Source organism: Kitasatospora sp. NPDC048540 (assembly GCF_040651175.1).
Taxonomy (GTDB): Bacteria; Actinomycetota; Actinomycetes; order Streptomycetales; family Streptomycetaceae; genus Kitasatospora.
Map to the genome: position 1 here is coordinate 1 of NZ_JBEZIR010000073.1, position 42,973 is coordinate 42,973.

Below are 42,973 nucleotides of genomic sequence, written 5' to 3' on the forward strand. Positions count from 1 at the left end.
ACAACCACCCTGGGGGGGGGGGAACTGCGCGCTGCGGGAGGGCACATGTTGGACTCTTCCGCCCTCGCGCAGTTCCCCGCGCCCCTGTCTTTTGGCCGGCCCAGCGTGCAAGGGGCGCGCCTGATCTACGCCTCGGCGGGCGGCAGGGCCAGTGCGGCGAGCACGCGTTCCAGCGAACTCCCCAGGTTCCAGCGGGTGGAGAGGTCCTCGAGGGTCATCGGGTCGAGCGGTTCGGCCGGCAGGGCCGGGTCGTAGGCGGGGAGCGGGCAGTCGGTGGCGACCCGGACCACGGTGGGGGCGACGTCGAGGTAGCCCGATCCGTCCAGGAGGTTCTTGCGCCGGGCCGGGGTCAGCTTGGAGTCGGGGTCGAGTGCGGCTGCCCGGATCCCGCCCAGATCGCCGTACATGTGCAGCAGTTGGGCGGCGGTCTTCTCGCCGATGCCCTTGGCCCCCGGCAGCCCGTCGCTGGCGTCCCCGCGCAGGGCCGCCAGGTCGGCGTAGGAGGCGCCGTCGACGCCGTACTTCTCCCGCAGCAGCCGGTCGTCGGTGACCTGCAGCTGCCCGACCCCCTTCACGGGGTAGAGCACGGTGACCCGCCGCGCGTCGTCGACCAGCTGGAACAGGTCCCGGTCGCCGGTGACGATCTGGACCGGCCCGGCGGCCCGCGCGGTGAGCGTGCCGATCACGTCGTCCGCCTCGTAGCCGGGCGAGCCGACCCGGGCGATGCCGAGCGCGTCCAGGACCTGTTCGATGACCGGGACCTGGGGGGAGAGGGTGTCCGGGATCTCCTCCTCGCCGTCCTCGGCGGGCTCGGCGGCGAGCCGGTGGGTCTTGTACGAGGGGATCAGGTCGACCCGCCACTGCGGGCGCCAGTCGGCGTCCATGCAGGCGACCAGCTGGTCGGGCCGGTGGTCCTGGACCAGGCGGGCGATGAAGTCGAGCAGGCCGCGGACGGCGTTCACCGGCTGCCCGTCGGGTGACTTCATGGACTCCGGCACGCCGAAGTAGGCGCGGAAGTAGAGGCTGGCGGTGTCGAGCAGCATCAGGCGGGGTGCGGTCACCCTCAGATCATGCCGCACCACGCTGACGTTCCGTCGGTCCGGCGGACCACGCGTCGGTCAGTGCTCGTGCGGTCCGGCGCGGTGGACGGGGCCGTGGGCGTCGGCGCAGTGTTCCCACGGTTCGGTGCCCGGGCCGGTGATCTGCAGCAGCCCCTGGGCGTCGTCCTCGCCGACGTGGTCGACCTGGAGGGTGCTGTGGCTGATCCGGTACTCCTCGCGCAGCCGCCGCTGCAGCGTGCGGCGGACGGCGTGGCAGTCGCCGCCGGGGGTGACCAGGATGTGTGCGGACAGGGCGGGCTGCCCGGAGGTGATCTCCCAGATGTGCAGGTCGTGGATCTCCTCGACCATGGGGGAGGCGACCATCCGGTCGGCGACCACGTCGGGGTCGATGCCGGCGGGGGCGGCCTCCAGGAAGATCCGTCCGGAGTCCCGGACCAGGCCGACGCCGGCCCTGAGCATCAGTGCCACCACGATCAGCGAGGCGATGGCGTCGGCCTGCTCGAATCCGGTGGTGAGCACGATGGCGCCGGCCACCGCGGTGGCGATGAAGGCGTACAGGTCGGTCAGTACGTGCTGGAAGGCGCCCTCGACGTTGAGCGAGCTGCGGTTGGCCTTGGACATGCACCAGGTCGCGGCGATGTTGACGACGATCCCGACCAGCGCGGTGACCAGCACCAGCGCGCCCTCCACCGCGGGCGGGTGGATCAGGCGCTGGACGGCCTCGTAGCCGAGCCAGGCGGACAGCACCAGCAGCGTGACGCCGTTGGCCTGGGCGGAGAGGATCTCGGCCCGCTTGAGCCCGTAGGTGTAGCCGCCGCGGGCGGGCCGGGCGGCGAGCCGCATGGCGACCAGGGCCAGCACAATGGAGGCCGCGTCGGTGAGCATGTGGGCGGCGTCGGAGATCAGGGCCAGCGACTGGGCGGCGAAGCCGACCACCACCTCGCCGGCCATGAAGACCACGATCAGCGCGAGTGCGCTGAGCAGCCAGCGGCGGTCGGCGTCGGCGGCCACCGCGTGCGAGTGCCCGCCGTGCCCGCCGTGGTCGTGCGCGCTGTGGCCGTGCCCGCTGTGGTCCGAACCGCCCGGGTCGTGCGTCTGGTGGTCGTGTCCCTGGTGGTCGTGGCCGCCCATCGAGATCCTCTCCCGCACGCTCCGGTCGCCGGGCGCAACTGCCCGTCCACGAAGTGAACCCCAGATCGGAGGAAGATCCAAAGCCTGCACTGGTGACCGTTGTCGTTCCCGCCGGACGGGCTACCGCGGGGCCGCCGAGCGGCCGAGTGGCGGCCCGTCCGCGCGGCGGGCGGGGCGGTCCCGGCGGTCAGCCGACCGGCTGCAGTTCGGGGGTACGGGCGGCCGCGGCGGCACCCACCAGCGCCTGCATCACCCGCAGGTCCTCGCCCTGCTCGGGGTGCCACTGCACGCCGAGCACGAAGGCGCCGCCGGCGGTGTCCTCCACCGCCTCGACGGTGCCGTCCTCGGCCCGGGCGCAGACCGTCAGCCCTTCGCCGAGCCGGTCCACCGCCTGGTGGTGCGAGGTCGGCACCACCACGCTCTCCGTCCCGAGCACCCCGCCCAGCCCGGTGCCCGCGAGCGCGCGGACGGCGTGCCGCCCGTAGCTGCCCTCGCCGCCCGCGTGGCCCTCGTGGTGGACCACATCGGGCAGGTGCTGGATCAGCGAGCCGCCCCGGACCACGTTCAGCAGCTGCATCCCCCGGCAGATCCCCAGCACCGGGACGCCGCCGGCCAGCGCGGCGCGCAGCAGCGCTGCCTCCCAGGCGTCCCGCTCGGGTGCGTCGGCCTCGGTCCGGGGGTGGGCGGGCTCGTCGTAGAGGAGCGGGTCGACGTCCTCGCCGCCGGCGATCACCAGGCCGTCCAGCCGGGCCAGCGCGGCGGGCGCGTGTTCGGGGGCGTCCGGCGGGAGCAGGACGGCGACGCCGCCGGAGTCCCGGACCAGGGCCGGGTAGCGCTCGGGCAGCATGACCGCGAGCCGGCGGTCGAAGCGGCCCCAGGCGGCCGTGGTGCGGTAGGTGCTGATGCCGATGACGGGCCGTTGGGCGATGCCGTGGGTCATGCCGGGAATTCTGCCGTCTCGTGGGGCGCGATGCGGCCGCTGGGGCGATCCGGGTGAGCGGTGTGTCTTTCTCATCCGAATCTCATCGGGGGAGCGCCAATCTCAGCTCCCGCTGATTCCGTGCTTATCCGCGGGCCCTTAGATTCTCTGGGGTGAGCGAGCAGATTCCCGCCGGGTGGTACCCGGACCCGAAGGACCCGACCGGCGACCCGCGGCCCGAGCGCTGGTGGGACGGCCATGGATGGACCGCCGAGACCCGGCCCGGCACGGTCGCCGACGCAACCGGGAGTGACGACGGGCGGGTGCTCGAAGGCCAGGTGCTGGGTGCCGACCCGACGGTCCGCTTCCCCGAGCTGCCGCCGGCCGACGCGGCCCCGCGCAAGCCCAGGACCGGCCCCGGCAAGGCGGTCCTGCTGGCCACCTCGGTGGCCGCGCTGATCGGCCTGGCGGTGGGTTCCGGGGTGACCTACCTGGTGATGGACGGCCGCTCCGGCCACAGCAGCGCCGTGGACCGGCCGGGCCAGCGCCCGGGTTCGGACAGCATGCGCGGCCCGGGCGGCGGCGGCCCCGGCGGTAAGGGCGGCAACGGCCCGGGCGGCCAGAACGGCCAGGGCAAGGGCGGCCAGGGCAACGGCCAGGGCGGCCGCGGCGGCAACGGTGGCCCGGGCGGCGGCGGACCGGCCGTCGACGCGGTCAACCGGATCAGCCTGCCGGTACCCGACGGCTGGGACGGCGGCACCACCGACAAGGGCTACGCCGCGCTCACCATCGGCTCGTACACCTGCGCCGACGGCAAGAGCGACTGCTCCCTCGGCGGGGCGGTCACCGGCAAGGTCGACGGCACCGACGCCAAGCAGGCGGCGCTCGCGGACATCGCGGCGGCGGCCAAGGAGTCCTACAACGACGTCAAGTCGCACGAGGAGCTGAAGTCGGAGCCGGTCACGGTGGCCGGGCACAGCGGCTACCTGGTCCGCTGGAAGGTCGACGCGGCGCAGGGCAACGACGGCTACGTCGAGACCGTGGTCTTCCCGACCGCGGACGGCAAGCAGCTGGCCACCGTCCACCTGGGCTTCGACATCGACCCCAAGGCGCCCGACGTGAAGGTGATGGACAACATCGTCGCCGGGATCACCACGTACGACGGCCCCGCCCTCGGCGGCGCCCCGGGCGGCACCCGCACCTGAGCGGGCCCACCCTGCCGACGGTCCCCGGTGCCCGGCGCCGGGGACCGTCGCGCGTGGGGTCAGCGGCCGGTGACGCGGCCGTTGACGTCGCCCTGGACGTAGCCGGCCTGGATCACCGGCTCGTTGTACACCCCACGGCCGGTGATGCTGTTGTGCACCGAGCCGGGCGCCGGCGCCGGCTCCTGGTGCGGCGCGAGCTCGTCGAGCAGTGCCCGCAGCTGGGCGGCGGCCTCCGGGTCGGCCGCGAGGGCGCGGCGCAGCCGGGCCTCCCACTCCGCCTCGGCGCCGACGGCCGCGGCCGCCTGGTCATCGGCGCACAGCAGCTCGCGGCGGACCTCCTCCAGCTCCTCGCCGACCGCCTCGCTGCGCCGCCCGAACAGCGACGCGAACCGCCCGCGCGCCTCCGTCCACAGCTCGGTCACCATCAACCCGACCAGCGTGCTCGCCCCTGACGTGGCCAGTGCGACGATCTCCGCCTCCATGGCGGCCCCCTCTCGGTGTCACCGTCCGACTGACCGTCAGCCTAGACCGGACCGGTGACGGTCAGAGGTACGTTTTCCCCTCGCCCCGGTAGGTGGGCACGGTGTCGACCACCCGGTCGCCCTCGATCAGGTGCAACTCGGCGAAGCGCTCGCACAGTTCGCCGGCCTTGGCGTGCCGGAACCAGACCCGGTCGCCGATCAGCAGGTCGTCGGCGGCCGGGCCGAGCAGCGGGGTCTGCACCTCGCCCGCGCCCTCCTGCGGGTCGTAGCGCAGCCCGGCGGGCAGGTACGGCTCCGGCGAGCGGTCCGGCCCGGCCGCGCCGGACGCGGGGTACCCGCCGCCGAGCACGGTGACCACCCCGACCCCCGGCCGCCGGACCACCGGCTGGGCGAACAGGGCGGCCGGACGGCCGTGGAACGAGCGGTAGTTGTCGAACAGCCGGGGCACGTACAGGCCGGACCCGGCGGCGACCTCGGTCACCGCGCGCTCGGCCACCGTGCTCTCCACGCTGCCGGTGCCGCCGCCGTTCACGAACTCCAGGTCCGCGACCTCGCGCAGCCGCCGCACCACCGCGGCCCGCCGGACGGCCAGTTCGGTACGGGCCTTCGCCTGCATCAGCTGTACGGCCCGCGAGCGCAGCGGCCGGCCGGCCACCCGGTCGCCGACGCCGGCGATGTGGCCCTCGTACGCCATCAGGCCGACCACCCTGAACCCCGGTCGGTTGTGCACCAGTTCGGCGAACGCGCCGAGCTCCTCGGGGGTCCGCAGCGGTGCCCGCCGGGCGCCGACCCGGACCCGGCCGCCGAGCAGGTGGAGCGAGGTGTCCAGCTCCAGGCAGACCCGGACGGTCTCGGTGCCCTCGCGGGCCCGGTCCACCAGGTCCAGCTGGGCCGGGTCGTCGATCAGGACGGTGACGGCGGCGGCCAGTTTGGGGTCGGCGGTCAGCTCGGCGTAGCCGGAGCGGTCGGCGGACGGGTAGGCCAGCAGGACGTCGTCGAAGCCGGAGCGGGCCAGCCAGAGCGACTCGGCCAGGGTGAAGCTCATGATCCCGGCGAACCCGTCCATCCCCAGCACCCGTTCCAGCAGTGCCCGGCAGCGCACCGACTTGCTGGCCACCCGGACCGGCTTGCCGGCGGCCCGCCGGACCAGGTCGGCGGCGTTGGCGTCGAACGCGTCCAGGTCGACCACGGCCAGTGGCGCGTCGAGGTGCGCGGTGGCCCGGTCGTAGCGGGCCCGGTCGGCGGCGGTACCCGGGGAGGGGCGGAGGTTGGCCATGGCCGCAGACTGCCACACGGCGCTACCGCTGGGTAGGGTCCCGTCCCGGATATCGCGGCCGGGTGGCATACCCTCACGGGGTGGAGCGCAAGAACATTCCGAACCCCGGGTTCGCGGACGACGACGGCACCGCCGACCCCCGCCTCGCCGCGGCCCTGGCGGCCTGGGCCGAGGATCGCGCGGCGGAGGGCGAGCTGCTGGACGCCCTGACCGCGAGCCGGCTGATGGTGCCGATCGTGGCGCTGCTCGGTGAGGTGGAGACCGGCCCCGACGGCCTGCGGCACGAGAAGACCAGCGACATGGCCGTCCCGGTGGTCGAGGCGGCGGACGGCCGCCGGGCGCTGCCGGCCTTCACCTCGCTGGCGAGCATGGCCCGCTGGCGCGCCGACGCCCGGCCGGCGCCGGTGGCCGCCCCGCAGGCCGCCATGGTGGCGTACTCCGAGCGGGCCGACACCCTGCTGCTCGACCCGGCCGGGCCGGTCCCGTTCCAGCTGACCGGCGCCCGGCTGCGCGCGGTGGCGGAGAACCGGCACTACCTGCCGCCGGTCGCCGATCCGCAGGTGCGCGAGGCGGTGCGCGGGGTGCTCGCGGCCGAACCGGCCGTCGTGGCCGGCCATCTGCTGCCCGGCGAGGGAGTGGACGGCACGGTGGCGGTGACCCTGGCGGAGGGGACTGCCGAGGCGGAGGTCCGGGAGACGGTCGAGCGGCTGGCCCGGGCGCTGACCGGGGACCCGGTGCTCCGGGTCAGGCTGGACCGCGGTCTGCAGCTGGCACTGGTGCCGGCCACCACCGCGCTGCCCGCCGACGCCCTCCACCGCCGCTGACCCGGCGCCCGCGGGCGCGGTCCGGTGTCCACCGGCGCCTGACACGCCGATGCCCCCGGAGCGGACTCCGGGGGCATCGGCGTACGGGAGCGGCGGCGCTCAGGAGTAGACGGGCCCGGTGAACTTCTCGCCGGGGCCGGCGCCGGGGGCGTCCGGGACCAGCGAGGCCTCGCGGAAGGCCAGCTGGAGCGAGCGCAGGCCGTCCCGCAGCGGGGCGGCGTGGAAGTTGCTGATCTCCGGCGCACCGGCGGTGACCAGGCCGGCCAGTGCGGTGATCAGCTTGCGGGCCTCGTCCAGGTCCTTGTCCTTCTCGCCGCCCTCGGCGAGTCCGCACTTCACGGCGGCGGCGCTCATCAGGTGGACCGCCACGGTGGTGATCACCTCGACGGCCGGCACCTCCGCGATGTCGCGGGTCAGGTCGTCGAAGCCGATCGCCTGGTCGTCGTCGTGCTCGTGCGGCTGGCTGGTCAAGGTGGGCTCACTCCGTCGTGCCGGGTTGGGTACACAGCGAGCGTACCCAGCCGGTGCGCCGCCGCAGGTGGGCGGTGGGGCCCGGCGGGGCCGGAATACCGGTGGCCGGGGAAAGGCTGTATGCTTCGAGACTGACCGGCCAGGTTCCCGCATGGGTTCGTGGCCAGCAAGTGGAGGCTCCACCCCGGAGGTCCGTCAGGGCCGCCGAGCCAGTCTCCCACCCGCTTCGTCCTCACGGTCGACGGGTACGGTCCGCGACAGGCGCCCGTCAGGGCCGCAGGTCGCCAGCGGCGCCCTCATCCGGCGCCCAGGATTGTGTGGAGCCCCGCGTGCAACCGTGCGGGGCTTTTTTCGTGCTTGCGGTGCTGTTCGCAGCGCAGCATGAATGAAGCCCCGCCCAGTGGTCGAAGCCACTACGTGCGACCGCCGTCCGACGGCCGCATCGAAAAAAGGTGCAACCGAGGAGGCCCCATCAGCACCGAGCCCCGCATCAACGACCGGATCCGCGTCCCCGAGGTGCGACTCGTCGGTCCCAGCGGCGAGCAGGTCGGCATCGTCCCGCTCGCGAAGGCGCTGGAGCTTGCCCAGGAGTACGACCTCGACCTGGTCGAGGTTGCCGCCACCGCGCGGCCGCCGGTCTGCAAGCTCATGGACTACGGCAAGTTCAAGTACGAGTCGGCCATGAAGGCCCGTGAGGCGCGCAAGAACCAGGCGCACACGGTCATCAAGGAGATGAAGCTCCGGCCGAAGATCGACCCGCACGACTACGACACCAAGAAGGGTCACGTCGTCCGGTTCCTCAAGCAGGGCGACAAGGTCAAGATCACGATCATGTTCCGCGGTCGTGAGCAGTCCCGCCCCGAGCTGGGCTTCCGACTGCTGCAGCGGCTCGCGGACGACGTCCAGGACCTGGGCTTCGTCGAGTCCTCGGCGAAGCAGGACGGCCGAAACATGATCATGGTTCTCGGCCCGCACAAGAAGAAGACCGAGGCCATGGCCGAGGCCCGTGCGATCGCGGACGCCCGCAAGGCCGAGCGCCAGGGCCGGACCCCCGGTTCGGCCGCCGACGACACCGAGGACATCGAGGCCGACGAGGCCCTCGACCAGGCCGAGGACGTCGAGGGCGACGAGACCGCGGAGGCCCCGGCCGCCGAGGTCGAGCAGCCGGCCGAGACCGCGCAGGACGCCTGAGCCCCAGGGCTCACGGCTCGTCCGAGCGACCGGCCACCAGGCACCGGGGCATCCGCCCCGGTGACCGACGAACCGCCCTCCTGACCCGACACCTGGGTGGGGAGGGGCCTGTGCCCGGGGCCCGCACAGCAGTGTGCGGGCCGAGGGCGGACGATGAGGAGAGACGGCGACATGCCGAAGCAAAAGACGCACAGCGGCGCCAGCAAGCGCTTCAAGATCAGCGGCTCCGGGAAGGTGCTGCGCGAGCGTGCCGGCCGTCGCCACCTGCTGGAGCACAAGCCCTCGACGCTGACCCGCAAGCTGGCCGGCACCGTCGAGCTGGCCCCGGCCGACGCCAAGAAGATCAAGAAGCTTCTGGGCAAGTGATCGCTCGCCCGCGGCACCGCCGCGGGACCGGCTGATCCTTCCCGACCCAATCGAATGACGGACCGCGTGAAGCAGTCCGCGGTCCAAACCTAGGAGTAATCAAGTGGCACGCGTCAAGCGGGCAGTGAACGCCCACAAGAAGCGCCGGGTCATCCTCGAGCGGGCCAGCGGTTACCGCGGCCAGCGGTCGCGCCTGTACCGCAAGGCCAAGGAGCAGGTCACCCACTCGCTCGTCTACAACTTCAACGACCGCAAGAAGCGCAAGGGCGACTTCCGCCAGCTCTGGATCCAGCGCATCAACGCTGCGGCCCGTGCCAACGGCATCACCTACAACCGCTTCGTGCAGGGCCTGAAGGCCGCCGGCGTCGAGATCGACCGCAAGATGCTGGCCGAGCTGGCCGTGCACGACGCCGGTGCGTTCGCCGTGCTCGTCGAGGTCGCCCAGAAGGCGCTGCCGGCCGACGTGAACGCGCCGAAGGTCGCCGCTGCCTGATCCCGAGCGGATCACAGCTGAGCTGTCCGGACCCGCAGGCCCCAGGGCCTGCGGGTCCGATTCGTTGGCGCGGCCCCCCGGCCTCCCGGAGCCACCGGCCCTACCCAGAGAACGAGAGCATGCAGAGCACCGACACCCCCCTGCTCACCTCCCTGCGCTCCCCGCGGGTGGCCGCCGCCCGCCGGCTCGCCAAGCGCAACCAGCGCAGCAAGGAGCGCCGTTTCCTGGCCGAGGGCCCGCAGGCCGTCCGGGAGGCGGTGGCGTTCGGGCGGCTGCCGGGCTCGGCCGAGCACGCCGTGGTGGAGATCTACCTCACCGTGGACGCCGCCGAGCGCCACGCGGAGATCGTCGAGGCGGCGCTGGCCGCCGGACTGCCGGTGCTCACCGCGACCGACGAGGTGATCGCCGAGATCTGCGACACCGTGACCCCGCAGGGCATCGTCGCGCTCTGCCGCTTCATCGACACGCCCTTCGAGCAGGTGCTGGCCGCCCGCCCGCAGCTGGTCGCCGTGCTCGCGCACGTCCGTGACCCCGGCAACGCCGGCACCGTGCTGCGCACCGCCGACGCGGCCGGCGCGGACGCCGTGATCCTCACCGACGCCTCGGTCGACCTGTACAACCCGAAGGCCGTCCGGGCCTCCGTCGGCAGCCTGTTCCACCTGCCGTTCGCCACCGGTGTGCCGATCGAGGAGGCCGTCGCCCGGCTGCGCGAGGCCGGCGTGCGGGTGCTGGCCGCGGACGGCGCGGGGGAGCGGGACCTGGACCAGGAGCTCGACGAGGGCACCCTGGGCGCGCCCGGCGCCTGGGTCTTCGGCAACGAGGCCTGGGGCCTGCCGGAGGAGACCCGCGCACTGGCCGACGAGGTGGTGCGCGTACCCATCCACGGACACGCCGAGAGCCTCAACCTCGCCACGGCCGCCGCCGTCTGCCTCTACGCCTCGGCCCGGGCGCAGCGCTCGCCCGGAGGCTGTCGCGTACGGGGGTAGGGGCGCTAGGGTCTGCTCGGGGCGGCAACACGCTGGGTAAGCGGGAGGGACACCCATGGTGGGCAGCGGTGCACGGCTCGACCCGGACGATCTGCCGGACGGGCTGGTGGTCGCCGACGCCCGCGGCCTGGTGACCGTCTTCAACGCCGCCGCCGCCCGGATCACCGGCCGCTCGCAGGCCGCGGCGCTCGGCGCCCCGCTGGAGCAGGCCCTGCCGCTGGAGGACCTCGACGGCCGGCGCTGGTGGCAGCTGACCGACCCGTACGGCGGTCTCGCGGTCCGCACCGGCCAGCCGGAGCGCAACCTGCTGCTGCCCGGCGGCCGCGAGGTGCTGGCCTGCGCCCGGTACGTCCGGGACCGCCCCTGCGGGCCGGTGCGGCAGGTGGTGGTGTCGCTGCGCGGCACCGAGGCGCGCCGGCGGACCGAGCGCAGCCACGCCGAACTGATCGCCACCGTCGCGCACGAGCTGCGCTCCCCGCTGACCAGCGTCAAGGGCTTCACCGCGACGCTGCTGGCCAAGTGGGAGCGGTTCAACGACGGGCAGAAGCGGGTGATGCTGGAGACCGTCGACGCCGACGCCGACCGGGTCACCCGGCTGATCGCCGAGCTGCTGGACATCTCCCGGATCGACGCCGGGCGCCTGGAGGTCCGCAAGCAGGTGGTCGACCTGCCGGCCGCGGTCCGCCGGCACGTGGCCGGCAAGATCGCCGCCGGGATCCCGGCGGAGCGCTTCGACATCCGGGTCGGCGAACCGGCCGGGCCGCTGTGGGCCGACCCGGACAAGGTCGACCAGGTGCTGGCCAACCTGCTGGAAAATGCGGTGCGGCACGGCGAGGGCACTGTCACCATCGAGGTGGCGCCCGCCAAGGAAGTGGTCGAGGCGGCCGGCTGGGAGCCCCCGGGCACCCCGCCCCGGGTCCTGGAAGGAACAGCGGTCACCGTGAGCGACGAAGGCAGCGGCATCCCCGAGGAGTCGATGCCGCGCGTCTTCACCCGCTTCTGGCGCGGCTCCAAGCGCGGCGGCACCGGACTCGGCCTCTACATCGTCAAGGGCATCGTCGAGGCCCACGGCGGCACCATCCGGATCAGCCGCGCCCCCGGCGGCGGCGCCCAGTTCCGATTTATCCTGCCCGCCGGAGTGCCGGACTTCATGCTCTGAGAGCCCCTGGAGCGACCGGCCCGGCGGGCTCCGCCGTGCGGGGGCCCCGCGGACCTGCGGCCGGCCCTGCGCGCGCTACGACTACACTCGACCTTTGGCGTTGTGGTACGCCCTGCGCGGCCGAGCCGCGGACACCCCTCCTCCCGTCACCGGGACCGGCTGCCCGCGACCAGGCCACGCCGGGCGTGACGCAGGGGCGAGCTGTTCCACCAGAACCCTTCACCAGCAGGAGCACGGGAAAGATAGAGATGTCGGCACCCAATAAGTCGTACGACCCGGTAGAGGTCGAGGCACTCAAGCCCGAGGTGGTGGAGCAGGCCCGGGACGAGGCCGTCGCGGCGTTCGCCGCGGCCGGCAGCCTCGACGAGCTGAAGGCCGCCAAGGTCGCCCACACCGGCGACCGCTCCCCGCTGTCGCTGGCCAACCGCGAGATCGGCGCGCTGCCGCCGCACGCGAAGGCCGCGGCGGGCAAGCTGATCGGCCAGGCCCGCGGCGCCGTCAACCAGGCGCTGGCGAAGCGTCAGGCCGAGCTGGAGGCGGAGCGGGACGCCCGCGTGCTGGTCGAGGAGGCGGTCGACGTCACGCTGCCGTACGACCGCGCCCCGCGCGGCGCCCGGCACCCGCTGACCACCCTGGCCGAGCGGATCGAGGACACCTTCGTGGCCATGGGCTACGAGGTCGCCGAGGGCCCCGAGGTCGAGGCGGAGTGGCTCAACTTCGACGCCCTCAACCTGGACCAGGACCACCCGGCCCGCTCGATGCAGGACACCTTCTTCGTCCAGGCCCCGGACGGCACCCCGGACTCCGGCGTCGTGCTGCGCACCCAGACCTCCCCGGTCCAGGCCCGCACCATGCTCGACCGCGAGCCCCCCATCTACGTGGTCTGCCCCGGCCGGGTCTACCGGACCGACGAGCTGGACGCCACCCACACCCCGGTCTTCCGTCAGGTCGAGGGCCTCGCGGTGGACGAGGGCATCACCTTCGCCGACCTCAAGGGCACCATCGAGCTGCTGGTGTCCAAGCTGATCGGCGACGGCCTGCAGCTGCGCTGGCGGCCCTCGTACTTCCCGTTCACCGAGCCGAGCGCCGAGATCGACCTGCAGTGCTTCGTCTGCCGGGGCGAGAGCGTCGGCAACCCGGACCGCCCCTGCCGCACCTGCTCCTCCGAGGGCTGGATCGAGCTCGGCGGCTGCGGCGTGGTCAACCCGCGGGTGCTGGTCGCCTGCGGCGTCGACCCGAGCCGCTACAGCGGGTTCGCCTTCGGCCTCGGCCTGGAGCGAATCCTGATGAACCGCCACAACGTCGCCGACATGCGCGACATGGTCGAGGGTGACGTCCGCTTCACCCTCCCGTTCGGGATGGAGATCTGATGCGCGTCCCGCTTTCCTGGCTGCGCGAGTACGTCGACCTTCCGGCGGGTGAGACCGGCCGTGACGTCGCGGCCCGCCTGGTCCGGGCCGGTCTGGAGGTCGAGACCGTCGAGCAGCTCGGCGCCGATCTCAAGGGCCCGCTGGTGGTCGGCGAGGTGCTCTCCATCGAGGAGCTGTCCGGCTTCAAGAAGCCGATCCGGCACTGCTTCGTCAACGTGGGTGCCGCCAACGGCACCGGCGAGCCGCAGGAGATCGTCTGCGGTGCGACCAACTTCGCCGTCGGCGACAAGGTGGTCGTGGTGCTGCCGGGCGCGGTGCTGCCCGGTCCGTTCCCGATCGCCGCGCGGCAGACCTACGGCCACACCTCGGCCGGCATGATCTGCTCCGCCCGCGAGCTCGGGATGGGCGACGACCACAACGGCATCATCGTGCTGGAGCCGCACCACGAGCCCGGCACCGACGCGATCGAGCTGCTGCAGCTGGTCGACGAGGTGCTGGACATCGCGGTCACCCCGGACCGCGGCTACTGCCTCTCCATGCGCGGGGTGGCCCGCGAGGCCGCCGCCGCGTACGGGCTGCCGCTGGCCGACCCGGCGCTGCTGGACGTGCCCCCGGCCAACTCGTACGGCTACCTGGTGAAGGTCGCCGACCCGGCCGGCTGCGACCGTTTCGTGGCCCGCACCGTGACCGGCGTCGACCCCTCGGCGCAGTCGCCGATCTGGCTGCAGCGCCGGCTGCAGAAGTCGGGCATCCGCCCGATCTCGCTGACCGTCGACATCACCAACTACGTGATGCTGGAGGTCGGCCAGCCGCTGCACGCCTACGACCGCAACCGGGTCGACGGCCCGATCCAGGTCCGCCGGGCGGCCGCGGGGGAGACCCTCATCACCCTGGACGGCGTGAAGCGCAAGCTGTCCACCGAGGACCTGCTGATCTGCGACAACTCCGGGCCGATCGGCCTGGCCGGGGTCATGGGCGGCGCCACCACCGAGATCCTCGAGCCGGTGGTCGACCCGGAGACCGGCCAGGTCACCGGCTCCACCGACGTGATCATCGAGGCCGCGCACTTCGAGCCGGTCGCGATCGCCCGCTCCGCCAAGCGCCACAAGCTGCCCTCCGAGGCGTCCAAGCGCTTCGAGCGCGGTGTCGACCCGGAGGCCGCCCGCGCCGCTGCCCAGCGCGCGGTGGACCTGCTGGTGCTGATCGCCGGCGGTACCGCGGAGGCCGGGGTCACCGACATCGCCGCCCCGCACCCGCTGCGCACCATCGCCATCGACGCGGACCTGCCGGACCGGGTCGCGGGCACCGGGTACGGCCGCGAGACCGTCACCCGGCGGCTGCAGGAGATCGGCTGCACCGTGGTGGGCACCGACATCCTGGAGGTCACCCCGCCGACCTGGCGGCCCGACCTGACCGACCCGTACGACCTCGCCGAGGAGGTCATCCGGCTGGAGGGGTACGACAACGTCCCCGCCCGGATGCCCACCGTCCCGCCGGGCCGCGGCCTGACCGAGGCGCAGCGGTTCCACCGCCGGGCCGGGGTGGCGCTGGCCGGGGCCGGGTTCGTCGAGGTGAACAACTACCCGTTCGTCGGCGAGGCCGCGCTGGACGCCCTCGGCCTGGAGCCGGACGACGACCGCCGCCGCACGGTCAAGCTGGTCAACCCGCTCAACGACGAGGAGCCGGGCCTGCGCACCACGCTGCTGCCGGGGCTGCTCGGCGCGGTGCGGCGCAACCTGGGGCGCGGCAACACCGACCTGGCGGTCTTCGAGACCGGCACGGTGTTCCTGCCCAAGGCGGAGCTCAAGGTGGCCCCGCGGCTGCCCGTCGACCGCCGTCCGAGCGACGCCGAGCTGGCCGAGCTGGACGCGGCCCTGCCCGACCAGCCGCGGCGGATCGCCGTCGCGCTGGCCGGTGAGCGGCTGCCGTCCGGCTGGTGGGGCAAGGGCGCGCAGGCGGGCTGGGCGGACGCGGTCGAGGCGGCCCGTACGGTGGCCCGCGCGGCCAACGTCGAGCTGACCGTCCGCCAGGCCCAGCGGGCCCCGTGGCACCCGGGCCGGTGCGCCGAACTGCTGGTCGGCGACCGGGTGGTGGGCCACGCCGGTGAGCTGCACCCGCGGGTGACCAAGGCGCTGCACCTGCCGGAGCGCACCGCGGCGATGGAGATCGACGTGGACCTGCTGTTCGCCGGGGGCGGGCAGCGGGTCAGCGGTCCGGCGGTGTCCTCGTACCCGGTGGCCACCCAGGACGTCGCGCTGATCGTCGACGCGGCCGTCCCGGCGGCCGAGGTCGAGGCGGCGCTGCGGGACGGCGCCGGTGCCCTGCTGGAGGCGATCCGGCTGTTCGACGTGTTCACCGGCGAGCAGGCGGGCGAGGGCAAGAAGTCGCTGGCGTACTCGCTGCGCTTCCGGGCCGGCGACCGCACGCTGACCGCGGACGAGGCCTCGGCCGCGCGCGCGAACGCGGTGGCGGTGGCCGGCGAGCGGACCGGCGCGGTGCTGCGCGGGGTCTGAGCGCGGCGGTAGGCAGACGCGAACGGCCCCGGCCCCGGAGTCCACACTCCGGGGCCGGGGCCGTTCCGCGTCCTCTCCGGGTCCGCGTCTTTTTCGGTGCGTCCCGGCGTCGCGCCGGTCTTGACGCGGACATTGTCGGCGCAGGTGGGAGGGGGTGCGGGCGTCGCGGGCCGCGGTGGGGCCGGGATTCGGGTCAACTGGTCGGTGGTGCGCGGGGGTTGCGGCCCGGGGAGCGGAGGCGCTTCAATCAGTTAGGAAAGTTTCCTAACGTGAACTGCGGGTACCCCCATGCCCGCAGTCGGCAGACGGAGCGTCACATGGCACTGCAGCACCGCACCGCCCGTACCGCCCTGGCGATCGTCCTCGCCGCCGTCCCCCTGACCGTCGCCACCGCCGGCGTCGGACACGCCGAGACCTCGGTGGTCTCGGTGGCGGCCGTGGGCCTGGACGACGCGCACAAGAAGGACATCGCCATGCAACTGGTGTCCAGCGCGGAGAACTCCTCGCTCGACTGGAAGGCCCAGTACAAGTACATCGAGGACATCGGCGACGGCCGCGGCTACACGGCCGGCATCATCGGCTTCTGCTCCGGCACCGGCGACATGCTCGACCTGGTCGAGCACTACACCGACCTCAAGCCGGGCAACGTCCTCGCCAAGTACCTGCCGGCCCTGCGGAAGGTCAACGGCAGCGAGTCGCACTCCGGCCTCGGCTCCGCGTTCGAGAAGGACTGGGCGAACGCCGCCAAGGACACCGTGTTCCAGAAGGCGCAGAACGACGAGCGCGACCGGGTCTACTTCAACCCGGCCGTCAGCCAGGCCAAGTCCGACGGGCTGCGCGCGCTCGGCCAGTTCATCTACTACGACGCCATCGTCATGCACGGGCCCGGCACCGACTCCGACAGCTTCGGCGGCATCCGCAAGGCCGCGATGAAGAAGGCCAAGACCCCCGCCCAGGGCGGCGACGAGACCGCCTACCTCAAGGCGTTCCTCGACGCCCGCAAGGTGGTCATGAAGAAGGAGGAGGCGCACGCGGACACCAGCCGGGTCGACACCGAGCAGCTGGTCTTCCTCAACGCCAAGAACTTCGACCTCAACCCGCCGCTGAAGTGGAAGGTCTACGGCGACCCGTACAGCATCAACAGCTGACCCCGGACCGGCCGGTCCGGCCGGCGCGGGGAACCACCGCGCCGGCCGGGCCGGTTCCGCCGGTTCCACTTATTCGCACGACAGTACGTCAGGGTGCTGGTAGCTTCTGCGACGTGGCGAAACTCAACCAGATCATCGCGGTCGAAAAGGGCGTCAAGTCCAAGTCCTTCCAGGAGCTCACCCAGGCCCATCACGGCCTGCAGAAGCCGGCCCTGCTGGCCGGCATCTCCCGCACCTACCAGCCCAAGGACGAGGAGGGCGAGCAGCTGCCGCCCGAGTCGACCCGGGTCCAGGTGAAGGCCGAGGACATCCTGCGCGCCACCGCCACCTCGCTCACCCGGCTGTTCGACGTGACCGCCACCAAGGACTGGGCCAACCAGGAGGCCCGCGCCGACGTGGTGGTGGACGGCCGGCCGCTGCTCAAGGACGTGCCGGTGACCTACCTGCTCTTCCTGGAGAAGCAGCTCACCGACCTCTACACCTTCGTCCGCAAGCTGCCGGTGCTGGACGCCTCGGAGGCCTGGAGCCCCGACCCGTCCACCGACGCCTGGAAGACCGACGCGGTCCGCACCATCCGCACCAAGAAGGTGCCGCGCAACCACGTCAAGGCCGAGGCGACCGAGAAGCACCCCGCCCAGGTCGAGGTGTACTACGAGGACATCCCGGTCGGGTACTGGACCACCGTCAAGTTCTCCGGCGCGCTCCCGGCCCGGCGGGTCAACGAGCTGGTCGAGCGGGTCGAGAAGCTGCAGCAGGCCGTGCAGTTCGCCCGCGAGGAGGCCAACGGCGCCGAGATCACCGACCGGCGGACCGGCGACGCCGTCTTCGGCTACCTGTTCGGGTAGCCTTCTGATCGCCCCTCGTGCGAGCGAAGGGGTGCGCTGGCAACAGCGCAAGCTGACACTGATGTTGAAGCTGACGACGGGGTAACGGTGGAGGTTCGAGTCCTCCCCCCGGCACCACGTGCCGGGGTGGCCCAAAGGGTAGAGGCAGCCCCCTGAAATTCAGACTCTCGCTCCAGTCTCAGTATTCGCCGCCGCGCGCCGGATCGACCGAGTGCGGACCAAAGGGTCGGATGCGGGTTCAAGTCCCGCCTGTGCCTCTCGTGGCACGGTAGTTCAAAGGCAGAACACGACACTGTCAAAATGATCCGCAGCTCTTAAACGTGCCGGCGCGAGCAAGTGGGTGGCACCTCAGGGGCCCGGGAGCCGGATACCGCTCCCGGGTCCCGTCACCGTGTCCGGCCCCTCGGGCGTCACCGGCCGCCGCGCCTGCCCAGCCAGTCGGCCCAGGTGGTCGTCCCGCGCCGCCCGTACGGCGCGGTCATCGTGTACGCCGCCCGCATCAGCGGTGCCGGCGCGTACAGGCCGATCACCTTCCGGGGCCGCCCGCGCGCCCACTGCCACTGGTCCACCAGGGTCCCCAGGGTCAGCACCTCGGGCCCGGCGAAGTCCTCGCGCCGCCCGCCCGGCCCGTCGGCCAGGCACTCGGCCACGTACCCGGCGAAGTCCGCCGGGTCCACCGGCTGCACCGGCACCCGGGTCGGCAGCGGCAGCACCGGCAGCCGGGCCGCCTTCCCGAGCATCCGGTCCAGCAGCCAGTGGAACTGCGTCGCCCGCAGGATCGAGAACGGCACCCCCGACTCCCGGACCAGTTCCTCGGCGGTGAGCTTCAACCGCAGGTACGGCCCGCGCGGCCGGTCCACCCCCACGATCGAGATGTACGCGAAGTGGTCCACCCCCGAGCGGGCCGCCGCCTCCAGCAGCAGCCGGGTGCCGTCCACGTCCACCTCGAGCGGACTGCGCCACAGGTCCGCCGGGCGCAGGTAGCCGCGCCGCGCGGCCGGCGAGCAGGTCGCCGCGTGCACCACGGCGGACACCCCGGCGACCGCCTGGGCCACCCCCGCGCCGGTGGCCAGGTCCCCGCGCACCCAGTCGACCTCGCCCCCGCTCCCCGGCGACCTCGCGAGCACCCGCACCCGGTACGCCGGGCGCAGCCGCTCCACCAGCTCCCGCCCCAGATGCCCCGTCCCGCCCGTGACCAGCACGATCGCCATCGCCGCCACCTCCAGCCGGTGATCCAGGCCCACCTACGAGCCTCCCACCGCCCACCGGCCGGGTCGACCCGGGGACACGCCGCCGCCCCCGGCCTCCGTGGGGAGGACGGGGGCGGCGGCGGGGCGGATCAGGCGGAGGCGGTGTAGTCGTAGAAGCCGCGGCCGGACTTGCGGCCCAGCAGACCGGCGTCGACCATCCGGGAGAGCAGCGGGGGAGCGGCGTACAGCGGCTCCTTGTACTCCTCGTACATCGACTCGGCGATCGAGACGATGGTGTCCAGGCCGATCAGGTCGCACAGCCGCAGCGGGCCCATCGGGTGGGCGCAGCCGGCCTCCATGCCCTTGTCGATGTCGGCCGCGGTGGCCACCCCGGTCTCGAACATCCGGACCGCCGACAGCAGGTACGGCACCAGCAGGGCGTTGACCACGAAACCGGCCCGGTCGCGGGCGCGGATCGGCTCCTTGCCGAGCACGTCGACCGCGAAGGCCTCGATCCGGGCGGTGGTCTCGGCGGAGGTGGTCAGCGTCGGGATGACCTCGACCAGCTTCTGCACCGGCGCCGGGTTGAAGAAGTGCAGGCCGATGACCTGTTCCGGGCGGGAGGTGGCGGCGGCCAGCTTCACGATCGGGATGGAGGAGGTGTTGGAGGCCAGGATCGCGTCACGGCGCTCCACCACGTGGTCCAGCGTCTGGAAGATCTGGACCTTGATGTCCTCACGCTCCGCGACCGCCTCGACCACCAGGTCGCGGTCGGCGAAGTCCGCCAGGTCGGTGGTGAAGGAGAGCCGGGCGAGCGCCTCGTCCCGCTGCTCCTCCGTCAGCTTGCCGCGCTTGACCGCGGTCTGCAGCGAGTTGGTCAGCCGGGTGCGGCCGAACTCCAGGGCCTCGCCGCTGGCCTCGGAGACCAGGACGTCGAGGCCGGAGCGGGCGAAGACCTCCGCGATTCCCGACCCCATCAGGCCGCAGCCGATCACTCCGACGCGCGCGATGTCACTCACTCAGTTGCCCTTCACGTGGTGCCGGGGGTGCCCGGCCGGGTGCTCTGCGGACGGTGCACCGGACGTCGTGGCCCGGAACCCCGCCCGGACGACGGTACTACCCCGCTTAACGCCGGTTCACCTCCGGGCGCTCCCGTCCGGCGCCGGCGGCCTCACCGGGCCGTGCCGCGCGGGCTGCGCCGATCGGCTGACGTGCTCCGGGTCACCCGTGTGCTCCGGCGGCGGGCGGGCGCGCGGGGTGACAATGCGGACGACCGAGGAGGCAGAGGATGGCGACGGGATCACTGACGGGCCAGGTCGCACTGGTCACCGGGGCGGGCCGGGGCATCGGGCGGGAGATCGCGGTCGGCCTGGCTGCCGAGGGGATGTCCGTCGGGCTGGTCGGCCGGACCCACGAATCACTGATCGACACCCTCAAGGTGTGCGCCCGGCACGGTGCCCGCGGGGTCGCCGTCACCGCCGACGTGACCCGGCCCGGGGCCGTCCGGGAGGCGGTCCGGGCGGTGGAGCGCGACCTCGGCCCGCTGGACCTGCTGGTCAACAACGCCGGGACGGTGGACCGCCAGGAGGTGCCGCTCTGGGAGACCGACCCCGCCGAGTGGTGGCAGGTGGTGGAGACCAACCTGCGCGGCCCGTACAACCTGCTGCGCAGCGTGCTGCCCGGGATGGTGGGCCGCGGCCGCGGCCGGGTGGTCAACCTCAACTCGGGCTTCGCCCTGCGCCCGGACGGCCGCTACACGGCGTACGCCACCTCGAAGGGCGCCCTGCTGCAGCTGTCCGACAACATCGCCGACTCGCTGGCCGCACACGGGGTGGTGGTGCTGGACATCAGCCCGGGGGCGGTGGCCACCGACATGACGGCCGGGATGCCGATGTTCGCGGGCATGAAGGAGTGGGGCTCGATCCCGTACATGGTCGCCGTCACGGTGGACGCCGCACGGGGCCGCTTCGACGCGCTGCACGGCCGGTTCATCCACGCGGGCCGGGACAACCTCGAGCAGCTGGTCTCCCGGGCCGAGGAGATCAGGGCGGCCGACGCCAGGACGCTGCGGCTGCGCCCGTACGGCGAGGGGGACCCGCTCGGCTGAGCGGTCCCGGGCCGCCCGCCGGGGTTCACCGGTCAGGCGCACAGCTCGCTGGCGGTCACCGCGGTCAGGCCCCGCCCGGCCAGCCCCGCCAGGATCCCGGGCATCGCGTCGGCGGTACCCCGGTGGCCCAGGTGCAGGGCGACCACCGAGCCGTTGCCGACGGCGTTCACCACCCGCTTCTGCACCGTGTCGCTGCCCGGGTCGGTGTAGTCGCGGGGGTCGATGTCGAAGGACAGGCAGTGCTCGTAGCCGACCAGCCGGGCCTGGTCGCGGACCGTCCGGCTGGCGTACTGCGCGGCCGACGGCCGGAACCAGCGGCCGATCGAGCCGGTCAGCCGCTGCAGCCGGTCGGCGCACTCGGCTATCTCCTGGCGCACCTGGTCCGGCGTCAGGGCGGCGATGTTGCGGTGGTTCTGGGTGTGGTTGCCCAGTTCGTGGCCGCCGTCCAGGATCCGCCGGGCGATCTGCGGCTGCTCGTCCAGCCAGCTGCCGACGACCAGCACGGTGACCCGGGCGCCGTGCTGTTCGGCCGTCCGCAGGACGCTCTCGGCGATGGCCGGGTCGCCCTGCCCGTGGAAGGTGAGCGCGATCTGCGGACGGTCACGCGGCCCGTTGACCACCTCCTCCGGGGTGCCGGCCGCCAGCGGCGGCAGGGCGGGCACGGGCGGCACGGCCGCACCGGGCTGCGCGGTGCCGGAGGCCGCCGGGGACCCGGCCGCGGGGGTGCCGGCGGGATCCGCGCCCGGAGTGGCCCGGTCGGACGGCTGGGGGCGGGCGGCGAGCGAGAGCGGCGCGGCGCCCGGCCGGGTGCCCGGACCGGAGGAGCAGGCGGAGAGTGCGCCGGACCCGGCCGTCAGGCCGGCGAGGGCGGCGGCGCGCAGCAGGAGGCGTCGGTCGACAGTCATCGGCCGACAGCCTAGACACTGGCGCACGACTGTGCGATTCGGCCCGGCCGGGTCGCGGGCACCGCCTGGCTGTGGCCGAGTGGAGACAGCCGGAGCCGATCCGGCCGGGCCGCGGGCGCCGCGGTCCCGCGCACGTCCAGGAGGAGACCGCCATGGACCTTCAGCTCTCCGGGAAGACCGCCGTCGTGACCGGCGCCAGCAAGGGCATCGGCCTCGCGGTGACCAGGGCGCTGGCGGCCGAGGGCGTCCGGGTGGCGGCCGCCGCCAGGACTGTCACCGACGCGATGACCGGCCACCCGCACGGAGACCTGGTCCACCCGGTCGCCGTCGACCTCACCACCGCCGACGGCCCCGCCTCGCTGGTCCGGGAGGCGGTCGAACGCCTCGGCGGCCTGGACATCCTGGTCAACAACGTCGGCGCGGTGCGCCCGCGCCTGGGCGGCTTCCGGTCCGTCACCGACGAGGACTGGACCTGGGGGCTGACGGTCAACTTCCTCTCCGCCGTCCGCACCACCCGGGCCGCGCTGCCGCACCTGATCGAGCGCGGAGCGGCCTCGGTCGTCACGGTCAGCTCGGTCAACGCCTTCCTGCCCGATCCGTCGATCATCGACTACTGCGCGGCGAAGGCGGCACTGACCAATTTCTGCAAGGCACTGTCCAAGGAGGTCGGCCCGCTCGGGGTGCGGGTCAACACCGTCAGCCCCGGGCCGGTCTCCACCGCGCTGTGGCTCGGCGACGACGGGGTGGCGGCGACCGTCGCCGGGGCCGCCGGCACCCGGCCCAAGGACGTCGCCGACCAGGTCGCCGGCCAGAGCGCGACCGGACGCTTCAGCCGCCCCGAGGAGGTCGCCGACCTGGTCCTGCTGCTGGCCGGCGACCGCGCCGGCAACGTCACCGGCAGCGACTTCGTCATCGACGGCGGACTCGTCACCACGCTGTGACGGCGGCCTACGCCTCGGAGTGCTCCGGCTCCCGGGCGGCGGGAGCGGGCGCCCCGGCGAGCTGCCAGGCCCGGTGGGTGGCCAGCACCTTCGACCACAGGGCCGCCCGCCGGGCGGGGGTCAGCCCGGCCGCCGACAGGCCGAAGACCTCCTCCAGGGTGGCGAACCACTCGTCGGCCGAGGTGAGTTCACGCACCTTGCGGCCCTCGGCGCCGAGCCGGACCAGTACCAGCCCGCGCAGCAGGCGGTAGCCGTCGGCGTCGCGCAGCTGCGCGCACAGCGCCCGGACGAACGGGGAGTCCGGCGAGGTGGACAGCCACCGGTGCTGCTCCACGAAGTCGGCCGGCCCGGCCGGGTCGGGGGAGAAGTCCATCCCGAGGAAGGAACCGCCCGGGTCGTTGTGCAGCCGCCAGCCGCCCGGAACCACCGCGGACGGCTCCAGCCGGTACTCCAGCGGCCCCTGCCGGTAGGTCCCCGCGCGCAGCGGCAGCGGCTCGTGCAGGCCGTCGCCGAGCCCGACGTCCACCAGCAGCTCCTCGCCCTCGCAACGCACCGTCAGCGCCAGGTGGTTGCCGGTGGCACCGGGCGGCTGCTCGTCGGTCCGGGACTGCACCCCGCCCAGGTGCCACCGGACCTGGTACCCGAGGGCCGCCAGCAGCGTCGCGAAGGCGCCGTTCAGATGGAAGCAGTACCCGCCGCCACCGGCCAGGATCCGCGCTATGGACGCCTCGGGGTCGACCGTCGTGGGACGGCCGAGCTGGATCTCCAGGTTCTCGTACGGCACCCGCTCCACGTGCGCCCGGTGCAGTCGGCGCAGGGCGTCGACGGTCGGGCGGGGCGGGCGGGGGACGCCGAGCCGGTGCAGATAGGCGTCCACGGTGTCATCGGTGATCATGCCGTGGCACCCTAGCCGGTATGACCGACATCCTGCTGACGCTCCGTCCGATACCCGACCGGGTGGACGGGTTGCTGCGCCGGGCCGGTGCGCAGCCCCGGCTGCGCGCCCACCTGGAACTGGTCCACGACGTGGCCGCCCGGCTGCTCGACGGCATCGCCGCCCGCTGGCCCGGCGCCGCCGTCGACGGTCCGGCCGTGCTGTTCGGCGCCGCCACCCACGACCTCGGCAAGGTGCGTCATCCCGAGGAGCTCACCGGTCCCGGCCACCGGCACGAGGAGGCCGGACACCTGCTGTTGCTCGAACTCGGCGTCGACCCGCGGGACGCGCGCTTCGCCCGGACCCACGCGTCCTGGACCCTGCCGGGGATCAGCCTGGAGGAACTGCTGGTCAGCCTGGCCGACCAGGTCTGGCGGGGCAGCCGCCGGGCCGACCTGGAGGATCTGGTGACCGCCCGGCTGGCCGAGGCCGGCGGGCTGGCGCGCTGGGAGGTCTTCCTGGCCCTGGACGACCTGCTCACCGACCTCGGCGCGGACGCCGACCGGCGCCTCGCCCACCAGAACGCCTTCGCGACCGTCGGCTGAGCCCCGTCCCGTTCCCCGCCGCCGCGCCGGCCCGGCGCGCGGGCTACCGCTCGGCCGGGCAGAACGCGTCCGCGGCCGGCCGCCCACCGGTGACCAGGAACCGGGTCACCAGCGCGTCGCCGCAGGCGTTGCCGTTGGCCAGGTAGGCGTCGTGCCCACCGGAGTCGACGGCCACCATCCGGGCCCGATCACCCAGGGCCTGCCGCAGCTTCAGCGCGCCCCGGTACGGGGTGGCGGGGTCGCGCAGGTTCTGCACCAGCAGGACGTTCGACGGCCCCCGCGGTGTCACCCGGACCGGCGGCTCCGCCGGGGCCGGCCAGAACGCGCACGGCATCACGTTGACCGGCATCCCGGCCGTCAGCGGACGGGCCGCCCGCTCCCGCGCCACCGCCTGCGGGTAGCCGGCGGCCGCCGGGGGCCAGGCCACGTCGTTGCACAGGGTGCCGACCGAGACGGCGACGGTGTTCTGCAGCGCGGCGTCCGGCGGCGCCTGCACGGCCGGCAGCGGACGCGAGCCCTGCGCGGCCAGCACCAGCCGGGCCAGCACGGGGAACTTCTCGTCGTCGTACAGGCTCTCCACCATCGTCTCGCGCAGCGCGTTGCCGTTCAGCACCGGGGGGTTGGCGCCCGGCCAGGGCAGCGGTGCGCGGTCCAGCCGGGCGGCCAGGTCCAGGAACAGCGGCCGGACCTGCTCGGGGGTGTCGGCGAGCCGGTCCGGGTTGCCGGGCGCGGCCGCCCAGGCCGCGAAGTCGGGGAAGCGGTCCTCCGCGCCCGGCCCGAACGCGGCCAGCCAGCCCCGGCCGACCTTCGCCGGGTCCGGGTCGTCGTTGCTGTCCAGCACGATCCGGTCGGTGTGCGCGGGGAACATCGTGGCGTACACCGCCCCCACGTAGGTGCCGTACGAGGTGCCCCAGGCGGAGATCCGCCGCTCGCCGAGCGCCTGGCGGAGCAGGTCGAGGTCGCGGGCCTCGTTGGCGGTGGACAGCGAGCGCAGGACCGGGCCGCCGTGCGCCAGGCAGGTCTCGGCGACCCGGCGGGCGGTCGCCGTGTTGGCGGCGGTCGAACCGTCGGCGGCGGGCCACGGGCGCAGCCGGACCATCGACAGGTCCTCGTGCGCCAGACCGCAGTCGACGGGGGTGCTGTGCCCGACCCCGCGCGGGTCGAAGCCGATCAGGTCGTAGCGGTCGCGGACCTCCTGCGGCAGCCTGCCGAGCACGGCGGACGGTGTGTTCAGGCCCGTTCCGCCGGGGCCGCCCGGGATCAACAGCAGGCTGCCGCGCCGCAGTTCGGGCCGGGCGGCGGCGATCCGGGACACCGCGAGGGTGATCCGAGGGCCGTCGGGGCGGCTGTGGTCGAGCGGTACGGCGAGCGTGGCGCAGCGCTGTTCGGGGGCGGTCGCACCGTCGCAGGCACCCCAGGTCAGCGGCGCGGGACCGGCGGGTGCGGCGGCGGCGACCGGGACGGTGGTGGCGAGGACGGCGATGGCGGCGGCGGCAACGGCCGCGGTGCGGTGGATGATTCCCATGCGGAGCAGTCTTGCCGGGAGCCGGGCGCGATCCCATCGGGCCAACGGGCCTGTCCGGGGTGGGGAGTTCCCCACCCCGGACCTCGGGTCAGCCGCCGACGGCGGCCGCCCACCGGGGCCGGCCGGCCGTGATGCCCGCGCCGACGCCGACGCCGACCAGCACGGTCCCGGCCAGCTCGCCCGGGTGCAGGCCGCCGGTGCCCAGCGCGGCGCCGGAGAGGGCCGCCGTCACCGGGATCAGCCCGGCGAACAGCCCGGCCCGCTCCGGTCCCAGCCGGCCGAGCGCGGTGTACCAGAGCAGGAAGGCGACCACGGTCAGCATGACCGCGAGGTACAGCAGCGCCGCCGCCTCGCCGGCGGTCGGCACCCGCAGCAGCCGCCCGCCGTCCAGCACCAGCCCGGCCAGCGCGAACATCGGCACCGCGAGCGCCGTGGTGTACGCGGAGACCCGGACCGGGCCCAGCCGGGGGAGCAGGTCGACGGCGAGCAGCGAGAACGCCGCCTCGCAGGCCAGCGTGCCCAGCGCGCACCCGAAGCCCAGCAGGTCCCCGGGCCCGAAGCCCTGGGTGACCGCGGCCCCGGCCACCACCACCCCAGCGGCCGCCAGCAGCCGGAGCTGCGGCCGGCGGCGGGCCAGGACCGGTGCCAGCACCGCGAGCAGCAGCGGGGTGCAGCCCACCACCGAGCCGACCGCCGCCGGGTCGGTCCGGCGCAGCGCCTGGATCAGCAGCACGTTGAACGCGAACAGGCCGGTGGCGGCGAGCAGGACCAGCCGCAGCAGTTCGCTGCGGCTCGGGCGCGGCCGCAGCGGGCCGCCGCGCCGGACCAGCGGCAGCAGCAGGGCGGCGGCCAGCAGGTAGCGGGCGGCCTGCCCGCCGTACAGGGGGTAGTCGGTCAGGGCGGCGGTGGCGCCGGTGGAGCAGCCCAGGACGGTCATCGCGGCGGCCGCGTGCAGCCCGCCGGAGGCGGCCCGGGAGAGCGTCCGCCGCCGGGCGGGGACCGGGACGGCGGCGGGCGTCGGGACGGCGGAGGGTACGGGGGCGCCGGCGGGCGCGGTGGCGGGAACGGACGCGGTGGCGGGCTCGGTGGGCGGCATGTCTGTCACGCTAGGAGCGGAAGTGGTCCGCCGGACAGGTCCACTCGACGCGTCCTAGGGAGGACCACTGTGACGGAGCTGTTCGTCCCGGTCGACCATGCGCTCGGCGACCTGACCGGCCAGCTGACCCGGGCGCTGCGCGGCGCCGTCCAGGGCGGACGGCTGGCGGCCGGTGCCCGGCTGCCGTCCACCCGCGCCCTGGCCGCCCAGCTGGGACTGTCCCGCGGGGTGGTGGTCGAGTGCTACGCCCAACTGGTCGCCGAGGGCTACCTGGTGGGCGTGCGCGGCTCGGGTACCCGGGTCGCGGCCGGGGTCGCCCGGCCGCCCGCCCAAGAGCCGCCGGCGGACCCCGACCGGCCGCCCGGCCACGACCTAAAGCCGGGCACGCCCGACCTGGCGGCCTTCCCGCGGGCCGCCTGGCTGGCCGCCACCCGCCGGGCGCTCACGGCCGCCCAGCACGGCCGGCTCGGCTACGGCGACCCGGCCGGGCTGCCCGAGCTGCGGGCCGAGCTCGCCGGCCACCTGGGCCGGGTACGGGCGGCGGCGGCCGGGCCCGGCGAGGTGACGGTGATCGCCGGAGTGGCCCAGGGACTGTCCCTGCTGGTGCGGGTGCTGGCCGCCCGGGGGCCGCAGCGGTACGCGGTCGAGGACCCGTGCTCGCCCGGCACCCTGGCGCTGCTGCGGGCCCACGGGGTGGAGCCGGTCGGCGTCCCGGTCGACCGGGACGGCCTGGACGTCGCGGCGCTCGCCGCCACCGGCGCCACGGTGGTGCTGGTCACGCCCGCGCACCAGTACCCCACCGGGGTGGTGCTGGCGCCCGCGCGCCGGGCCGAACTCATCGCCTGGGCACGGGAGTCCGGCGCGCTGGTGGTGGAGGACGACTACGACGCCGAGTTCCGCTACGACCGCGAACCGGTCGGCTGCCTCCAGGGGCTGGCGCCGGACTCGGTGGTGCACCTCGGATCGCTCAGCAAGTCGCTCGCCCCCGCCCTGCGGCTCGGCTGGGCCGTGCTGCCCGGACCGCTGGCCGCCGACTTCCACCACGCCAAGCGCTACGCCGACCTGGGCACCGGCGTGATCGAGCAACTCACCTTCGCCGAGCTGCTGTCCGGCGGCGGCTACGACCGGCACCTGCGCACCGTCCGCGCGGTCTACCGGCGGCGCCGGGACGCCCTGGCGGACGCGCTGCGGTCCGCACTGCCCGCGACCGAGGTGCGCGGCGTCGCGGCCGGGCTCCACCTGTACCTCGAACTGCCGCCCGGCACCGCGGAGGAGGCCGTGGTGGCCGCCGCGCTCGAACGCGACCTGCGGGTCGAGCCGGTCGGTCCGATGCGGCTGAGCCCGGGCCCGCCGGCCCTCGCCCTCGGCTTCGGGGTGCTGCCCGAGCGCCGGCTGGCCAGGGCGGTCGAGCTGCTGGCCGAGGCGGTCGACAGCGCCGGAGGTACCGGCCGCACCGGGCGGGTCTGAGGGGGCGCGTGGGCGGTGCCGTCCCGGGTCCTCCGGCCGTGCCGGGCATGCGGCCTGACGGCACGTCGGAGACCGTGGAGCCGCGGCGGGCCTCTGGCACATGGGGGGCATTACGCGCTGACCGGGCGGACCGGCGGCGGGGGCATGGGCGCCGTCAAGATCCTGCACCCGGCGCTGCCGGAGGACGGCACCTTCGCCACCCGGTTCCGTGAGCCGCGCCCGGGGCGGGTAGGTCCTGGCCCCGTCACCAGTCCGGAGTGGCCCGCCGGGGTGTGCGCCTGGCCGAGGTGAGCAGGTTGTTCGAGCGTTCGTGCAGGTCGCCGACGCGGTCGACCACCTGGACGCGGACGCAGAGCGCGTCGATCACGCTCATCGCGTGCGGGCCGAACCAGCCGATCATGGCCCGTTCCTGCCCGGCCAGCGGTGCCCCGCGCGTCCACAGCTTGATCATGTAGTCGACGTCCGGGCGCAGCCCGGCGCGCTTCAACTCCTCCGTCAGCGCGGCGAATTCGAGCCAGGACTCGACAGCGGGCGGATCCTGCCCGAGGAACCGTACGGAGTACTTCATGTCCCAGACGGTCGCCGCGTCCTGCGCGCCGTTGCGGATCTGGCAGCCCCAGACCAACTCGGCCGCGTCCGGTGCCACCTGGACCACCCGTCCGTCGAACCCGATCATCGGACGGATCGCGGTGGCGTACTGCGCCCGGGCGATCAGCCCGCCACCGGTCGCCAGCACCGCCGCGGTCGCGCTCTGGATGTCGAGAATCTGGACCGGCGCAGCACCGGGGTCCGACGCCGCGAGGTTCTGCTGGACGATCGTGTAGACGAGGAGCAGACCGCTCACGCCGACCAGGCCGATCAGCAGCTGCCAGAAGATCCACTTACGCCGAATGATCCGTTGCGGTGTCTCCACCTTCGCCCCCTCGCTCCGGCAATCACCGTACGGCGTGCCCCGGCGACGCAACAGACACCCGCTCGGCCCGGTCCCGGCCTAGTACGCCACCGAGACGGTCCGTCCGACCGTGGCGGGCCGGGTGAGGACGGCGAGCATGCAGTGGGCGACGTCGGCCCGGGAGATGCTGGTGCCGTGGCGAAGGTTCTGGTCGTGCGCCGTCCGGTAGGTGCCGGTCACCGGCTTGTCGCTGAGGTAGACCGGGCGGACCGCGGTCCAGTCCAGGCCGCTGTCGCGCAGCACGTCCTCCATCCGCGCCAGGTCCGCGTAGTGCGCCCGCAGGACCGCCTTGAGCAGCGGGTAGGCCAGGGTGCGCAGGACGAGGCCGTCGCCGGGGTCGTGCCGCGGCGGGTGGGGGCGCCCGGGCGAGGGCACGGTGCCGACCGGGGCCGCGCTCACCGCGACCAGTCGGCGGGCGCCGGTCTCGCGCATCGCGGTGACGATCGCGTCGGTGCCCCGCCAGGCGACCCCGGCCTCGGCCTTCGACACCGGGCCGAGTGCGGAGAGCACCGCGTCGGCGCCCTCGACGGCGGCCCGCAGCGTCGCGGGGTCCGGGTCGGCGAGGTCGGCGGTCAGCACCCGGGCCGGGGTCGCGGGCAGCCGACCGGGGTCGCGGACGACGGCGGTGACGTCGTGGCCGGCGTCGGTGGCCTGGTGGAGCAGCAGCCGGCCGATACCGCCGGAAGCCGCGAAGATCGTGAGTCTCATCGGAGGTGCCTTCCCGTGGGAACGTGGATGGACGGCCCGGACCGGCCGGTCCACCGGCCGGAGCCAGCCACCTGGCGGGTGGTCGCGTCGGGGCGGTCGAACGGATCGGTCACGCCGGTACCGGCCCGGTACGGCCGGCGAGCCGGGTGGCGGCCTCGGTCTTCAGGACGGCCAGGACGGCCAGGACGGCCAGGACGGCCCATCGCCTCCGGGATGACCGGGGCGGGGTACCGGATGCGTGCCTGCACGGCTGCTGCTCTCCTCGTCACGTCGCGCTCGGACCGGCCGCGGTGGCCGTTCACCTTCATGACGGAGCGGGAGCAGGGAGTGTGACGGCCGCGGGGAACCCGTCCGCGCGCAGCCGCGCCGGGTCAACCCAGTTCGTCGGCGAGCAGGTCCATCAGCAGGCCGTCGTGCCAGCTGCCGTCCGCGCCGCGCTCGTAGCGGCGCATCACGCCGACCGGCCGGAAGCCCGCCTTGCGGTAGCAGGCGATGGCGGCGGCGTTGTCGGCGGCCGGGTCGATCACCAGCCGGTGGTGGCCCAGCTCGCGGGTCAGGTAGCGGGCGAGGGTGCGGACGGCGTCCGTGCCGAGGCCGCGGCCGTGCACCGCGGGGTCGAGGTAGATGTCGATGCCCGCGTGCCGGTAGTCGGGCTCCTCCTCGGCGTGCCACTGGACGGCGCCGACCACCCGCCCGCGGTACTCGACGGCCAGGGTGGGGGTGGAGTCGTCGGCCAGGTCCTCGGCGACCTCGGCGGCCAGGTCCTCCCGGCCGCGCCAGCGGGCGTACACCTCGGGCGTGGCCCGGATGGCGGCGAGCGCCGGGACGTCGTCGGCGGTGGCGGGCCGCAGCGTGACGGCGGCGCCGGTCAGGGTTGGCCGGGTGTCCAGGTCCATGGCCCGACGCTACCCGACCGGCCGGCTGCCGCCGGCTGCGCCGGTCAGCGCTCCGGCGGGCCGTCCGGCGGGTGGCAGGCGGGCCGGGCGGGCATCGGCCCGTACGGGCTGTTGACCACCGCGGGCAGCGAACCGGCCCGCAGGTACGCGTGCCCCTCGTACGGATCGAGGTGCCAGTGGCCGCCGTCCGTCATGTCCGCGATGTCCGCGAGGTTCTCGGCGAGCCAGGCCAGACCGGCCCGGTCGCCGGTGATCACCAGGATCCGGTGCAGCCCGTCCAGGGCCAGTGAGACCCCGGGCCGTGACGAGCTCCGGACCTCGACGGCGTCCAGCCCCGCACAGGGCAGCCGCCCGCCCCCGGCTGCCACCAGGCCGGCGAGCGCCGCCAGCCCGTCGGCGCTGCCGGCGAGGTCCAGCTCGTAGGGGTACGCGGTGACCGTCAGAGCCGGGGCGGCGCCCGGCCGGCCGGGGTCCCGCCCGGCGGAGGTCATCCCGCGAGCCAGGGGTTGGCGTCGGTGAGGTCGACGGTCTTCAGCACCACCAGCATCACCAGCACCATCAGCACCGCCGCCAGACCGGCGGCCTGCACCGCGCCGCGCTGCTTCGCGGGCGCGAAGGCGATCACCGCGCCGGTCGCCAGGCCGGTCAGCAGCCCGCCCAGGTGGCCCTGCCAGGAGGTGATGCCGGCCGAGACGACCAGCCAGATCACCATGCTGACCAGCTGCCGGTTCCCGCCCAGCGGGTCGTGGTGCAGGCGCCGGCTGAGCACGAAGTACGCGGCGGTCAGGCCGAAGATCGCCCCGGAGGCGCCGATGGCCGCGCCGGTCGGCTCGAGCAGGTAGACCAGGGCCGAGCCGCCGAGCGCGGAGAGCAGGTACACCGCGAGGTAGCGCAGCGCGCCGAGCCGCTCCTCGACCACCCGGCCCACCACCCACAGCGAGAACATGTTCATCAGGATGTGCGCGATCCCGAACCGGCCCTCGGTGGGCTGCTGGTGCAGGAACGCCGAGCTGATCAGCCGGTACCACTCGCCGTGCGCCACCCCGACCGGGTGGAAGTCCGGCGGCAGGACGTACCCGCTGAACCGGTAGTACCCGCCGTCCGGCCCGACCACCGCCAGCCCGCGCATGCAGAAGTCGTCGATCACCGTTTTCCTGGCCAGCTCGGCCAGGTACGCCAGCACGTTCAGCGCGATCAGCGCGTACGTGACGAAGGGGACGCTGCTGACCCGCCCGCCGAACTGGGTCCGCACCGGCCGCATGTCCTGGTTCCCGGCCTTCACGCACTCCGGGCACTGGTAGCCGACCGCGGCGTCGCGCATGCAGTCCGGGCAGATGTAGCGCTCGCAGCGGGTGCAGCGGATGTGCGACTCCCGCTGCGGGTGCCGGAAGCAGACCGGGTCGGGCCGTACCTCGGGGCTCTGCGGATCGTCGGCGGCGTGCGTGGCGTTCATGCGGGCGGGGGTCTCCGTCGGTCTGCGTCGAGCCTCGGGCACCGGGGTGGGCCGGGCGCCGGGGCGGCGGGGTGTCGGCGAACAAACTAGCGAACGCACTCCCCGGCCGGGAGGCCCAGCCCCGGCCCGGGGCTGACGCCCCGTCCGGGCCCGCCGCGGTGGGGACCACCGGCGTCCCGCCGGGCGGACCGGGCCGCTCCACCGCCCGGGGGCCCGCCCCGAGGCGACCGGGGGTGCCAGCGGGCTCGGCTAGCCTGGAGGCACGATGAACCGTTTCACGACGCCCTGGGGCGAGCTCGACCTGACCCGCTTCCCCGAGGACCCCCGCGACCCGCTCCGCGCCTGGGACGCCGCCGACGAGTACCTGCTGCGGCACCTCGACGGCATCGACGACGCCCCCGCCACCGACCTGTCGGGAACCGTGGCCGTGCTGGGCGACCGCTGGGGCGCGCTGGCCACCGCGCTGGCAGCGCACCGGCCGGTGCAGATCGGCGACTCCTACCTCGGCCGCCGGGCCACCCAGGCCAACCTGCGGCGGGCCGGGGCCGCGCCGGACGCCGTACGGCTGCTCACCACCCGCGACCCGGTGCCGGAGCGGATCGACGTGCTGCTGGTGCGGGTCCCCAAGAGCCTCGCCCTGCTGGAGGACCAGCTGCACCGGCTGGCGCCCGCCGTCCACCCGGGCACGGTGGTGGTCGGCACCGGCATGGTCACCGAGATCCACACCTCGACGCTCACCCTCTTCGAGCGCATCCTCGGCCCCACCCGCACCTCGCTGGCGGCCCGCAAGGCCCGGCTGATCTTCTGCACCCCCGACCCGGCCGTCGCCCCGGCCGCCAACCCGTGGCCGCACAGCTACCCGCTGCCCGACGGGATCGGCCCGCTGTCCGGACGGACGGTCACCAACCACGCCGGCACCTTCTGCGCCGAGCGCCTCGACATCGGCACCCGCTTCTTCCTCCAGCACCTGCCGCGGCACACCGGGCCCGAGCGGGTGGTGGACCTCGGCTGCGGCAACGGCGTGGTGGGGACGGCGGTCGCGCTGGCCAACCCGGCGGCCGAACTGCTCTTCACCGACGAGTCGTACCAGGCGGTGGCCTCCGCCGAGGCCACCTTCCGGGCCAACACCCCGGCGGGCACGCAGGCTGACTTCCAGGTCGGTGACGGCCTGTCGGGCGTCCCCGCCGGATCGGTCGACCTGGTGCTCAACAACCCGCCGTTCCACAGCCACCAGGCCACCACCGACGCCACCGCCCGCCGGATGTTCACCGGCGCCCGCGACGCACTGCGCCCCGGCGGCGAACTGCTGGTGGTCGGCAACCGCCACCTCGGCTACCACGTCAAGCTGCGCCGGCTCTTCGGCAACTGCGAACTGGTCGCCAGCAACCCGAAGTTCGTCGTCCTGCGAGCGGTCAGGAGCTGACCCGGTGCCACAGCGGAGGGCCGGCCGGGCGGCCGGCGCGGTGATCGGCTCGGCGGTAGGTGATGCGCTCGGCGCGCCCTTCGAGTTCGGCCCGCCCGGCATGTTCTCGGCCCGCTTCCCGGACCCGGCCCGCTTCCCGGACTCCGGCGGCCGGGCGCCGGGCGGTGGCGAGATGTGCGGCGGCGGTGGCTGGGACCCGGGCGAGGCCACCGACGACACCCAGCAGGCCGTGCACCTGGCCGAGTCGCTGCTGGAAAACGGCGGGCTCGACCTCCCGGACGTCTTCGCCCGGCTGCGGCGGTGGGCCGCCGCCGACCCCAAGGACATCGGCATCCAGACCGAGCAGGTGCTCACCGGCGACCTGCCCTGGGACCTCGCCGCCGCCGTGCACTTCCGGAGCACCGCGCGGGCGGCCGGCAACGGTTCGCTGATGCGCGCCACCACCTCCGCCGTGTACTTCGCCCCGGCCGGCCGGGCGGCGACCATGGACGCCGCCCGTAGGATCGCCGCCCTCACCCACGGCGACCGGGCCGCCTGGGAGGGCACCGCCGTCTTCCACGAGCTGGTCCGCACCGCGCTGACCGGCGACGACCCGCTCGCCGCGCTGCCGTCCGTGCTGGCCGACGTCCACCCCGACCACCGGGAGCGGTACGCCGCCGTGCTCGCCCCCGACTGGCACCCCGACCGGGCGACCGAGTTCAACGGCGCGGTCTGGCCCTGCCTGGGCTCCGCGGTGTGGGCGCTGCGCACCACCGCCTCCTTCGAGGACGCGCTGCGCGCGGCGGTCGACCTCGGCGGGGACACCGACACCGTCGCCGCCGTCACCGGTGGCCTGGCCGGGGCGGTGTACGGCCTGGCGGCCGTGCCCGCCCGCTGGACCGGGACGCTCCACGTGCCGTTGCCGGGCGGCGGCGGGCGGGTGCTGCGGCTGCCCGAGCTGCTCGGCCTGGCGGAGCGGCTGGCGGCGCGGTAGCCCGACGGCGCCAGACGGCGCCCGGTGGCCGGGCCGCGTTCACCGTGCGGACGCGGCCGCGCAGCAGCCGGGCCACCTGCGCACCCGAGGCTGAGCCGCACCGGACCCGCCGGTCACCGGGCACCCCACTCTCAAGTTAGGGTACCCTTACAAGGGGCTTCTTGCATGAATGTTCCGAGCTGCGTATATTCATGCCAAGTTCGAGAGAGGAACGCCATGGCTTTGCGAGTCGCCGTCGCCGGCGCCAGCGGGTACGCGGGGGGCGAGGTACTGCGCCTGCTGCTCGGCCACCCCGAGATCGAGATCGGCGCGCTGACCGGGGGCTCCAATGCGGGGGCGCGCTTCGGCACGCTCCAGCCGCACCTGCTCCCGCTGGCCGACCGCGTCCTGGAGCCCACCACCACCGAGGTGCTGGCCGGCCACGACATCGTCTTCCTCGGGCTGCCGCACGGCCAGTCCGCCGCCGTCGCCGAGGCGCTCGGCGAGGACGTCCTGGTGGTCGACTGCGGCGCCGACTTCCGGCTGAAGTCCGCCGCCACCTGGGAGAAGTTCTACGGCTCGCCGCACGCCGGCACCTGGCCGTACGGCCTGCCGGAGCTGCCCGGCCACCGCGCCGCGCTCAAGGGCACCAGGCGGATCGCCGTCCCCGGCTGCTACCCGACGGCCGTCTCCCTCGCCCTGTTCCCCGCCTACGCGGCCCGGCTGGTCGAGCCCGAGGCCGTGGTGGTGGCCGCCTCCGGCACCTCCGGCGCCGGCAAGGCGGTCAAGGCGCACCTGCTCGGCAGCGAGGTGATGGGCTCGATGAGCCCGTACGGCGTCGGCGGCGGCCACCGGCACACCCCCGAGATGGCGCAGAACCTCGGCCCGGTGGCGGGCGAGGAGATCACCATCTCCTTCACCCCCACCCTCGCCCCGATGCCGCGCGGCATCCTGGCCACCTGCAGCGCCAAGGCGAAGCCCGGCACCACCGCCGCCTCGCTGCGCGCCGCCTACACCGAGGCCTTCGCCGGTGAGCCGTTCGTCCACCTGCTGCCCGAGGGGCAGTGGCCGCAGACCAGCTCGGTCTACGGCTCCAACGCCGCGCTGGTCCAGGTCGCCCTGGACGAGCACGCCGGCCGGGTGATCGCGATCAGCGCCATCGACAACCTGGTCAAGGGCACCGCCGGCGGCGCGGTGCAGAGCATGAACATCGCCCTCGGGCTCCCCGAGGAGCTGGGTCTTCCGCTGAACGGAGTCGCACCGTGACCGACCATCAGAGCGCGGGCGTCACCGCCGCGAAGGGCTTCCGGGCCGCCGGCGTGACCGCCGGCATCAAGGCCTCCGGCACGCCCGACCTGGCCCTGGTGGTCAACGACGGCCCGGCCTTCGCCGCCGCCGGCGTCTTCACCTCCAACCGGGTCAAGGCCGCTCCGGTGCTCTGGTCCGAGCAGGTGCTGAAGGCCGGCCGGCTCGCCGCCGTCGTCCTCAACTCCGGTGGCGCCAACGCCTGTACCGGGCCGCTGGGCTTCCAGGACACCCACGCCACCGCCGAGAAGGTGGCCGAACAGCTCGCCACCGGCGCCGGCGAGGTCGCGGTCTGCTCCACCGGCCTGATCGGTGAGCGGCTGCCGATGGACCTGCTGCTGCCCGGCGTCGAGCAGGCCGTCGCCGCGCTCTCCGCCGACGGCGGCGAGGCCGCCGCCATCGCCATCAAGACCACCGACACCGTCCACAAGACCGCCCAGGTCGCCAGCCCGGCCGGCTGGACCGTCGGCGGCATGGCCAAGGGCGCGGGCATGCTCGCCCCGGGCCTCGCCACCATGCTGGTGGTGATCACCACGGACGCCGCCGTCGAGGCGCCCGAGCTGGACGCGGTGCTGCGCGCCGCCACCCGCACCACCTTCGACCGGATCGACTCCGACGGCTGCATGTCGACCAACGACACCGTGCTGCTGCTCGCCTCCGGCGCCAGTGAAGTGGTGCCGGACCGGGACGAGTTCACCGAGGCCGTGCAGACGGTCTGCGGCGAGCTGGCCCGGATGCTGATCGGCGACGCCGAGGGCGCGAGCAAGGACATCCGGATCGACGTCGTCAACGCGGCCACCGAGGAGGAGGCCGTCGAGGTCGCCCGCACGGTGGCCCGCAACAACCTGCTCAAGTGCGCCATCCACGGCGAGGACCCCAACTGGGGCCGGGTACTGGCCGCGATCGGCACCACCCGGGCCGCCTTCGACCCGGACCGGCTGGACGTCGCCATCAACGGCGTCTGGGTCTGCCGCGACGGCAGCGTCGGCGAGGACCGCTCGCTGGTGTCGATGAAGGGCCGCGAGGTGGTCATCACCGCCGATCTGAAGGCCGGTCAATTCGCGGTCACTGTCTGGACCAACGACCTGACCGCAGACTACGTCCATGAGAACAGCGCCTACTCGACCTGATCCGGGGGACATCGTGCAGATCGCACCCAAGGGCGAACAGGCCCGCAACAACACCGCGTTGCCCAAGGCGCGCACGTTGATCGAGGCGCTGCCCTGGCTGGAGCGCTTCCACGGCAAGACCATCGTGATCAAGTTCGGCGGCAACGCCATGGTCGACGACGAACTCAAGGCGGCGTTCGCCCAGGACGTGGTCTTCCTGCGCTACGCCGGACTGCACCCGGTCGTGGTCCACGGCGGCGGCCCGCAGATCAACGCCCAGTTGGAGAAGCTCGGCCTGGAGTCGTCCTTCACCGCCGGGCTTCGGGTCACCACCCCGGAGACCATGGACGTGGTGCGGATGGTGCTGGCGGGCCAGGTCCAGCGCGAGCTGGTCGGGCTGCTCAACGAGCACGGACCGTTCGCGGTCGGCATGACCGGCGAGGACGCCCACACCATGACCGCGGTCAAGCGGTACGCGGTGGTGGAGGGCGAACAGGTCGACATCGGCCTGGTCGGCGACATCGTCAACATCGAGGCGGGCGCGGTGAAGGCCCTGATCGGCGACGGCCGGATCCCGGTGATCTCCTCGATCGCGCGCGGCGCCGACGGCCACGTCTACAACATCAACGCCGACACCGCGGCCGCGGCACTGGCCGTCGCGCTCGGCGCCGAGATGCTGGTCATCCTGACCGACGTCGAGGGCCTCTACCGCGACTGGCCGGGCTCCGACGACGTGATCAGCAGGCTCACCGGCACCGAACTGGAGGAGATGCTGCCGACCCTGGCGACCGGCATGCTCCCCAAGATGGAGGGCTGCCTGCGGGCCGTGCGCTCCGGCGTCGGCACCGCCCGCGTCCTGGACGGACGGGTGCAGCACAGCCTGCTCCTGGAGATCTTCACCGACGAAGGCATCGGCACCATGGTCGTCCCCGACGACGAGGCGCCCGTACTGGGGGGACTGGCATGACCGGCGGCAACAGCGGCATCACCGAGCGGTGGCAGCACGCGCTGATGGACAACTACGGCACCCCGCGGATCCCGCTGGTCCGCGGCGCCGGCTCCCGGTTCTGGGACGCCGACGGCAAGGAGTACCTGGACCTGGTCGGCGGGATCGCGGTCAACGCGCTCGGCACCGCCCACCCGGCCGTGGTCGAGGCGGTCACCGGCCAGATCTCCACCCTCGGGCACGTCTCCAACCTGTTCATCGCGGAGCCGACCGTCCGGCTCGCCGAGCGGCTGCTCCAGCTGTCCGGCCGCGACGGCCGGGTGTTCTTCTGCAACTCCGGCGCGGAGGCCAACGAGGCCGCCTTCAAGATCAGCCGGCTGACCGGCCGGACCCACCTGGTCTCGGTGCAGGGCGCCTTCCACGGCCGCACCATGGGCGCGCTGGCGCTCACCGCGCAGCCCGCCAAGCAGGACCCGTTCCGCCCGCTGCCCGGCGACGTCACCCATGTGCCGTTCGGCGACGTCGAGGCGCTGCGGGCGGCCGTCACCACCGGCACCGCCGCCGTCTTCCTGGAGCCGATCCAGGGCGAGAACGGCGCGGTCCCGCTGCCCGACGGCTACCTGCGGGCCGCCCGCGAGATCACCCGTGCCACCGGCACCCTGCTGGTCCTGGACGAGATCCAGACCGGCATCGGCCGCACCGGCCACTGGTTCGCCCACCAGGCCGTCGAGGGCGCCGACCCGGACATCATCACCCTGGCCAAGGGGCTCGGCGGCGGCCTGCCGATCGGCGCCGCCATCGCCTTCGGCCCGGCCGCCGAACTGCTCCACCCGGGCCACCACGGCACCACCTTCGGCGGAAACCCGGTGGTCGCGGCGGCGGGCCTGGCGGTGCTGGACACCATCGAGTCCCAGGGCCTGCTGGAGCACGTCGCCAAGGTCGGCGAGCGGATCCGGCAGGGCGTGGAGGCGATCGGCGACCCGCTGGTGGCCCACGTGCGCGGCAGCGGGCTGCTGCTCGGCATCGTGCTGACCGCGCCGGTCTCGGCCCAGGTGCAGGCCGCCGCGCAGCAGGCCGGGTTCCTGGTGAACGCGGCCGTGCCGGACGCCGTCCGGCTGGTGCCGCCGCTGGTGCTCACCGAGCAGGAGGCGGACAGCTTCCTGGCCGCACTGCCGGAGATCCTCCGGTCGGTGCGGGAGTCCGCCCCCGACGCGAACAGCTGAGCCCAGTCCAGGAGAATCATCGTATGACCGCACCCAACTTCGACCAGTCCGCCGCCGGGCCGACGTCGCAGGTCCCGCAGACCCGCACCGCGCGCCACCGGCGGATCGTGGACCTGCTGACACGTCAGCCGGTCCGCTCGCAGAGCCAGCTCGCCAAACTGCTGGCCGACGACGGACTGGTGGTCACCCAGGCCACCCTCTCCCGGGACCTGGACGAGCTGGGCGCGGTGAAGATCCGCAACCGGGACGGCGCACTCATCTACGCCGTCCCGGCCGAGGGCGGCGACCGTACGCCGCGCGCGCCGATGGGCGAGTCCGCCAGCGAGGGCCGGATGGCCCGGCTGGCGGGCGAGCTGATGGTCTCCGCCACCGCCTCCGGCAACCTGGTGGTGCTGCGCACCCCGCCCGGGGCCGCGCAGTTCCTCGCCTCGGCGATCGACGCGGCGGAGGTGTACGAGGTGATCGGCACCATCGCCGGCGACGACACCGTGCTGCTGATCAGCCGCGACCCGGCCGGCGGCCAGGCGCTGGCCGACCACCTGATGCAGCTGGCCCAGGCCAAGGTCCAGTAGACCGCTCCGGGCCCGGCCGACGGCCGGTTCCCGGAGGAATCCCCGCCCGTGCTGTGCGCCCCGGAAACGGGGTTTGGCGTTTCATACGCAGTGATGCATACTTATGCCTAACGCCGCATGGGAACCGTACAGCACGGTCCCCTGCCCTGTACGCACCCCTTTGTGAAGGAGAAAGCCGTGACCGAGCGCGTCGTACTCGCCTACTCGGGCGGTCTGGACACGTCCGTCTGCATCGGCTGGATCGCCGAGGAGACCGGCGCCGAGGTCATCGCCGTCGCCGTCGACGTCGGCCAGGGCGGCGAGGACCTGGAGAAGATCCGCCAGCGCGCGCTGGACTGCGGCGCCGTCGAGGCCGAGGTCGCCGACGCCCGCGAGGAGTTCGCCGACGAGTACTGCCTGCCGGCGCTCAAGGCCAACGCCCTCTACCAGGGCCAGTACCCGCTGGTCTCCGCGCTGTCGCGGCCGACCATCGTCAAGCACCTGGTCGCCGCCGCCCAGAAGCACGGCGCCACCACCGTCGCCCACGGCTGCACCGGCAAGGGCAACGACCAGGTCCGCTTCGAGGTCGGCATCAACTCGCTGGCCCCGGGCCTCAAGTGCATCGCCCCGGTCCGCGACTACGCGATGACCCGGGACAAGGCGATCGCCTTCGCCGAGGCCAAGGGCCTGCCGATCGCCACCACCAAGAAGTCGCCGTACTCGATCGACCAGAACGTCTTCGGGCGGGCCGTGGAGACCGGCTTCCTGGAGGACATCTGGAACGCCCCGATCGAGGACGTCTACGAGTACACCCAGAACCCGGCCACCCCGCGCGAGGCCGACGAGGTGGTCATCACCTTCGAGGCCGGCGTCCCGGTCGCCATCGACGGCCGCAAGGTCACCGTGCTGCAGGCCATCGAGGAGCTCAACAAGCGCGCGGGCGCCCAGGGCATCGGCCGGCTCGACATGGTCGAGGACCGCCTCGTCGGCATCAAGTCCCGGGAGATCTACGAGGCCCCCGGCGCGATCACCCTGATCACCGCCCACCAGGCGCTGGAGAACGTCACCGTCGAGCGCGAGCTGGCCCGCTACAAGCGGCAGGTCGAGCAGCGCTGGGCCGAGCTGGTCTACGACGGCCTGTGGTTCTCCCCGCTCAAGCGGGCCCTGGACGGTTTCGTCAACGAGGCCAACCAGTCCGTCTCCGGCGACATCCGGCTGGTCCTGCACGGCGGCCGGGCCGTGGTCAACGGCCGCAAGTCCGACCAGTCGCTGTACGACTTCAACCTCGCCACCTACGACACCGGCGACACCTTCGACCAGTCGATGTCCAAGGGCTTCATCGAGATCTTCGGCCTCTCCTCGAAGATCGCGGCCCGGCGCGACCTGGCCTGAGCCACCCCTCCCCGGTCCCGGCTGTCACCCCCGGCAGCCGGGACCACCCCTACCGCCGCACAGCTGAAGGAGCCCGAGCGATGCCCGCCGACCAGCCCGCTGACGTCCGCCTCTGGGGCGCGCGATTCGCCGACGGCCCCTCCGAGGCCCTGGCCAGGCTCTCCGCCTCTGTGCACTTCGACTGGCGCCTCGCGCCCTACGACATCGCCGGTTCCAAGGCGCACGCCAAGGTGCTGCACAAGGCGGGCCTGCTCGGTGACGAGGAGCTGAGCGGCATGCTCGACGGCCTCGACCGGCTGCTCGCCGACGTCGAGGCGGGCACCTTCACCGGCACCGTCGCCGACGAGGACGTGCACACCGCGCTGGAACGCGGCCTGCTGGAGCGGCTCGGCCCCGACCTCGGCGGCAAGCTCCGGGCCGGACGCTCGCGCAACGACCAGATCGCCACCCTGTTCCGGATGTACCTGCGCGACCACGCGAAGATCATCGGCGCTCTGGTGCTCGACCTCCAGCACGCCCTGGTCGGCCTCGCCGAGGCCCACCCCGACACCGCGATGCCGGGCCGCACCCACCTCCAGCACGCACAGCCCGTGCTGTTCGCCCACCACGTCCTCGCGCACGTGCAGGCCCTCGGCCGGGACGCCGAGCGGCTGCGCCAGTGGGACACCCGCACCGCCGTCTCCCCGTACGGCTCCGGTGCACTGGCCGGCTCCTCGCTCGGCCTCGACCCGGAGGCGGTCGCCGCCGAGCTGGGCTTCGAGCGCGGCTCGGTCGGCAACTCGATCGACGGCACCGCCTCCCGGGACTTCGTCGCCGAGTTCGCCTTCGTCACCGCGATGATCGGGATCAACCTCTCCCGGATCGCGGAAGAGGTGATCATCTGGAACACCAAGGAGTTCGGCTTCATCACGCTGCACGACGCCTTCTCCACCGGCTCGTCGATTATGCCGCAGAAGAAGAACCCCGACATCGCCGAGCTGGCCCGGGGCAAGTCCGGCCGCCTGATCGGCAACCTCACCGGCCTGCTGGCCACCCTCAAGGCGCTGCCGCTCGCGTACAACCGCGACCTCCAGGAGGACAAGGAGCCGGTCTTCGACTCCTGCGACACCCTGGAGGTCCTGCTGCCGGCCTTCACCGGCATGATGGCCACCCTCACGGTCCACCGCGACCGGCTCGAGGAGCTGGCCCCGGCCGGGTTCTCGCTGGCCACCGACATCGCGGAGTGGCTGGTCAAGCAGGGCGTCCCGTTCCGGGTCGCGCACGAGGTGGCGGGCGCCTGCGTCAAGGTCTGCGAGGCCCAGGGCATCGAGCTGGCCGACCTGACGGACCAGCAGTTCGCCGAGATCTCCGGGCACCTGACGCCCGAGGTGCGGTCCGTACTCAGCGTCCACGGCGCCATCGCCTCCCGCAACGGCCGCGGCGGCACCGCCCCGAGCGCGGTGGCCGCCCAACTCGCCGAGATCAAGGCGGACCTCGCCCTCCAGCAGGAGTGGACCACCGCCTGACCCCAACCCCCAGGGGCGGTGACTTCAGGTGTGCTGGGGTGGTCTGTCAGGGGCGCCGGGGCGGTTTTCAGGGGCGCGGGGAACTGCGCGAGAGCGGTAGGTGACCGGGTCGGTCGGCGACGGCGGGTGGTTGTTCCCCGCCGTTGCCGGGGTGCCGGCAGGTTGGCTTCCGCTTCGCGCAGTTCCGCCCCCAGCCTCCGGCCGGGGGTACCCCCAGCGCCCCTGTGGTGCGCCCCTCGGGGGTGATTTTCAGGTGCGCTGGGGTGGTTTCTTTCAGGGGCGCGGGGAACTGCGCGAGAGGCGGTAGGTGGCCGGGGTCGGTCGGCGACGGCGGGTGATTGTTCCCCGCCGTCGCCGGGGTGCCGGCAGGTTGGCTTCCGCTTCGCGCAGTTCCGCCCCCAGCCTCCG

At 74.0% G+C, this 42,973-nt stretch carries 41 protein-coding genes; 24 read left to right on the top strand and 17 right to left on the bottom strand.

The window, feature by feature from the left end:
* Positions 1-125 precede the first annotated feature (125 nt).
* From AB0D08_RS25445 to AB0D08_RS25455, 3 genes are all read right to left on the bottom strand, one after another.
* A complete protein-coding gene (locus AB0D08_RS25445; RefSeq protein ID WP_359891907.1) occupies positions 126-1,043 on the bottom strand; it encodes a 5'-3' exonuclease in 918 nt (305 codons plus the stop codon).
* 75 nt (positions 1,044-1,118) lie between these two features.
* Positions 1,119-2,192, bottom strand: coding sequence for a cation diffusion facilitator family transporter (locus AB0D08_RS25450; protein WP_033825485.1), 1,074 nt, complete (start codon positions 2,190-2,192; stop codon positions 1,119-1,121).
* Between the two features lie 187 nt (positions 2,193-2,379).
* Positions 2,380-3,132: a gamma-glutamyl-gamma-aminobutyrate hydrolase family protein gene (locus tag AB0D08_RS25455; RefSeq protein WP_359891860.1), complete on the bottom strand. Its 753-nt coding sequence runs from the start codon at positions 3,130-3,132 to the stop codon at positions 2,380-2,382.
* Positions 3,133-3,284: 152 nt separating this feature from the next.
* Here AB0D08_RS25455 and AB0D08_RS25460 point away from each other — a divergent pair, with 152 nt between their 5' ends.
* A complete protein-coding gene (locus tag AB0D08_RS25460) occupies positions 3,285-4,316 on the top strand; it encodes a DUF2510 domain-containing protein (RefSeq protein WP_359891863.1) in 1,032 nt (343 codons plus the stop codon).
* A gap of 59 nt (positions 4,317-4,375) precedes the next feature.
* On the opposite strand, the gene AB0D08_RS25465 is transcribed toward AB0D08_RS25460, so the two are convergent.
* Together AB0D08_RS25465 and AB0D08_RS25470 are read right to left on the bottom strand one after the other, a co-directional pair.
* Positions 4,376-4,798: a hypothetical protein gene (locus AB0D08_RS25465; RefSeq protein WP_033825487.1), complete on the bottom strand. Its 423-nt coding sequence runs from the start codon at positions 4,796-4,798 to the stop codon at positions 4,376-4,378.
* Between the two features lie 61 nt (positions 4,799-4,859).
* Positions 4,860-6,074 (bottom strand): amino acid deaminase/aldolase, encoded by a 1,215-nt coding sequence (locus tag AB0D08_RS25470; RefSeq protein WP_359891865.1) that lies wholly within the window; start codon positions 6,072-6,074, stop codon positions 4,860-4,862.
* Positions 6,075-6,154: 80 nt separating this feature from the next.
* Here AB0D08_RS25470 and AB0D08_RS25475 point away from each other — a divergent pair, with 80 nt between their 5' ends.
* Positions 6,155-6,898 carry an SseB family protein gene (locus tag AB0D08_RS25475; protein ID WP_033825489.1) on the top strand — a complete coding sequence of 248 codons (744 nt, stop codon included), beginning with the start codon at positions 6,155-6,157 and terminating at the stop codon, positions 6,896-6,898.
* A gap of 99 nt (positions 6,899-6,997) precedes the next feature.
* Here AB0D08_RS25475 and AB0D08_RS25480 read toward each other — a convergent pair whose 3' ends face one another.
* On the bottom strand, positions 6,998-7,369 hold the full coding sequence (locus AB0D08_RS25480) for a DUF1844 domain-containing protein (RefSeq protein WP_033825490.1): 372 nt from the start codon (positions 7,367-7,369) through the stop codon (positions 6,998-7,000).
* Between the two features lie 441 nt (positions 7,370-7,810).
* Between AB0D08_RS25480 and infC the strand changes: the two genes are divergently transcribed.
* The 9 genes from infC to AB0D08_RS25525 all read left to right on the top strand — a co-directional run bounded on the left by infC (position 7,811) and on the right by AB0D08_RS25525 (position 17,440).
* Complete coding sequence (gene infC / locus AB0D08_RS25485) at positions 7,811-8,560, top strand: translation initiation factor IF-3 (protein WP_149038667.1); 750 nt, start codon at positions 7,811-7,813, stop codon at positions 8,558-8,560.
* Between the two features lie 171 nt (positions 8,561-8,731).
* Positions 8,732-8,926 carry a 50S ribosomal protein L35 gene (rpmI, locus tag AB0D08_RS25490; protein ID WP_030055648.1) on the top strand — a complete coding sequence of 65 codons (195 nt, stop codon included), beginning with the start codon at positions 8,732-8,734 and terminating at the stop codon, positions 8,924-8,926.
* Positions 8,927-9,029: 103 nt separating this feature from the next.
* On the top strand, positions 9,030-9,419 hold the full coding sequence (gene rplT / locus AB0D08_RS25495; RefSeq protein ID WP_033825492.1) for a 50S ribosomal protein L20: 390 nt from the start codon (positions 9,030-9,032) through the stop codon (positions 9,417-9,419).
* A 119-nt stretch (positions 9,420-9,538) separates the two neighbouring features.
* Positions 9,539-10,405, top strand: a complete 867-nt coding sequence (locus tag AB0D08_RS25500) for an RNA methyltransferase (protein WP_033825493.1) — start codon at positions 9,539-9,541, stop codon at positions 10,403-10,405.
* A 55-nt stretch (positions 10,406-10,460) separates the two neighbouring features.
* Positions 10,461-11,564, top strand: a complete 1,104-nt coding sequence (locus tag AB0D08_RS25505) for an ATP-binding protein (RefSeq protein WP_033825494.1) — start codon at positions 10,461-10,463, stop codon at positions 11,562-11,564.
* Between the two features lie 248 nt (positions 11,565-11,812).
* The gene (gene pheS, locus AB0D08_RS25510; RefSeq protein ID WP_033825495.1) at positions 11,813-12,934 is read left to right on the top strand and encodes a phenylalanine--tRNA ligase subunit alpha; all 1,122 of its coding nucleotides are present in this window, start codon (positions 11,813-11,815) and stop codon (positions 12,932-12,934) included.
* Positions 12,934-15,447, top strand: coding sequence for a phenylalanine--tRNA ligase subunit beta (pheT, locus tag AB0D08_RS25515; RefSeq protein ID WP_359891871.1), 2,514 nt, complete (start codon positions 12,934-12,936; stop codon positions 15,445-15,447). The genes pheS and pheT overlap by 1 nt, the downstream gene beginning before the upstream one ends.
* A gap of 317 nt (positions 15,448-15,764) precedes the next feature.
* On the top strand, positions 15,765-16,595 hold the full coding sequence (locus tag AB0D08_RS25520; RefSeq protein WP_033825497.1) for a chitosanase: 831 nt from the start codon (positions 15,765-15,767) through the stop codon (positions 16,593-16,595).
* A 113-nt stretch (positions 16,596-16,708) separates the two neighbouring features.
* The gene (locus AB0D08_RS25525) at positions 16,709-17,440 is read left to right on the top strand and encodes a hypothetical protein (RefSeq protein WP_033825498.1); all 732 of its coding nucleotides are present in this window, start codon (positions 16,709-16,711) and stop codon (positions 17,438-17,440) included.
* A gap of 410 nt (positions 17,441-17,850) precedes the next feature.
* Here the strand turns inward: AB0D08_RS25525 and AB0D08_RS25530 are convergent, their stop codons facing one another.
* Together AB0D08_RS25530 and AB0D08_RS25535 are read right to left on the bottom strand one after the other, a co-directional pair.
* Positions 17,851-18,684 carry an NAD(P)H-binding protein gene (locus tag AB0D08_RS25530; protein ID WP_233289412.1) on the bottom strand — a complete coding sequence of 278 codons (834 nt, stop codon included), beginning with the start codon at positions 18,682-18,684 and terminating at the stop codon, positions 17,851-17,853.
* 95 nt (positions 18,685-18,779) lie between these two features.
* Complete coding sequence (locus AB0D08_RS25535) at positions 18,780-19,649, bottom strand: 3-hydroxybutyryl-CoA dehydrogenase (RefSeq protein ID WP_033825499.1); 870 nt, start codon at positions 19,647-19,649, stop codon at positions 18,780-18,782.
* 269 nt (positions 19,650-19,918) lie between these two features.
* Between AB0D08_RS25535 and AB0D08_RS25540 the strand changes: the two genes are divergently transcribed.
* Complete coding sequence (locus tag AB0D08_RS25540; RefSeq protein WP_033825500.1) at positions 19,919-20,737, top strand: SDR family oxidoreductase; 819 nt, start codon at positions 19,919-19,921, stop codon at positions 20,735-20,737.
* 32 nt (positions 20,738-20,769) lie between these two features.
* Here AB0D08_RS25540 and AB0D08_RS25545 read toward each other — a convergent pair whose 3' ends face one another.
* Complete coding sequence (locus AB0D08_RS25545) at positions 20,770-21,642, bottom strand: polysaccharide deacetylase family protein (RefSeq protein ID WP_359891876.1); 873 nt, start codon at positions 21,640-21,642, stop codon at positions 20,770-20,772.
* A 152-nt stretch (positions 21,643-21,794) separates the two neighbouring features.
* Between AB0D08_RS25545 and AB0D08_RS25550 the strand changes: the two genes are divergently transcribed.
* Entirely contained in the window at positions 21,795-22,583 is a 789-nt protein-coding gene (locus AB0D08_RS25550) for an oxidoreductase (protein WP_033825501.1), read from the top strand.
* A gap of 7 nt (positions 22,584-22,590) precedes the next feature.
* Here AB0D08_RS25550 and AB0D08_RS25555 read toward each other — a convergent pair whose 3' ends face one another.
* Entirely contained in the window at positions 22,591-23,478 is an 888-nt protein-coding gene (locus AB0D08_RS25555) for an arylamine N-acetyltransferase (RefSeq protein ID WP_359891879.1), read from the bottom strand.
* Between the two features lie 20 nt (positions 23,479-23,498).
* On the opposite strand from AB0D08_RS25555, the gene AB0D08_RS25560 reads away from it, so the two are divergent.
* Positions 23,499-24,062 (top strand): HD domain-containing protein, encoded by a 564-nt coding sequence (locus AB0D08_RS25560; RefSeq protein WP_359891882.1) that lies wholly within the window; start codon positions 23,499-23,501, stop codon positions 24,060-24,062.
* A 43-nt stretch (positions 24,063-24,105) separates the two neighbouring features.
* On the opposite strand, the gene AB0D08_RS25565 is transcribed toward AB0D08_RS25560, so the two are convergent.
* A complete protein-coding gene (locus AB0D08_RS25565) occupies positions 24,106-25,587 on the bottom strand; it encodes an alpha/beta hydrolase (protein WP_033824136.1) in 1,482 nt (493 codons plus the stop codon).
* 88 nt (positions 25,588-25,675) lie between these two features.
* Positions 25,676-26,683, bottom strand: coding sequence for an EamA family transporter (locus AB0D08_RS25570; RefSeq protein WP_359891885.1), 1,008 nt, complete (start codon positions 26,681-26,683; stop codon positions 25,676-25,678).
* Positions 26,684-26,752: 69 nt separating this feature from the next.
* On the opposite strand from AB0D08_RS25570, the gene AB0D08_RS25575 reads away from it, so the two are divergent.
* Positions 26,753-28,150: a PLP-dependent aminotransferase family protein gene (locus AB0D08_RS25575; protein ID WP_359891888.1), complete on the top strand. Its 1,398-nt coding sequence runs from the start codon at positions 26,753-26,755 to the stop codon at positions 28,148-28,150.
* A 244-nt stretch (positions 28,151-28,394) separates the two neighbouring features.
* Here the strand turns inward: AB0D08_RS25575 and AB0D08_RS25580 are convergent, their stop codons facing one another.
* The 5 genes from AB0D08_RS25580 to AB0D08_RS25600 form a co-directional block, all read right to left on the bottom strand.
* Positions 28,395-29,063, bottom strand: coding sequence for a hypothetical protein (locus AB0D08_RS25580; RefSeq protein ID WP_033825941.1), 669 nt, complete (start codon positions 29,061-29,063; stop codon positions 28,395-28,397).
* A gap of 78 nt (positions 29,064-29,141) precedes the next feature.
* The gene (locus AB0D08_RS25585) at positions 29,142-29,810 is read right to left on the bottom strand and encodes an NAD(P)H-binding protein (protein WP_033825940.1); all 669 of its coding nucleotides are present in this window, start codon (positions 29,808-29,810) and stop codon (positions 29,142-29,144) included.
* Positions 29,811-30,181: 371 nt separating this feature from the next.
* Entirely contained in the window at positions 30,182-30,706 is a 525-nt protein-coding gene (locus AB0D08_RS25590) for a GNAT family protein (protein WP_033825939.1), read from the bottom strand.
* A 44-nt stretch (positions 30,707-30,750) separates the two neighbouring features.
* Positions 30,751-31,197 carry a hypothetical protein gene (locus tag AB0D08_RS25595; protein ID WP_359891892.1) on the bottom strand — a complete coding sequence of 149 codons (447 nt, stop codon included), beginning with the start codon at positions 31,195-31,197 and terminating at the stop codon, positions 30,751-30,753.
* A complete protein-coding gene (locus tag AB0D08_RS25600) occupies positions 31,194-32,159 on the bottom strand; it encodes a rhomboid family intramembrane serine protease (protein ID WP_033825938.1) in 966 nt (321 codons plus the stop codon). The genes AB0D08_RS25595 and AB0D08_RS25600 overlap by 4 nt, the downstream gene beginning before the upstream one ends.
* A 265-nt stretch (positions 32,160-32,424) precedes the next feature.
* Here AB0D08_RS25600 and AB0D08_RS25605 point away from each other — a divergent pair, with 265 nt between their 5' ends.
* From AB0D08_RS25605 to argH, 9 genes are all read left to right on the top strand, one after another.
* Positions 32,425-33,582: a methyltransferase gene (locus tag AB0D08_RS25605; protein ID WP_033825937.1), complete on the top strand. Its 1,158-nt coding sequence runs from the start codon at positions 32,425-32,427 to the stop codon at positions 33,580-33,582.
* Between the two features lie 4 nt (positions 33,583-33,586).
* Entirely contained in the window at positions 33,587-34,555 is a 969-nt protein-coding gene (locus AB0D08_RS25610; protein ID WP_359891896.1) for an ADP-ribosylglycohydrolase family protein, read from the top strand.
* Between the two features lie 216 nt (positions 34,556-34,771).
* The gene (gene argC / locus AB0D08_RS25615; protein ID WP_359891899.1) at positions 34,772-35,800 is read left to right on the top strand and encodes an N-acetyl-gamma-glutamyl-phosphate reductase; all 1,029 of its coding nucleotides are present in this window, start codon (positions 34,772-34,774) and stop codon (positions 35,798-35,800) included.
* Positions 35,797-36,969: a bifunctional glutamate N-acetyltransferase/amino-acid acetyltransferase ArgJ gene (argJ, locus tag AB0D08_RS25620; RefSeq protein ID WP_033825934.1), complete on the top strand. Its 1,173-nt coding sequence runs from the start codon at positions 35,797-35,799 to the stop codon at positions 36,967-36,969. Before argC ends, argJ begins: the two co-directional genes overlap by 4 nt.
* A gap of 13 nt (positions 36,970-36,982) precedes the next feature.
* Entirely contained in the window at positions 36,983-37,915 is a 933-nt protein-coding gene (gene argB / locus AB0D08_RS25625; RefSeq protein ID WP_051814373.1) for an acetylglutamate kinase, read from the top strand.
* The gene (locus tag AB0D08_RS25630) at positions 37,912-39,117 is read left to right on the top strand and encodes an acetylornithine transaminase (protein WP_359891903.1); all 1,206 of its coding nucleotides are present in this window, start codon (positions 37,912-37,914) and stop codon (positions 39,115-39,117) included. The genes argB and AB0D08_RS25630 overlap by 4 nt, the downstream gene beginning before the upstream one ends.
* Positions 39,118-39,140: 23 nt before the next feature.
* The gene (locus tag AB0D08_RS25635; RefSeq protein ID WP_033825932.1) at positions 39,141-39,689 is read left to right on the top strand and encodes an arginine repressor; all 549 of its coding nucleotides are present in this window, start codon (positions 39,141-39,143) and stop codon (positions 39,687-39,689) included.
* 177 nt (positions 39,690-39,866) lie between these two features.
* Complete coding sequence (locus tag AB0D08_RS25640; RefSeq protein WP_033825931.1) at positions 39,867-41,060, top strand: argininosuccinate synthase; 1,194 nt, start codon at positions 39,867-39,869, stop codon at positions 41,058-41,060.
* A gap of 80 nt (positions 41,061-41,140) precedes the next feature.
* The gene (gene argH, locus AB0D08_RS25645; RefSeq protein ID WP_033825930.1) at positions 41,141-42,565 is read left to right on the top strand and encodes an argininosuccinate lyase; all 1,425 of its coding nucleotides are present in this window, start codon (positions 41,141-41,143) and stop codon (positions 42,563-42,565) included.
* Positions 42,566-42,973: the final 408 nt, after the last annotated feature.

Bases quoted from the DNA above. Each gene is read 5' to 3' on its own strand.
- AB0D08_RS25445 (WP_359891907.1), bottom strand. From the start codon at position 1,043: ATGCTGCTCGACACCGCCAGCCTCTACTTCCGCGCCTACTTCGGCGTG.
- AB0D08_RS25450 (WP_033825485.1), bottom strand. From the start codon at position 2,192: ATGGGCGGCCACGACCACCAGGGACACGACCACCAGACGCACGACCCG.
- AB0D08_RS25455 (WP_359891860.1), bottom strand. From the start codon at position 3,132: ATGACCCACGGCATCGCCCAACGGCCCGTCATCGGCATCAGCACCTAC.
- AB0D08_RS25465 (WP_033825487.1), bottom strand. From the start codon at position 4,798: ATGGAGGCGGAGATCGTCGCACTGGCCACGTCAGGGGCGAGCACGCTG.
- AB0D08_RS25470 (WP_359891865.1), bottom strand. From the start codon at position 6,074: ATGGCCAACCTCCGCCCCTCCCCGGGTACCGCCGCCGACCGGGCCCGC.
- rpmI (WP_030055648.1), top strand. From the start codon at position 8,732: ATGCCGAAGCAAAAGACGCACAGCGGCGCCAGCAAGCGCTTCAAGATC.
- AB0D08_RS25500 (WP_033825493.1), top strand. From the start codon at position 9,539: ATGCAGAGCACCGACACCCCCCTGCTCACCTCCCTGCGCTCCCCGCGG.
- AB0D08_RS25505 (WP_033825494.1), top strand. From the start codon at position 10,461: ATGGTGGGCAGCGGTGCACGGCTCGACCCGGACGATCTGCCGGACGGG.
- pheS (WP_033825495.1), top strand. From the start codon at position 11,813: ATGTCGGCACCCAATAAGTCGTACGACCCGGTAGAGGTCGAGGCACTC.
- pheT (WP_359891871.1), top strand. From the start codon at position 12,934: ATGCGCGTCCCGCTTTCCTGGCTGCGCGAGTACGTCGACCTTCCGGCG.
- AB0D08_RS25520 (WP_033825497.1), top strand. From the start codon at position 15,765: ATGGCACTGCAGCACCGCACCGCCCGTACCGCCCTGGCGATCGTCCTC.
- AB0D08_RS25540 (WP_033825500.1), top strand. From the start codon at position 19,919: ATGGCGACGGGATCACTGACGGGCCAGGTCGCACTGGTCACCGGGGCG.
- AB0D08_RS25545 (WP_359891876.1), bottom strand. From the start codon at position 21,642: ATGACTGTCGACCGACGCCTCCTGCTGCGCGCCGCCGCCCTCGCCGGC.
- AB0D08_RS25550 (WP_033825501.1), top strand. From the start codon at position 21,795: ATGGACCTTCAGCTCTCCGGGAAGACCGCCGTCGTGACCGGCGCCAGC.
- AB0D08_RS25555 (WP_359891879.1), bottom strand. From the start codon at position 23,478: ATGATCACCGATGACACCGTGGACGCCTATCTGCACCGGCTCGGCGTC.
- AB0D08_RS25560 (WP_359891882.1), top strand. From the start codon at position 23,499: ATGACCGACATCCTGCTGACGCTCCGTCCGATACCCGACCGGGTGGAC.
- AB0D08_RS25565 (WP_033824136.1), bottom strand. From the start codon at position 25,587: ATGGGAATCATCCACCGCACCGCGGCCGTTGCCGCCGCCGCCATCGCC.
- AB0D08_RS25570 (WP_359891885.1), bottom strand. From the start codon at position 26,683: ATGCCGCCCACCGAGCCCGCCACCGCGTCCGTTCCCGCCACCGCGCCC.
- AB0D08_RS25585 (WP_033825940.1), bottom strand. From the start codon at position 29,810: ATGAGACTCACGATCTTCGCGGCTTCCGGCGGTATCGGCCGGCTGCTG.
- AB0D08_RS25590 (WP_033825939.1), bottom strand. From the start codon at position 30,706: ATGGACCTGGACACCCGGCCAACCCTGACCGGCGCCGCCGTCACGCTG.
- AB0D08_RS25595 (WP_359891892.1), bottom strand. From the start codon at position 31,197: ATGACCTCCGCCGGGCGGGACCCCGGCCGGCCGGGCGCCGCCCCGGCT.
- AB0D08_RS25600 (WP_033825938.1), bottom strand. From the start codon at position 32,159: ATGAACGCCACGCACGCCGCCGACGATCCGCAGAGCCCCGAGGTACGG.
- AB0D08_RS25605 (WP_033825937.1), top strand. From the start codon at position 32,425: ATGAACCGTTTCACGACGCCCTGGGGCGAGCTCGACCTGACCCGCTTC.
- argC (WP_359891899.1), top strand. From the start codon at position 34,772: ATGGCTTTGCGAGTCGCCGTCGCCGGCGCCAGCGGGTACGCGGGGGGC.
- AB0D08_RS25630 (WP_359891903.1), top strand. From the start codon at position 37,912: ATGACCGGCGGCAACAGCGGCATCACCGAGCGGTGGCAGCACGCGCTG.
- AB0D08_RS25635 (WP_033825932.1), top strand. From the start codon at position 39,141: ATGACCGCACCCAACTTCGACCAGTCCGCCGCCGGGCCGACGTCGCAG.
- argH (WP_033825930.1), top strand. From the start codon at position 41,141: ATGCCCGCCGACCAGCCCGCTGACGTCCGCCTCTGGGGCGCGCGATTC.